The 46,260-nt window shown below is 62.4% G+C and carries 51 protein-coding genes, 1 tRNA gene and 2 pseudogenes; 22 read left to right on the plus strand and 32 right to left on the minus strand.

Annotation, left to right across the window (positions count from 1 at the left end):
• The 5 genes from BMX92_RS27515 to BMX92_RS22645 form a co-directional block, all read left to right on the plus strand.
• A partial coding sequence (locus BMX92_RS27515) for a hypothetical protein (protein WP_177185212.1) occupies positions 1 to 228 on the plus strand: 228 nt, incomplete at its 5' end.
• A 44-nt stretch (positions 229 to 272) separates the two neighbouring features.
• Positions 273 to 671, plus strand: coding sequence for a hypothetical protein (locus BMX92_RS22630; RefSeq protein ID WP_143066850.1), 399 nt, complete (start codon positions 273 to 275; stop codon positions 669 to 671).
• A 22-nt stretch (positions 672 to 693) separates the two neighbouring features.
• Positions 694 to 1,377 carry an N-acetylmuramidase domain-containing protein gene (locus BMX92_RS22635; protein ID WP_093020768.1) on the plus strand — a complete coding sequence of 228 codons (684 nt, stop codon included), beginning with the start codon at positions 694 to 696 and terminating at the stop codon, positions 1,375 to 1,377.
• The gene (locus BMX92_RS22640; protein ID WP_093020770.1) at positions 1,374 to 1,631 is read left to right on the plus strand and encodes a hypothetical protein; all 258 of its coding nucleotides are present in this window, start codon (positions 1,374 to 1,376) and stop codon (positions 1,629 to 1,631) included. Before BMX92_RS22635 ends, BMX92_RS22640 begins: the two co-directional genes overlap by 4 nt.
• Entirely contained in the window at positions 1,631 to 1,837 is a 207-nt protein-coding gene (locus tag BMX92_RS22645; RefSeq protein ID WP_093020772.1) for a hypothetical protein, read from the plus strand. Before BMX92_RS22640 ends, BMX92_RS22645 begins: the two co-directional genes overlap by 1 nt.
• A gap of 8 nt (positions 1,838 to 1,845) precedes the next feature.
• On the opposite strand, the gene BMX92_RS27050 is transcribed toward BMX92_RS22645, so the two are convergent.
• From BMX92_RS27050 to BMX92_RS22690, 10 genes are all read right to left on the minus strand, one after another.
• Positions 1,846 to 2,052 carry a hypothetical protein gene (locus BMX92_RS27050; protein WP_143066851.1) on the minus strand — a complete coding sequence of 69 codons (207 nt, stop codon included), beginning with the start codon at positions 2,050 to 2,052 and terminating at the stop codon, positions 1,846 to 1,848.
• A 187-nt stretch (positions 2,053 to 2,239) separates the two neighbouring features.
• A complete protein-coding gene (locus BMX92_RS22650) occupies positions 2,240 to 2,524 on the minus strand; it encodes a hypothetical protein (RefSeq protein WP_143066852.1) in 285 nt (94 codons plus the stop codon).
• Positions 2,525 to 2,563: 39 nt separating this feature from the next.
• On the minus strand, positions 2,564 to 2,830 hold the full coding sequence (locus BMX92_RS22655) for a hypothetical protein (protein ID WP_143066853.1): 267 nt from the start codon (positions 2,828 to 2,830) through the stop codon (positions 2,564 to 2,566).
• 578 nt (positions 2,831 to 3,408) lie between these two features.
• On the minus strand, positions 3,409 to 3,996 hold the full coding sequence (locus BMX92_RS22660; RefSeq protein WP_177185213.1) for a Mov34/MPN/PAD-1 family protein: 588 nt from the start codon (positions 3,994 to 3,996) through the stop codon (positions 3,409 to 3,411).
• Positions 3,993 to 4,634: a ubiquitin-conjugating enzyme E2 gene (locus BMX92_RS22665; RefSeq protein WP_093020780.1), complete on the minus strand. Its 642-nt coding sequence runs from the start codon at positions 4,632 to 4,634 to the stop codon at positions 3,993 to 3,995. The genes BMX92_RS22660 and BMX92_RS22665 overlap by 4 nt, the downstream gene beginning before the upstream one ends.
• Positions 4,634 to 4,894: a hypothetical protein gene (locus tag BMX92_RS22670; protein ID WP_093020782.1), complete on the minus strand. Its 261-nt coding sequence runs from the start codon at positions 4,892 to 4,894 to the stop codon at positions 4,634 to 4,636. Before BMX92_RS22670 ends, BMX92_RS22665 begins: the two co-directional genes overlap by 1 nt.
• Complete coding sequence (locus BMX92_RS22675) at positions 4,887 to 5,990, minus strand: HesA/MoeB/ThiF family protein (RefSeq protein ID WP_093020784.1); 1,104 nt, start codon at positions 5,988 to 5,990, stop codon at positions 4,887 to 4,889. Before BMX92_RS22675 ends, BMX92_RS22670 begins: the two co-directional genes overlap by 8 nt.
• A gap of 2 nt (positions 5,991 to 5,992) precedes the next feature.
• Positions 5,993 to 6,238 (minus strand): J domain-containing protein, encoded by a 246-nt coding sequence (locus BMX92_RS22680; protein WP_093020786.1) that lies wholly within the window; start codon positions 6,236 to 6,238, stop codon positions 5,993 to 5,995.
• Positions 6,235 to 6,984: a hypothetical protein gene (locus BMX92_RS22685; RefSeq protein WP_093020788.1), complete on the minus strand. Its 750-nt coding sequence runs from the start codon at positions 6,982 to 6,984 to the stop codon at positions 6,235 to 6,237. Before BMX92_RS22685 ends, BMX92_RS22680 begins: the two co-directional genes overlap by 4 nt.
• A 191-nt stretch (positions 6,985 to 7,175) precedes the next feature.
• Positions 7,176 to 8,162, minus strand: coding sequence for a LacI family DNA-binding transcriptional regulator (locus BMX92_RS22690; protein ID WP_093020790.1), 987 nt, complete (start codon positions 8,160 to 8,162; stop codon positions 7,176 to 7,178).
• Between the two features lie 91 nt (positions 8,163 to 8,253).
• On the opposite strand from BMX92_RS22690, the gene BMX92_RS22695 reads away from it, so the two are divergent.
• From BMX92_RS22695 to BMX92_RS22720, 6 genes are all read left to right on the plus strand, one after another.
• A complete protein-coding gene (locus BMX92_RS22695; protein ID WP_093020792.1) occupies positions 8,254 to 8,451 on the plus strand; it encodes a DUF4169 family protein in 198 nt (65 codons plus the stop codon).
• 155 nt (positions 8,452 to 8,606) lie between these two features.
• The gene (locus BMX92_RS22700) at positions 8,607 to 9,557 is read left to right on the plus strand and encodes a hypothetical protein (protein WP_256213561.1); all 951 of its coding nucleotides are present in this window, start codon (positions 8,607 to 8,609) and stop codon (positions 9,555 to 9,557) included.
• Positions 9,558 to 9,697: 140 nt separating this feature from the next.
• Entirely contained in the window at positions 9,698 to 10,915 is a 1,218-nt protein-coding gene (locus tag BMX92_RS22705) for an argininosuccinate synthase (protein WP_093020859.1), read from the plus strand.
• 253 nt (positions 10,916 to 11,168) lie between these two features.
• A complete protein-coding gene (locus tag BMX92_RS22710; RefSeq protein WP_093020794.1) occupies positions 11,169 to 11,882 on the plus strand; it encodes an EF-hand domain-containing protein in 714 nt (237 codons plus the stop codon).
• 141 nt (positions 11,883 to 12,023) lie between these two features.
• Positions 12,024 to 12,743: a response regulator gene (locus BMX92_RS22715; protein ID WP_093020796.1), complete on the plus strand. Its 720-nt coding sequence runs from the start codon at positions 12,024 to 12,026 to the stop codon at positions 12,741 to 12,743.
• Positions 12,740 to 14,083: a sensor histidine kinase gene (locus tag BMX92_RS22720; RefSeq protein WP_093020798.1), complete on the plus strand. Its 1,344-nt coding sequence runs from the start codon at positions 12,740 to 12,742 to the stop codon at positions 14,081 to 14,083. The genes BMX92_RS22715 and BMX92_RS22720 overlap by 4 nt, the downstream gene beginning before the upstream one ends.
• 366 nt (positions 14,084 to 14,449) lie before the next feature.
• Here the strand turns inward: BMX92_RS22720 and BMX92_RS22725 are convergent, their stop codons facing one another.
• On the minus strand, positions 14,450 to 14,680 hold the full coding sequence (locus tag BMX92_RS22725) for a hypothetical protein (protein ID WP_093020799.1): 231 nt from the start codon (positions 14,678 to 14,680) through the stop codon (positions 14,450 to 14,452).
• 681 nt (positions 14,681 to 15,361) lie between these two features.
• On the opposite strand from BMX92_RS22725, the pseudogene BMX92_RS27520 reads away from it, so the two are divergent.
• Positions 15,362 to 15,447 (plus strand): annotated as a pseudogene (locus BMX92_RS27520).
• Between the two features lie 798 nt (positions 15,448 to 16,245).
• Here the strand turns inward: BMX92_RS27520 and BMX92_RS28330 are convergent.
• On the minus strand, positions 16,246 to 17,094 hold the full coding sequence (locus tag BMX92_RS28330; RefSeq protein WP_093020803.1) for a cold-shock protein: 849 nt from the start codon (positions 17,092 to 17,094) through the stop codon (positions 16,246 to 16,248).
• Between the two features lie 410 nt (positions 17,095 to 17,504).
• On the opposite strand from BMX92_RS28330, the gene BMX92_RS22740 reads away from it, so the two are divergent.
• The 3 genes from BMX92_RS22740 to BMX92_RS22750 are packed head-to-tail and all read left to right on the plus strand — an operon-like array spanning position 17,505 to position 19,346.
• Complete coding sequence (locus BMX92_RS22740; protein WP_093020805.1) at positions 17,505 to 18,122, plus strand: ribonuclease D; 618 nt, start codon at positions 17,505 to 17,507, stop codon at positions 18,120 to 18,122.
• 16 nt (positions 18,123 to 18,138) lie between these two features.
• On the plus strand, positions 18,139 to 18,786 hold the full coding sequence (locus BMX92_RS22745; protein WP_093020807.1) for an LPS export ABC transporter periplasmic protein LptC: 648 nt from the start codon (positions 18,139 to 18,141) through the stop codon (positions 18,784 to 18,786).
• Positions 18,786 to 19,346, plus strand: a complete 561-nt coding sequence (locus tag BMX92_RS22750) for an LptA/OstA family protein (protein ID WP_093020809.1) — start codon at positions 18,786 to 18,788, stop codon at positions 19,344 to 19,346. Before BMX92_RS22745 ends, BMX92_RS22750 begins: the two co-directional genes overlap by 1 nt.
• Before the next feature lie 10 nt (positions 19,347 to 19,356).
• On the opposite strand, the gene BMX92_RS22755 is transcribed toward BMX92_RS22750, so the two are convergent.
• From BMX92_RS22755 to BMX92_RS22770, 4 genes are all read right to left on the minus strand, one after another.
• Positions 19,357 to 19,947, minus strand: a complete 591-nt coding sequence (locus BMX92_RS22755) for a histidine phosphatase family protein (protein ID WP_093020811.1) — start codon at positions 19,945 to 19,947, stop codon at positions 19,357 to 19,359.
• A complete protein-coding gene (locus tag BMX92_RS22760) occupies positions 19,947 to 20,756 on the minus strand; it encodes a 3-deoxy-manno-octulosonate cytidylyltransferase (RefSeq protein WP_093020813.1) in 810 nt (269 codons plus the stop codon). The genes BMX92_RS22755 and BMX92_RS22760 overlap by 1 nt, the downstream gene beginning before the upstream one ends.
• Positions 20,753 to 21,763: a KpsF/GutQ family sugar-phosphate isomerase gene (locus tag BMX92_RS22765; RefSeq protein ID WP_093020815.1), complete on the minus strand. Its 1,011-nt coding sequence runs from the start codon at positions 21,761 to 21,763 to the stop codon at positions 20,753 to 20,755. The genes BMX92_RS22760 and BMX92_RS22765 overlap by 4 nt, the downstream gene beginning before the upstream one ends.
• 299 nt (positions 21,764 to 22,062) lie before the next feature.
• Positions 22,063 to 23,064 carry an NAD-dependent epimerase/dehydratase family protein gene (locus BMX92_RS22770; RefSeq protein WP_093020817.1) on the minus strand — a complete coding sequence of 334 codons (1,002 nt, stop codon included), beginning with the start codon at positions 23,062 to 23,064 and terminating at the stop codon, positions 22,063 to 22,065.
• A 154-nt stretch (positions 23,065 to 23,218) separates the two neighbouring features.
• Between BMX92_RS22770 and BMX92_RS22775 the strand changes: the two genes are divergently transcribed.
• Both BMX92_RS22775 and BMX92_RS22780 read left to right on the plus strand, forming a co-directional pair.
• Complete coding sequence (locus BMX92_RS22775; RefSeq protein WP_093020819.1) at positions 23,219 to 24,349, plus strand: GNAT family N-acetyltransferase; 1,131 nt, start codon at positions 23,219 to 23,221, stop codon at positions 24,347 to 24,349.
• Positions 24,346 to 25,215 carry a cupin-like domain-containing protein gene (locus tag BMX92_RS22780; RefSeq protein ID WP_093020821.1) on the plus strand — a complete coding sequence of 290 codons (870 nt, stop codon included), beginning with the start codon at positions 24,346 to 24,348 and terminating at the stop codon, positions 25,213 to 25,215. Before BMX92_RS22775 ends, BMX92_RS22780 begins: the two co-directional genes overlap by 4 nt.
• On the opposite strand, the gene BMX92_RS22785 is transcribed toward BMX92_RS22780, so the two are convergent.
• The 3 genes from BMX92_RS22785 to BMX92_RS22795 all read right to left on the minus strand — a co-directional run bounded on the left by BMX92_RS22785 (position 25,193) and on the right by BMX92_RS22795 (position 27,910).
• Positions 25,193 to 26,260, minus strand: a complete 1,068-nt coding sequence (locus tag BMX92_RS22785; protein ID WP_093020823.1) for a GNAT family N-acetyltransferase — start codon at positions 26,258 to 26,260, stop codon at positions 25,193 to 25,195. The genes BMX92_RS22780 and BMX92_RS22785 overlap by 23 nt on opposite strands.
• 185 nt (positions 26,261 to 26,445) lie before the next feature.
• A complete protein-coding gene (locus BMX92_RS22790) occupies positions 26,446 to 26,802 on the minus strand; it encodes a DUF962 domain-containing protein (protein WP_371262512.1) in 357 nt (118 codons plus the stop codon).
• A 52-nt stretch (positions 26,803 to 26,854) separates the two neighbouring features.
• The gene (locus tag BMX92_RS22795; protein ID WP_093020827.1) at positions 26,855 to 27,910 is read right to left on the minus strand and encodes a serine hydrolase; all 1,056 of its coding nucleotides are present in this window, start codon (positions 27,908 to 27,910) and stop codon (positions 26,855 to 26,857) included.
• A gap of 95 nt (positions 27,911 to 28,005) precedes the next feature.
• Here BMX92_RS22795 and ung point away from each other — a divergent pair, with 95 nt between their 5' ends.
• Both ung and BMX92_RS22805 read left to right on the plus strand, forming a co-directional pair.
• Complete coding sequence (ung, locus tag BMX92_RS22800; RefSeq protein ID WP_093020861.1) at positions 28,006 to 28,695, plus strand: uracil-DNA glycosylase; 690 nt, start codon at positions 28,006 to 28,008, stop codon at positions 28,693 to 28,695.
• Positions 28,696 to 28,941: 246 nt separating this feature from the next.
• Entirely contained in the window at positions 28,942 to 29,292 is a 351-nt protein-coding gene (locus BMX92_RS22805) for a glycine zipper 2TM domain-containing protein (RefSeq protein WP_093020829.1), read from the plus strand.
• 117 nt (positions 29,293 to 29,409) lie between these two features.
• Here BMX92_RS22805 and rpoZ read toward each other — a convergent pair whose 3' ends face one another.
• On the minus strand, positions 29,410 to 29,754 hold the full coding sequence (rpoZ, locus tag BMX92_RS22810; RefSeq protein ID WP_093020831.1) for a DNA-directed RNA polymerase subunit omega: 345 nt from the start codon (positions 29,752 to 29,754) through the stop codon (positions 29,410 to 29,412).
• A gap of 89 nt (positions 29,755 to 29,843) precedes the next feature.
• On the opposite strand from rpoZ, the gene BMX92_RS22815 reads away from it, so the two are divergent.
• Positions 29,844 to 31,094 (plus strand): phospholipase D-like domain-containing protein, encoded by a 1,251-nt coding sequence (locus BMX92_RS22815; RefSeq protein ID WP_093020833.1) that lies wholly within the window; start codon positions 29,844 to 29,846, stop codon positions 31,092 to 31,094.
• 34 nt (positions 31,095 to 31,128) lie between these two features.
• On the opposite strand, the gene BMX92_RS22820 is transcribed toward BMX92_RS22815, so the two are convergent.
• The 6 genes from BMX92_RS22820 to ald form a co-directional block, all read right to left on the minus strand.
• Complete coding sequence (locus BMX92_RS22820) at positions 31,129 to 31,506, minus strand: hypothetical protein (protein WP_093020835.1); 378 nt, start codon at positions 31,504 to 31,506, stop codon at positions 31,129 to 31,131.
• A 174-nt stretch (positions 31,507 to 31,680) separates the two neighbouring features.
• Complete coding sequence (locus BMX92_RS22825) at positions 31,681 to 32,217, minus strand: hypothetical protein (RefSeq protein WP_256213562.1); 537 nt, start codon at positions 32,215 to 32,217, stop codon at positions 31,681 to 31,683.
• Positions 32,218 to 32,224: 7 nt separating this feature from the next.
• On the minus strand, positions 32,225 to 33,577 hold the full coding sequence (locus tag BMX92_RS22830; protein ID WP_093020839.1) for a sensor histidine kinase: 1,353 nt from the start codon (positions 33,575 to 33,577) through the stop codon (positions 32,225 to 32,227).
• The gene (locus BMX92_RS22835; protein ID WP_093020841.1) at positions 33,570 to 34,283 is read right to left on the minus strand and encodes a response regulator transcription factor; all 714 of its coding nucleotides are present in this window, start codon (positions 34,281 to 34,283) and stop codon (positions 33,570 to 33,572) included. Before BMX92_RS22835 ends, BMX92_RS22830 begins: the two co-directional genes overlap by 8 nt.
• 101 nt (positions 34,284 to 34,384) lie before the next feature.
• Positions 34,385 to 35,215 carry a sulfite exporter TauE/SafE family protein gene (locus tag BMX92_RS22840; RefSeq protein ID WP_093020843.1) on the minus strand — a complete coding sequence of 277 codons (831 nt, stop codon included), beginning with the start codon at positions 35,213 to 35,215 and terminating at the stop codon, positions 34,385 to 34,387.
• 349 nt (positions 35,216 to 35,564) lie between these two features.
• The gene (ald, locus tag BMX92_RS22845; RefSeq protein ID WP_093020863.1) at positions 35,565 to 36,680 is read right to left on the minus strand and encodes an alanine dehydrogenase; all 1,116 of its coding nucleotides are present in this window, start codon (positions 36,678 to 36,680) and stop codon (positions 35,565 to 35,567) included.
• Positions 36,681 to 36,837: 157 nt separating this feature from the next.
• Here ald and BMX92_RS22850 point away from each other — a divergent pair, with 157 nt between their 5' ends.
• Complete coding sequence (locus BMX92_RS22850; protein ID WP_093020845.1) at positions 36,838 to 37,305, plus strand: Lrp/AsnC family transcriptional regulator; 468 nt, start codon at positions 36,838 to 36,840, stop codon at positions 37,303 to 37,305.
• A 65-nt stretch (positions 37,306 to 37,370) separates the two neighbouring features.
• On the opposite strand, the gene BMX92_RS22855 is transcribed toward BMX92_RS22850, so the two are convergent.
• A complete protein-coding gene (locus BMX92_RS22855; RefSeq protein WP_093020865.1) occupies positions 37,371 to 38,267 on the minus strand; it encodes a peptidylprolyl isomerase in 897 nt (298 codons plus the stop codon).
• 100 nt (positions 38,268 to 38,367) lie between these two features.
• On the opposite strand from BMX92_RS22855, the gene BMX92_RS22860 reads away from it, so the two are divergent.
• Positions 38,368 to 38,458, plus strand: a tRNA-Ser gene (locus BMX92_RS22860).
• A gap of 200 nt (positions 38,459 to 38,658) precedes the next feature.
• Here BMX92_RS22860 and BMX92_RS22865 read toward each other — a convergent pair.
• From BMX92_RS22865 to BMX92_RS22890, 5 genes and pseudogenes are all read right to left on the minus strand, one after another.
• Positions 38,659 to 39,111 (minus strand): zinc ribbon domain-containing protein, encoded by a 453-nt coding sequence (locus tag BMX92_RS22865; RefSeq protein ID WP_218145832.1) that lies wholly within the window; start codon positions 39,109 to 39,111, stop codon positions 38,659 to 38,661.
• 954 nt (positions 39,112 to 40,065) lie between these two features.
• Complete coding sequence (locus tag BMX92_RS22875; RefSeq protein WP_093020851.1) at positions 40,066 to 41,145, minus strand: NAD(P)-dependent alcohol dehydrogenase; 1,080 nt, start codon at positions 41,143 to 41,145, stop codon at positions 40,066 to 40,068.
• A gap of 2 nt (positions 41,146 to 41,147) precedes the next feature.
• Entirely contained in the window at positions 41,148 to 43,733 is a 2,586-nt protein-coding gene (locus BMX92_RS22880; RefSeq protein WP_093020853.1) for a TonB-dependent receptor, read from the minus strand.
• 96 nt (positions 43,734 to 43,829) lie between these two features.
• The gene (locus BMX92_RS22885) at positions 43,830 to 44,750 is read right to left on the minus strand and encodes an AraC family transcriptional regulator (RefSeq protein ID WP_093020855.1); all 921 of its coding nucleotides are present in this window, start codon (positions 44,748 to 44,750) and stop codon (positions 43,830 to 43,832) included.
• Positions 44,751 to 45,312: 562 nt separating this feature from the next.
• Positions 45,313 to 46,094 (minus strand): annotated as a pseudogene (locus BMX92_RS22890) (IS5 family transposase).
• Positions 46,095 to 46,260 lie beyond the last annotated feature (166 nt).

Below are 46,260 nucleotides of genomic sequence, written 5' to 3' on the forward strand. Positions count from 1 at the left end.
CTGGCCGCCGACCTGATTGACGATGTGCAGAAAGCCGCTGCCCTGATCAGCAGCGATGTCCTGGCCACCGCCTTCGCCGAACTGGTGGCGCTGGCTGACACGCTGGGCGATCTGCCTGTGGGCAAGGCCATCGCGGGCCTGGCCAAGATGCGCGAGAATGCGCTGACCCTGCTGGGTCATGAGCAGGCGCGCATGGGCAAGCTGCTTTCCACCGAAGGCGCGAACTAATCCCTGTGGCCGATGCGACATCGGCCGCCGGGGAGGCGGGGGGCTTGATCGCGGGGAGCATCGCGATCCTTTATGCATTGGGCCGGGGGACGGCCTGGCTGATCAATTGGCGCGATGCACGCGCCCAATCACGGGCGGCCAAGCTACAGGCCTGGCATGACGAATTGCAGACCCGAGAGGCGAAGCAGGACGAGCGTGACCGCAAATATCAACAGCATATCGAAACGCAGCTGCGGCGGCAGGCGGTGGAAATCCGGGTGCTGCGGCGGGCGTTCGATCTGGTGGCAGAGCCGCTGCGGCGACACGAGCCTGACCATCCGAACCTGAAGATGGCGCAGAACATGCTTGATCGCGCCTTCCCGCTCGATCCGGGCCTGCCCGAAGACATCGCCGTCTTGATGTCCATGATCGACGAACCGGCTGCATCAGCCGAACTGCTCTAAATTTCATCACAGGAGTATGGTTATGAACCACGCTGATCTTCAGCGGCGGCTGCATTCGCTCGGCTTTTATTCAGGGCTGATCGACGGCGTGTTCGGGCCGAAGAGCAAGGCCGCCCTGCTGGCCTGTATGACCGAAGGGCCTGACTATCCGATAGAGGCGCGGGATGTGGCGACAGCGGCGTCGCTGCTGGCCGTGGAGGCCGCCGCGATCTGGGCAATCTATGACGTGGAGGCCGCTTCGGAGGCGTTCATTGACGGGCGGCCCACGATCCTGTTCGAACCGCATCGTTTCAGCAAATCGACCGGGCACCGCTATGATGCCAGCCATCCGAAGCTGTCTTCACGGGTCTGGAACCGCGAGCTCTATCCGGCCTCGCAGGCTGGACGTTGGCAGCAATTGCTGGACGCGGTGGCGCTCGACGTGGACGCGGGTTTCATGTCGGCCAGCTATGGCGCGTTCCAGATCCTTGGCGAGAATTATGCGGTCTGTGGCGCCTATGACCCGTGGGCGTTCGCCTGGCGGCAGGCGCAGACGGAGGGTGACCAGTTGGAAGCCTTCCTGCGCTTCGTGGAAGGGCGCGGGCTGAAAGGCGCGCTTCAGCGGAAAGATTGGGCTGCGTTCGCCAAAGGCTATAACGGCACGGCCTATCGTCAGAACAAGTATGACGAAAAGCTGGCGGCTGCCTACACGCGGAGAGCGAAATGAAGCTGCCCTGCCTAAAGCTCAGTGACCACGGTAGCGAGATTGGGCTGTTGGGCTTCATCTCTGCCGTGGTGGCGTTGGTCATGGCGATCGGGCTGTGGCGCAGCACCACGTTTGACCCATCCGCCTATCTCGTTGTCCTCACGCTGATCGTCGGCGCGGTCAAAGAGCGGTGGACACAGCGCAGCCTGGACCGCATGGGCCAGAGCCTGGCGAATGCGCCGCCCTCCGATCCGCCAGCACAGGGGCCGAAATAATGGGGCTGGGCAAGATCGCGCGCGGCGCGGGCAAGGTCGGGCTGCTGCTGGAAGGCCTGACCCATATCGCGACGGCCGGGAGGGCGCTGGTCAAAGCGGTGCGCGGCCGGTCAGAAAAGGCGGGCGAACCCCTGCCAGACCCCTACGATCGTGGCGATGGCGAACAGGGTGAACTCCCCCGCCAAAAGCCATTCTCTCCAGCGTGATCGCGGCATTAGAGCCGATCCAGGCACTTGATGAGCGCCCGGGACATGGCTGACTTTCCACCACCATTCACTCCTGACCATCCTTCCAACGATCGAGAGGATACGCCCAGCTCTTCAGCCATTGCCTGCTGAGTCAGGTTATGGCGCGTCCGGTAATCAGAGATGGCCTGCGAAAGCGTTCTTTCTTCGCTGGCTCGATTCGGGTGATTGGTCATTCGGCTATCCTGTGTTAATCCTGCACCAGCACCTCGACATGCGCTAGGTGTTGCTTCCAGTTTGCTGGCGGTTAACAAGCTGAGGCGTCCGCGCCAATATGCACCATATAAGGATGGAGCCACGGCTCTGCCTCAATGCCGCCCCGGCCTGCGGTCTCTGAAAATTGCAGCCGGGGCGAGTATTGAATTAAATGCCCAGCGCTTCCGCAATTCGTTCAGCGCCGTCAACCTGATTGATCAAGCGCGATACATTGATGCCTTCTTCGCCATCAACTTTCGTAGCGATCCAACCGTGGGGGGTATTACGCATCCGCGCGACGGTTTCGTTCTTAACGCTGTTGAACTTGTCACCCTCGCTGCGCTTCAGAACTTGGTTCATCTGGCCAACAGTGAAAATCTTGTACGAAGCCATCGTCAGTCTCCGCCCCTGATCTTCGGCGAGGCGCCCTGTCAACCCCTTGGCTGATGTCATCTTTATATACGCTATTTAGCGTATGCGCAACACCTATTTTCACCGCGCATGCTTTTCTTCAGCCGTCCGATCCCGCGCATCCCAGATCGCCGCGCGCTCATAGCTCCAGAGGTGGCGATAGACGCCCATCAAGTACATGAATTTGACCCAGCCCTTGCAGCCATCGGTGAGTTTGCAGGGGCTGCGGCGATCTATCAGGCTGTAGTCTGGGTCAACCTTGGCCGCGAGCGCTTGCAGGTCAATGTCTCTATGCTCTTTGCACGTCCAGCAGATCGCCCGCACATGACACGCGGGTTCCGCTGCCATTGCATGAACGGTCTTGACCCACGACGGGAGGATGCCGGGAGATTTTGCGCCCATGCCCCATGTTCGCGCAATGTTCCTGAGTCGGTCAAGCGCAAACGCTCCGGTGTCATTCCGGTGAAACTACCCGCTTTTCACGATTCGTTCCCGGTTTCACGAGGCCTCGTGAGATGCATAAATGGCAGAAAACTGCCGCTTTCCGCCCTATCCCCTGTGTTGACATCGCAGGGGTCGGAAGTTCCGGGGCAAGACTGGAAGGCGTGCGGTAACGGCGCGGTAAAATTCAGATATGTTCCGCTCTTGTTTTCCTATCGTTCTGGCAATGTTTTCTGGCATCGCACAGAAAAATGGCGGAAAAGCGTGACTGCCGACGCCTTCCAAGCTTGTGATGCGGGTTCGATCCCCGCTACCCGCTCCACGGTTTTCCTGAAACATCAGCCCTTTTGCCGTCGCTCGTCAGTTTGAGCGGAACAGCCTGTGCGGTAACGATGCGATAGGCTGCGGGTGCAGGTGCTCGGTTGTGACAAGGATCGAGCCCAGATTTGCAAGATCCGAATAGCGACAAACGAGCCGATGACCGCCTATGAAAGGCTCTGCCCAAGATGTGAGACAGGCGCGCTGAGCGGCCAGCTATATCGCGCGCTGAATGGTACTTCGACGCTGTCAGGCCCGACGAACCATCTCTCTTCCCGACGGATCGGGTCGCTTACGAGGCCTATCGAATGGGCATTGCCGAAGAAAGCGCGCTGCGTGTTTCGGTCCGTACCGCGGAAAAAAGCGCCCAGGTCCGGATGGCTGTGATACCATCCGACTATATAGAGACCCTCCTTGCAAAGCGTCTGCGCATCGTCCCATACGCGACTTCCCATGATGAGCGAGACGCCCGTGCCATGGGCGTCGCTCGCACCGACGGCCTCTTCCACGGTGACAATGACCGGATCATGCGGGTGTTCACCGAAAACCCTGCCAATCAGCAATCCGCCTTGTTCGATCCGTTGAGACTGGAGATGGTTCTCGATGCGCTGGCGGACATGGGTATCAACGACGATCCGCAGGCCATCCCCAACCTGCTTCCAGAGAAGAACCGCCTCGGCAAAACCAAGCCGCGCGAAAAGAGAATCCAGTGGCTGGATGGTAAAGTCAGACTCCTTCTCGGTCCAACGGATCATGTTCTGACCTCGAAACCGGCCTTGCATCTGGGGCAACTAACACTGCCACTTTTCCCCGTCGGCAAAGCCAGCTTAGCTGCGCAGTGAGGGCAAGTCACGGTTGTCCGTTCCGGACTGGCCTTGGGCACATCCGTCCACGACATGGTAGGCTTTTTCGCGGTGGCCGCGGCGTCCGGCGTGTCTGTCGGAAATAAGGATGGGCTCTGACGGCGCACTTCCCGATACCAGGTTAGCGCCGCGCCATTGGCGGGCGAACTCTCGTTCAGGATCAGAGGATCGAAAGTCACGATCTGGATGATCCGCTGCACAAGCAAATCCAGTGCTTGCGATGGCAACCACTTCTGACCGAAACAGATGAGACCCGACGTGTAAACGTTGGGATGATAGATCGGCGTCAGGATTTTGGCAGACGGTTCCGAAAAGGGGTATCGGGCCGGGAGGTCGATGACGACTTCGGTGATATTTTGCACATCCGCCGGAAAGCGGTGCGATCCTGCCGTCCGATAATGCAATTGCACCATGATCCGGGAAACAGGATGACCGGTTGCCGCCTTCAGGATGACCCGCCCATTCGACGCGTTGCTGAGCTGTCGCAGCTTTTCAATGTCCTGAACGCGACGTTCGGCAAAGGCGGACATCAGTGGATATATCCCGCCACCAGAACCGGCTGGACCTCAAGGATGTTGCCATCATCGACAATGCCCGCCGCAAGGGCCTGCGTCGGCAAGATCGCCTTTCCCGTCGCCGTGTTGACCAGCGTATAGTCCGTGTCGACCGGCATCGACCAATTCTGGACCGCCGCCTGAATGACGTCGGCACCGACCATCGAACGCGCCAGTTCGACCTCTGCCTTTCGCGTCTGATCCGCGGTGCGCAATATGATTTTGACCTCAGACATCAATATCTCCCTGAAATTCAAAGACGATGCTACGGCTATCGGCTTCAACGATGGCAAATTTGGCCGGAACCGGACAATGGCCGAATGTACTGATCAATTCTGCAAAACTGAACTGATCGCGAATCTCGATGTCCACAACTTCCGGATTATCCGCCAACTGGCTGGCGTAGCTATCGTCGAAATCAGAGGCCCGTTTGAAGACCGTCACATAATTGCCGCCGATGCGATAGCCTGTCAGGATCGGCTCGCTGAAGGTGACTGTGATGGTTGCGGGATCATGCGCAAGATCAAGATTGCCCATGTGTCGGCCGCAAGTCAGCAGCGGCGGGCTGGCGGGCAGCCTTCCACACGCCGGGCATAGCGGATTGCGAACAAGACTGGTTCGGGTCGACAGGCCCGAAATCGTGTCGACCAGCACTCTGGTCGCTTCCACTTCCATATCTGAACCGAGCCGCAACCCCATCGAAACACCCAGTGCGGCGGCCGTGCCCGATGTCACGATCGTTGTCGGAATTTTTCGTTCGATGAAGGATGCCTTGCGCAGGTGGCCGCAGGAATAGCGTTGGGCCATGCGCTGATAGACGGAGTCCGGAAGGCTGCATTCATAGCAGGCGCTATCTGCCGAGGACGAAAAGCGGAAGGCCTCTACGACCGAAAAGCGGCTGTCGATGCCGAGATTTACAAGATCGACCCCGGCAAGGATGCACATCATGTTGCATCGGATTCTGGCTTCGAAATTATCCACGCAGCAGAAGACGACATCATAGGTCTTGAGAACCCGCAAAGGCAGAAGCGACCAGAAGTCGCCCACATGCGCCGTCACTTCGATATTGGGGTCCAGTTCCTGCGCGCGGGCGGCCGCGACCTGCACTTTCCAGCCGCCAATGTCCCCCTCCCGGAAAAGTACGCTTCGGGTAAGATTATGCGGCTCGATCCGATCGAAATCGAAAACGGAAATATGGCCTGCGCCGAGCAGGGCGAGGTTCTTGATCACCTCGTTCCCAACTGCGCCGGCGCCAATCACGGCGATTTTCATGCCGGCAAGCGCATCCTGCGAAAACCAGTCGATCAGATTGTGCCGGGCATAGCGGTCCATCGTCAGACCGCCTGCTTCGAAACATGGGCATAGGCCTGATTCACCAACTTCAGCATTTCCTGATTATAGGCCGCCATGAACGGGTCTGCATGATCGGGATGATAGGTTTTCACGAGCGCGAGATAGGCGCGGCGCGCCTGTGTTTTCGTGCAATCGGCCGGTACGCCCAATATATCGTGCGGCGTCTGGGCGCGGACACTGGCAAGGCGGTCCGAATAGGGATCATCCAGATTGCGCCATTTTATCATGTTACTTCCAATATCATCGAGCGCTCGGAGATGATGATCTCCGGTCCAAATTGGGCATGATTGATTAACAATCCTCGCACACGGACACGGCGACCTTGCAGGCTGTTGATGAAGTCGGCTCCGCCCACCTTGCGGACAGCCTGGCGGAAGAACACCAACTTGAAACCAGCCACCCACGACTTGCGCTCAAACATGACCGCGAAATCCGTTCCGCGCTGACTGATCCGAACGGTTTTCACCTCGCCTTCGAAGGTGACGACATGGCCGAAATGCTCGCGGAAATTGGCGAGCGTCACGACATCCGGGGTGAAGTTCCGCCCTGGAGACGTCTTGTCATGCACCTGAACGATGGCGGTCGAAGCGCAGGCGACGCAGCGCCCGCCATTTTCGCTTCGAACAACGTCATAGCTTTCGCGATGATAATAGACCTGACAGGTCGAACATCTGTACAGCCCAAGGGCGATGTCAAGGGGCGCGCCCGTGAACGCATCCCGCAGGCCATCAAGATTTTCCTGGGACAGATTTTCGCTGCCGCCGGTACCGATAGCGTTGTCGATATTGTTGAACCGGATCGGAGACGGACTGGCTTGGCGGCTGGGACGATGGACGGTCGCGGGCCGCGGCGGGGGAGGAGGTGGCGGTACGCGATTGGGCCGGCTGGCCGGGGGCGGCGATGGAGGCTTTATTTTGTCGCGGAACCAGGAAACAATCCAAAAGAATCCGACGATCAGCGCAATATACAGCATCCGATTCTAGATCGAATAGCCTTCATGCGCTCGACGCGGCGGCATGAATTGCGAACTGTCGGATAAGATTCGTCGTGCAAACAGTGTAATTGCTCCCCCCAATCCAGCGGTTTAACGACTATATCGCAGCGGCGGCAGCCGTCCATAGCCGCGATCATGGAATCGCGCGCATCCACTTCTTCCCACCAGCATCAGCTTGGCGGGCCGGAACTTCCCCGTTCGATCAGCGTGAATTCAAAGCCCGCGCCCTCCGCCGGCCCCTTCGCCAGCGCGTCGATCACGCGGCGGCCCATATCCTCCAGCGGCTGGCGCACGGTGGTCAAAGGCGGCCAGGAAGTGTGGCTGGCGGTCGTATCGTCGAAACCCGCGACCGACAGGTCTTCCGGCACGCGCAGGCCGATATTATGGGCCAGCGTCAGCACGCCGAGCGCCATTTCGTCATTGGTCGCGAAGATGGCGCTGGGCGGCTGGGGCAAGGCCAGCAGCGCTTCCCCGGCCTCTATGCCCGACGCGAAGTCGAAGCGGCCCTGAAGGAACAGATCTTCCTCGACCGGGAGGCCGGCGGCAGCCAGTCCATCGCGGAAACCTTCCACACGATGTTGCGCGGCGTGGTGGGTGGACGGCGGCGTGATGACGCCGATGCGGCGATGGCCCAGCGCGATCAGATGGTCCGCGACCATGCGCCCGCCGGCCCGCTCGGGCGTTTCGATGGTGAAGCCGCCCTCTTTGCCCGATCCCGCGATGCGCGCATAGGGCAGCCCCATTTCCACCAGTCGCGCCAGCAGGCCAGGATCATCCGACAGCGGCGGCACCAGCAGCACACCATCAGGGCGCAGCGCCGCGACCAGTCGGTCGAGCACCTCGAACCTTTCCTCGCCGCCATGCGAGATCGGCTCCACCACCAGATGATAGCCCAGTTCCCGACAGCGCCAGGCCGCGCCGATCTGAATACGGCTGACATAGCCGGGCGCTGGATTATTATAGAGGAAGGCGATCATGAAGGAGCGCCCCCCTGCCAGCCGCCGTGCCGACTGATTGGGGCGATAGCCGAGTTGCTCGATCGCCGCCTGCACCCGATCGCGCAGTTCCGGGCTGACATTGGGCGCTTTATTGACGACGCGCGACACCGTCTTGATCGAAACCTTGGCCAGGGCGGCGACGTCGTGAATACTCGTCATGAAATATTGGCTCAGCCCGCTGGGAAAAGGTTGTCATGCGCAGTTTGCGGGGCTCTTGGCAAGATGTCGTCATCGCAACTATGATGTGCCGATGGGCAATGTCATCAACCTGCGACAGGCGCGCAAGGCCAGGCAACGGACAGATAAAGCGCGGGAGGCGGAGGCCAATCGCGCCAAGTTCGGCCGGACCAAGGCGCAGAAGGCGGCCGATGCTGCCGAAGAGCAGAAGAAGACTTCACGGCTGGACGGCGCCTATCGGGAAGATCGCTCAAACATGGATGATGAATAGAACAGCTATTTTATCCGATCTGTAAATATAGGGTTCATCCCGGAATATGAACGTATGTTCATACTATTCGGCATGGCCACGGATTGGCACATTTCATCGCGATTCCGATCCATGACATGAGATAGATTGCTCATATCGATTGTTGATCTTTCGCTATGACAAAAAATATTCGCTTCATCCGCCCCGCCAGGGCCGCGATTGCCGCTGTTCTGGCTTTGAGTGCAACCCCGCTGCTTGCACAGACCGTGGTCGTTCCGCCCAGCGTGACGCCGACGGTGCCGGAAGCGCTTGCGGCGCCTGCTCCCGCAGTGGCAAGCACGTCCACCAGCGCAACGCCGGTCTTCACGGCGGGCGAGCCGATGGTGCAAGCCACGCCGCCGATCGATGAACGCATTGCGGCGGCGACGGCCGCCGCTGAGGCTGAGCAGGCGAAGCCACGTCCTGCCGCCCGTTCGCGCCCTGCCCCTTCGCCCGTACCGACACCGCGTGCTGAGCAGAATCGCGTGGCGGAGCGAGCCCCGGCACCGACGGACGCAGACCCCGCACCCACCCCCGCCGAAGCGCCAGTTGCCGCCGTTGAGCCAGCACCGGTTGCCGCTCCCCGGCCGGTCGCAACTGCGCCTGTTGCCGAATCGGCCCGTACCGATAATGCGCTGCTTTGGGCGATGGGCGGTGGCGCCTTGCTGCTGCTTGGTCTTGGAGGCACCACGCTGATGCGCCGTCGCCGGGATGACGAAGCGATGGTTGCCGATCCGCAGATCGAACCGGCTGTCGTCCCGGTCGCCATGCCTGTCACGGAACCAGCCTATCAGCCGGTGCGTCCGGCGATGGCACCAGCCATACCGCTGGCAGCTTCCGACGCCACGCTCGAAGCGATGGTCGCCGCGCCGCCGAGCGCCGACAATCCCTTCACCACGCGGACCAAGCGGATGCGCCGCGCCAAGTTCATTTTGGCACAGCAGGCGGGCAGTCATGCCCCTGCCCCGGCGCCGCAGACTATGCATGCCGAACCGGTCGCGGCACCGGCGCCGGATCGCAGCCAGACCGTCTATCGTTTTGGCGGACAGGTGCCTCATCCCGGTTTCCTGAAGCCGCGCACGCGCTGACAGGCGGGCAATGACATAATCGGAGCCGGGCGTCCCCACGCCCGGCTCTTTCTCTGTCCGGTTGCGCTTTGGCGGCTTGCCTGATACCGGGCGCGCGCAACAATATCGCGTCCTTCCTGCACGAAAAGAGTCGCCTGCCCATGTCCGATAAGATCAATCGCATCGTCCTCGCCTTTTCCGGTGGTCTCGATACCAGCGTGATCCTGAAATGGTTGCAGCAGACCTATCAATGCGAAGTCGTCACCTTCACCGCCGATCTGGGTCAGGGCGAGGAGTTGGAACCGGCCCGCGCCAAGGCCCGCCTGATGGGCGTCAAGGAAGAACATATCTTCATCGACGACCTGCGCGAGGAGTTCGTGAAGGATTATGTCTTCCCGATGATGCGCTCCAATGCGCTTTATGAAGGCCTCTACCTGCTCGGCACCTCGATCGCCCGTCCGCTGATCGCCAAGCGCCAGATCGAGATCGCCAAGCAGCTTGGCGCCGATGCCGTCAGCCATGGCGCGACCGGCAAGGGCAATGATCAGGTCCGTTTCGAACTGGGCTATTATGGCCTGGCCCCCGATATCAAGGTGATCGCGCCCTGGCGCGAATGGGATCTGACCAGCCGCACCAAGCTGATCGAATTTGCTGAAAAGCATCAGATCCCGATTCCCCGCGACAAGCGTGGCGAAAGCCCCTTCTCGACCGACGCGAACATGCTGCACACCTCGTCGGAGGGTAAGGTTCTGGAAGATCCGTGGGAAGAAACCCCGGACTATGTCTATTCGCGCACGGTAAACCCGGAAGACGCGCCCGACGCGCCGGAATATATCACCATCGATTTCGAACGCGGCGATGGCGTGGCGATCAATGGCGTGGGCATGAGCCCCGCAACGCTGCTCGAAACGCTGAACGAATATGGCCGCAAGCATGGCATCGGTCGCCTCGATCTGGTCGAGAACCGCTTCGTCGGCATGAAGTCGCGCGGCATGTATGAAACACCGGGCGGCACCATCTATCACCTCGCCCATCGCGGCATCGAGCAAGTCACGCTGGATCGCGGCGCCGCGCATCTGAAGGACGAACTCGCGCCCAAATATGCCGAGCTGGTCTATAACGGCTTCTGGTTCTCGCCCGAGCGCGAGATGCTCCAAGCCGCGATCGATTACAGCCAGGAAAAGGTGACGGGCACCGTGCGGCTGAAGCTGTACAAGGGCGGCGTCTATGTCGTCGGCCGCAAGTCGCCTTATTCGCTCTACAGCGAAAAGGTCGTGACGTTCGAGGACGACGCCGGCGCCTATGACCAGCGGGACGCGGCGGGCTTCATCAAGCTGAACGCCCTGCGTTTGCGGTTGCTGGGTCGCCGCGACCGTTGATCTAAATTCCATCGTCACCCTGAACTTGTTTCAGGGTCCATCCCTCCACACGCGCCTTCATTCCGGGAGGCGTGATGGATGCTGAAACAAGTTCAGCATGACGAAGGAATATGAGGCCTGCCGTCTCACCGCCCGTTACAATTCGCGACAAAGAAGCGGGCGGCGTGACATAGATGCGGGACAAATCCCTTCCATAAGCATCTTCAAGGACGGCGGACCTGCCGTTCACGAAGACATAGGAAGGACATAGGATATGCTCCGCAAATTTTTCACCACCGTCGCGGTCGGATCGCTGTTTGTAGGCGGCCTCGCGGCAACCCACACCGTCTATGCCCAGCCCGGCGCGCAAGGCCCCGGCGGCCCGCGTGGCGGCATGATGACACAAGCCGACACCAACAAGGACGGCAAGATCAGCAAGGCGGAACTGACCGCCGCGCTGGAAGCCCGCTTCGCCAAAATGGACGTCGACAAGGACGGCAAGCTGACCGACAAGGATCGGGACCTGCGCCATCAGCAGCGGATGGACGAACGCTTCGCCGCGCTCGACACCGACAAGAATGGCCAGATCAGCAAGGCGGAATTCACCGCCGGCCATCAGGCCCGTGCCGACAAGCGGGATGGTAAAGCCGACGCCGCTGGCAAGCCTGACGGGCGCGGCTGGGGCAAGGGCGGCCATCGTGGCCCCGGTCGCGGCATGATGCGCGGTGGGCCGGGCGGTCCCGGCTTTGGCCCAGGCTTCGGTGACGCGAACAAGGATGGCACCGTGACCAAGGCCGAATTCATGGCCGGGCCGCTGGCGATGTTCGACAAGGCCGACACCAACAAGGACGGTTTCGTCACCGCCGACGAGATGAAGGCCGCCCGTCCGCAGATGCGCGACCATAAGCGCGGCCCGATGGGGCATCGCGGCCCCGGCCCGGATGCGCCCGGTCAGGACGGCTCGCCGCCGCCCCCGCCGGCGAACTGATAACAGGCTGTGGGCGGTGTTGCGGCATGGGGCTTCTTCCCCTCTGTCCCTCTGCCATATGCCGACCATCATGGAAGGGCGAAGGTTGGCCCCCTCACCTTCGCCCTTCCAACCCTTTCCAACCCATGACAGACAGGCAAGATGAGCGACCGTCCCCACCTGCTGCTCGTCGATGACGAGCGTTCGATCCGTGAACCGCTGGCGCAATATCTGTCGCGCAACGGCTTTCGCGTCACCGCCGTCGAAAATGCCGCCGAAGCGCGGTTGCGGCTGAATGCCAGTGCGATCGACCTGGTCATACTGGACATCATGATGCCCGGTGAGGATGGCCTGTCGCTGTGCCGCCATATCCGTGAGACGAGCGAAACCCCGGTGATCCTGCTGACCGCCAAGTCGGAGGAGACGGACCGTATCGTCGGGCTGGAAATGGGGGCGGACGACTATGTGCTCAAGCCTTTCTCTCCTCGTGAACTGGTCGCCCGCATCAAAGTGATCTTTCGTCGCGTCGCCACCGGCGGCCAGCGTGTGACCGCACCCGACGGCGCCAGCTATGCCTTTGCCGGATGGCTGCTGAAGGCGCAGGAGCGGACATTGGTGGATAGCGAGGGTGTGTCCCTGCCCCTGTCCACTGCCGAATATAATCTGATGCTGGCCTTTGCCACGCGGCCCAACCAGATATTGAGCCGCGACCAGTTGCTGGACATCACGCAGGGCCGCGAAGCCAATGCGTTCGACCGGGCGATCGACAACCAGATCAGCCGGCTGCGCAAGAAAATCGAGCCCGATCCCAAGAACCCGACGCTGATCAAGACCGTGTGGGGCGGCGGATACACATTGTCGGCGGAGGTCCGCAAACTGTGAAGCGATTGCGTCTGTGGCCGCAAAGCCTGGTCGGCCAGATCATCCTGCTGGTCGCGTTCGCGTTGTTCGTGGCGCAGGCGATCAATTTCGGCATGCTGCTGCGCGAGCGCAACCGGCTGACCCTGACCGCACAGACCGCGCCGGCCGTCTATCGCGTGGTCGATGCACTCGACACCCGGCCCGATCGGCAGGATCGGGAACGGCCCCGCGCCCGCTTCGTGCAGGGTGATCCGCATCTGACGGGGCGGTCGCGCCCGGATGTGGAGCATCGCGCCACCACCATGTTCGAGGATATCGGCCTGACCATCCGCACCGTTCGCGTGGTGGAGGAAGAGGCGGTAATGCCGGTCCGGCGCTGGGAGAAGATTCGCGGGCGTGCAACCGGAGAAGCGCCGCGCAGCCATCGGATCAAAATGCTGACGCTGGCGGCGGAATATGAGCCGGGCAAATGGGTCATCGCCGACGCCCGTGCCAATGACCGGCCGCAACGCTATGGCGGCTGGCTGGTGGGGCAGACGCTGGTCCTTTATGTCATCGTGCTGCTGCCGCTGCTGTGGATGGGGCGGCGGCTGGCCCGGCCGCTCAAGCAGCTTACCGGTTCGGCACAGCAATTTGCCAGGACCGGCGCGGCGGACGCAGTGGACGAGCGCGGGCCGGGCGACGTGCGCGACCTGACGCTGGCCTTCAACGCGATGCGCGCCCGCATCATCGCCATGCTGGACGAGAAGGACCGGATGCTGGGCGCGATCGGCCATGACCTGCGCACCCCGCTCGCATCGCTGCGGGTGCGGACCGAATCGGTGGAGGATGATAGCGAACGCGCCCGCATGTCCGAGACGATCGACGAGATGAACCGGATGCTGGAGGATATATTGTCGCTGGCCCGCGCCGGGCGCAGCACGGAAAATCCGCAGAAGGTGGACCTGGCCTCGCTGACCGATGCGGTGGTGGAGGATTTCATCGAACTGGGATCGCCAGTGGAGATGGCGGACAGCGACCGGGCCGTCGCCTTCGTGCGGCCGCAGCAGATCCGCCGGGCGGTGCGCAACCTCATTGAAAATGCCATCGTCTATGGCGAGCGCGCTCATGTGTCGGTGAGCCAGTCGGACGGGATGATCCGCATCGCCGTGGCCGACGATGGGCCGGGCATCGCCGAGGACCGGATGACCGAGATGCTGGAGCCATTCACGCGGCTGGAAGGATCGCGCAATCGCGAGACGGGCGGCGCGGGGCTGGGGCTGGCGCTGGTGCGGGCGATCATGGCCGAGCATCAGGGCGAATTGCGGCTGGCCAACCGGCCCGAGGGCGGACTGGAAGCGAGTCTGGTGCTGCCGGCCTGAGACGGCGGCGATAGGAAACGACCGAAGTTCACACTGTCGTCGGCTGTTTTGGGGCGTATCGCACCGGGAAAGCGCCCGCGACGCGCCTGAAACGCCCCTGCGGCGCGCCACTGGTGGGTAATGCGGTGCGCCTGAAACGCCACGGTGACGCGACAGCAACGCTTCGCCCGCGCGGCGGGTACGCGCTGCTCGCGCGCGCCTTATGCGTCGGGTCGGCGCATCATATAGGGGCTCAAGCGGTAGTGGATTGGCGGACGGTTCCATCCGACAGGATAGACCAGAGAAAATCCTACATTGGAAGGATGTTGGAAAGCGCGAGGCGCCTGCCCGACGTTCAAGCGAAGTGGCTCGGGTGAAGGCGCCCTTCTATCCTGGCAGCGTCAAGTCCAAACCCAGCGTCCTGGCAAGCGTGAAGGTGGCGAACAGCAGGACCGGGAGCAATATCATCAGGATCGCGGCTATCTTGCCTACAGCGCCGAGCACCCCTGCCTTCTGTGCCTTTCTATCCTTGTCATAATGCCATTTGACGGCGAAAAACATGCCTAGCCCAAGCACGACAAGCTTGAATATGATGAGGAAAACGGGAACCCAGTCCATTTATTTCAAGATACCTCAAATAATATAGACGATAGACATATTCTAATTGCCATCATCCATATCGTCATATTTCAATATGGCGATGATCGACATTGGACATAATGCCCGATCTGAATTGGGGATTATCGCTATGGTATGGACAGCGTGCATGGCGGGATCGGCTTCAACAGGCAGGTCGCTGGAGGGCCATCGCAGGCTATATATGTTGTTCGCGCGGAGGCGCGAAGACGCGGAGAGGATGCGCAAACCCTCCGCGTCTTCGCGCCTCCGCGCCTCCGCGTGAACCCAGTTAAAGGAAGATTTCGCGCAGAGGCGCAGAGAGCGCAGAGGGAATTGCCACGCCCGCTCTGCGTTCTCCGCGCCTCTGATATGCCCCTTCGGCACCAAACAACCGAAGTCGAAAATGCGAGCGGAGCGCGACCTTGCCTGAAAGCCGCCTCTCATTTTCGTCACCCCAGCGACCCGCAGGACGGCGAAGCCAACGCTGGAATCTCAGGCGGTGGCAGGATAGATTTGGACAAGCGCCACGCTAAACCGTTTCGCGCCTCCGGGGAAGATGCCAGCCCTCGCTGCCATGACGATGAAGGTCTGATCACGGCCATTTCTTGTCATTAGCGGAAACAACTGCCTCGTTTGAAACCGGACGTTGCAGCACGATCTGTTCTCTCGTTATATGGGGATGCCAGCGTGACGGAATTGGTAGACGTATCGCTACAGCGATCCTCGCCGTTAGGCGAAGGTGCGGGTTCGATCCCCTGCCGCTGGCATTAACGACCAGAAATGGACGCAGGAAGCATGCTGTGATGATGCCCGAAATCATCCCCCTTTTCCGCGAAAGCTGGGGCCTGAGGCGATCGTTGTATCGGCTTGAACAGACAGGTCGCTGGAGTGGCGTTGCAGGCTATATATGTTGTTCGCGCGGAGGCGGGAAGACGCGGAGAGGATGCGCAAACCCTCCGCGTCTCCGCGCCTCCGCGTGAACCAAATTAAAGAAAGATTTCGCGCAGAGGCGCAGAGAGCGCAGAGGAAATTGCCACGCCTGCTCTGCGTTCTCCGCGCCTCTGCGCGCATATGATATGCACCGTTGGTGCAAAGCGACCAGAGATGGACGCTTAATTTGCCCTCTCCCGTCTTCACGGGAGAGGCTACGGAGACTTGGCATCTTGCTGCCTAGTCGATGTCGGTGAGGGTCTTTTTTCTTTCTGGTCAACAGTTTGCCGCCAGTAAGAAGAAAGGCCCTCACCCAACCCTCTCCCGTAAAAAACGGGAGAGGGCTAAAAAAGCGGACCGTCCTCTACCCACCCTTCCCCGTCATTCCCGCGACCCGAAGGGCCGCCGCAGGCTAATGCGGGAACCTTTCTCCTAACCTCCCAGCAAAGGGGAAAGCCGAGAGATGTCTAGGGAGAGCCGCGTGCCTCTTCCTCGACCCGCCTGCGCGGGGATGACGGTTGTGTGCTGGGGGAGAGGCGCCCATGCCCCAAAACACTCCCGCAAAGAAAAAGGGGCTGCTCTTGCGAGCAGCCCCTTGCATCCTCTCCCTTATAACAGGGATGATCCTAAGTCGTTCAGTCGGCCTTCGACTGGAGATTCACCGCAGCATATTTGCCGCGACGATCGACTTCCAGTTCGAAGTCGAGGCGGTCGCCTTCGTTCAGGGCGCCCATGCCAGCGCGCTCGACGGCGCTGATGTGCACGAAGGCGTCCGGCTGGCCGTCATCGCGCTGAATGAAGCCGAAGCCCTTCATCGCGTTGAAGAACTTCACGGTGCCGCTGGAGCGTTCACCGGTCAGCTGACGCTGCGGACCACGATCGGCGCCGCCGCCGAAGCCGCCACGATCGGCGCCGAAGCCACCGGCGCGGGGTTCACGCGGTTCGCGCGGCGCGCGTTCCGTGACGGGAAGCGGTTCACCGTCGATCACCAGATCGGTCGCCGACACCTTGCCGCCGCGATCGACCAGGGTGAAGCCGAGCTGCTGGCCTTCGGCCAGACCGGTCAGGCCGGCCTGTTCGACCGCGCTGATGTGCACGAACACGTCTTCGCCGCCATCGTCACGAACGATGAAGCCGAAGCCCTTCTGGCCGTTGAAGAACTTTACGACGCCCTTGCCTTCGCCGACGACCTGGGCAGGCATGCCGCGACCACCGCCGCCACCGCCGCCGAAACCACCGCCGCCGCCGCCGAAGCCGCGACCACCGCCGCCGCCGCCGAAGCCGCCGCGATCACCGCCGCCGAAACCTCCACGATCGCCGCCGAAGCCGCCACCGCCGCCGCCGAAGCCGCCGCGATCACCGCCGAAACCGCCGCCGCCGAAGCCACCGCGATCACCACCGCCGCCACCGTAAAAATTGTCGTCGCCGAAACCGTCGCGCTTGTCCTTGCCGCGCCCGCCGCGGCGACCTCTGTCAAAACTCATGCCCTGTTAGTCACTTTCGCTTCGCCCCAAAGACAATTCGGACAAACATGTCGGGCGAATGACATGCAGAATCCACCGCAAAGGCGGGTTTGGGAATCACTATATCAACTTTTCAGGGCAGCGCGAATGATTTTCACTGATGCGATCATGTTCCGTTCCATTCAGGCGAAATGGGAGTGCGACGCCCCCGTACAACCGGCCTTACAGTCTTTTTGGAAAATGCGCGGAAGAGCGCATTTTCAGTGCCGCACCGGCCCACACCCCCACCCGACCGCCCAGACATGGTACCCTGATGGGAGGTCGGGTGGGGGTGCGGGCCGGTGCGGATGCGCCAGAGGCGCATTTCCAAACAGACTCCTGCAACAAAGCCTTCATTGCGGCGCGACAGGTTTCGCCATAAGGGAGATGGCATGACCGTTCATTTCCACGAAGAAGATCTGCCAGCAGGCGTGCTCGCCCCCGGCCCCATCGCCATCGACACCGAAACCATGGGCCTGATCACCCCGCGCGACCGGCTGTGCGTCGTGCAGATCAGCGATGGCAAGGGCGACGAGCATCTGGTGCGCTTCAATCCGGGCAGCGACTATGCCGCGCCGAACCTGCGCGCCGTGCTGGCCGATCCCGAACGGTTGAAACTCTATCATTTCGGGCGGTTCGATATCGCTGCGATCAAATATTATATGGGTGTGGTCGCCGCGCCCGTCTATTGCACCAAGATCGCGTCACGCCTGATCCGCACCTATACCGACCGCCATGGGCTGAAGGAACTGGTGCGCGAATTGCTGGGCCAGGACATCAGCAAGCAGCAGCAGTCGAGCGACTGGGGCGCCCCTGCCCTGTCCGACGCGCAGAAGGATTATGCCGCGTCGGACGTGCGCTACCTCCATGCGCTCAAGGCCGAGCTGGACAAGCGGCTGATCCGCGAAGGGCGGATGGAACTGGCGCAGGCCTGTTTCGATTTCCTGCCGCACCGGGCCGAGCTGGACCTGGCCGGCTGGCCGGAAATCGACATTTTCGCGCATATGTAAGGGAGATACGGCTTCCGTGTCCGTCCAGGCCGAACAGCAACGCAATGTGCGCCGCCATTGGGCGCGGCCCGGCGGCAGCCATGACCGGCTGGTGGCGCTGTTGAAGAACTGGCTGCCGGTGGCGGTGGGCGTGCTGGCGGCTTTGCTGGCGATGGCGCCCTTTACCGGCGGCGACAAGGTCAGCTTCCTGCTCGACAAGAACAAGGTCGAGGTGGCGAAGGAGCGAATGCGCGTGACCGAGGCGCTCTATCGGGGCGAGGACAGCAAGGGGCAGCCCTTTTCCCTGCGCGCTGGGTCCGCCGTGCAGAAAAGCTCCCGCGAGCCGATCGTCGACCTGAACAGCATGTCCGCCCGCATATTGCTGACCGACGGTCCGGCGGTGCTGACCGCGCAGAAGGGGCGATATGACATGAATACCGAGCGAGTCGGGATCGAGGGGCCGGTGCAGTTCGAAGCGGCGGGCGGCTATCGCCTGACGACGCGGGACGTGGGCGTGGACCTGAAGAGCCGGCGGATGAAGAGTGCGGGCCGTGTGGACGGGCGCATTCCGATCGGCACGTTCAGCGGCGACCATCTGGAAGCGGACATGGCGGCGCGCACCGTGACGCTGAATGGCCGGGCGAGCTTGCGCATCGAGCAAAATGGCCTCAAAGGGCAGAAGTGATGAAACGCACCCTGATCCTGTCTTCTGTCGCCTTTCTGGGCACCGCCGGCGTGATGATCGCCGCTGCCAATGCGCAGAACCTGAAAAATCATGACAGCAACGCCCCGGTGAACTTCACCGCCGACCGGATCGAAGTGCAGGATCGCGCCGATCGCGTGCTGGTGTCAGGCAATGTCGTGGTGACGCAGGCCGGCATGACGCTGAACGCCGCGCGGATGACGGTAGCCTATAAGAATCAACCCAATGGCGGCACCGGCAGCAACGGCGTCCAGATCGACCGGATCGATGCGTCGGGCAATGTCGTGGTGACGAAGGCGGACCAGACCGCGCGCGGCAATGTCGCGATCTACGACCTCAACGCCAAGCTGATCACGATGCTGGGCAATGTCGCGCTGACCCAGGGCAGCAATCGCCTGACCGGCGGGCGGCTGGTGATGGACCTGAACAGCGGTCGATCGACCGTTGACGGGCGTTCGGCCGGCGGCAGCGTGCCAGGCGCGGCAACCAGCCCCAGCGGGCGCGTGTCGGGCACTTTCACGGTGCCGCAGCGGAAGAATTGATCCGGCAGGTCTAGGGACGTTCGTCCCAGCGCAACAGCATCACCTGCCCGCGAGCGTCCACCGCCAGTTCGCCCAAAGCCCCCGTGCGCAGCTTGAGCGTGCCAAGCGGCAGGCCTGCCGCCAGCAGGGCGAAGCGAGCCGCGCCATTGCTGGTGACGAGCAGGTCGACACCCTCCCCTTCCTCCGCAAAATAGGCGCGCCAGGCGGCTATGCGGGCGTCGGCGTCGACGATCCAGCCATCCGGCGCGATGGCGCGGGTGTCCCAGTCCAGCAGCGCCTGTGCGCCGATGCGGGCAAGCACTTCCGATTCGGGGCGGCCTTCATCCGGGCCATGATCGATCTCGCCCAGCCAGTCGCGCTGACCGTCGACGGGATGATCGATGGCGGCGCCGATTCGGTTGGCGGTTTCGCGCGCGCGCAGCAGCGGGCTGGACAGGATATGGCGGACGGGCAGCGCCTGCGCCGCGAACCATTGGCCGATCCGGTCCGCCTGATCCCGGCCGCTATCGACCAGCGGGATGTCGGTGCGGGCGCCGACGCGGCAGGCCTGTGCGCTGCTGGCGAAGGTATTGCCGTGGCGGATGATGAACAGGCGGCGCATCAGAGCGGCGGCGTGGGATCGCCATGTTCGGCGATCAGCGCCTCGACCCGGTGGATATCCGCTTCGGTGTCGATGCCGCTGCTGTCGAACAGAGGCGGATCGACCGCGACGGTCATGACCGGGATGCCGAGTTCGAGCAGGCGCAATTGCTCCAGCCCCTCCAGATTTTCCAGCGCGGTCGGCGGGCAAGCTTCGAACCGGCGCAGCGCATCGATGGCATAGCCATAGAGGCCGACATGGCGCCAGACCGGAGACCGGGGCAATTCCGCGCGGAGCCGCTCTTCATTGCGGATGGCCGGGATGATGGTCTTAGAAAACCACAGCGCCTGCCCATCAGGCGCGCGGGCGCAGGTGGTGCCGCTGAAGGGCGAACGGGTCTTGTGATCGCGCAGCGCATCGAGCGCAGGCCAGTCCAGCGCGATGACCGGCGTCGCGACCTGCGCGCCATGCTGCAACGCAGCAATGACCGCACCCAGCGCAGCTTCGGGCTGGAAGGGCGAGTCGCCCTGAAGATTGACGACGAAATCGGGGATGACGGGCTGGGCAAGGGCGGCCGCGAGCGCGCGCCCGGAGCCGGTGGCGATGGCGCTGTCGGTCAGGACCGCGTCACAGCCCACGGCGTGGGCGTGATCGGCGATCGGCTGGTCATCGGTGGCGACGACCAGCGAAACGCCTTCGCGCGGGCCGATCGCGGCGCGGGCCATGGCGATGGTGCGATGAAGCAAAGTGCGCCCGGCGATCGGGCGCAACGGCTTGCGTGGCAGGCGAGTCGAACCGGCACGCGCGGGAATGACGACGAGAAGGTTCAGGCGACCCCGGCGTGCAGCAGGTCATGCATGTGGACGGCGCCGACCAGTCGGGCATTTTCGCACACGAACAGCAGCATGATATTGCGTTCATGCATCAGGTGGAGCGCTTCGGACGCCAGTTCGTCCGGCGCGACCGCCAGCGGCGTCTGGGTCATGAAACGGCCGACCGCGTCGGTCAGATTCTGTTTGCCGGTGACGGTGCGTCGCAGGTCGCCATCGGTGAAGGCGCCTATCAGGCGGCCGTTGCGATCGACGATCGCTGTTCCGCCAAGGCGGGCGCGGGTCATTTCGATGGTGGCGTCGAGCAGCGAGGCATCTTCGCGCACCATCGGCACATCCTGATTGGTCGCCATCAGTTCGCGCACCTTGACCAGTTGCGCGCCCAATTTGCCATTGGGGTGGAATTTGTGGAAATCGTCGGCGGAAAAGCCGCGCATTTCCATCAGCGAAATGGCCAGCGCATCGCCGAACGCCATCTGCACCGTGGTCGATGTGGTGGGCGCCAGCGAATTGGGGCAGGCCTCCTCCACTTCCGGCATATCCACGCAGATATCGGCGGCGGCGGCGACGGTGCTGTGCATCTGGGCCGTGATCGCGACCAGCGGGATGGCGAAGCGCTTGCAATAATGGATGATCGGGCCGAGTTCGGTCGACTCGCCGGAATGAGACAGCATCAGCACGACATCGTCCGGGGTGATCATGCCCAGATCGCCATGACCGGCGTCGGCCGGATGCAGGAAGATGGCGGGCGTGCCGGTCGAGGTCAGGGTGGCCGTCATCTTGCGAGCGACGATGCCGCTCTTGCCGATGCCGGTGACGATGACGCGGCCACGCACTTTCATGATGATGCCGATGACGCGCAGGAAGGTGGCGGCAAAATCGCGCTCGGAAAACTTCGCTTCCAGCGCATTCAGCCCGAAGGCTGCGATCGACAGGCTGCGGCAGGCGCTCTCTACGATGCGCCCTCCTGAGCCGAAAGGAACAATTTTCGAAGCTGGTGTCGACACGCGTTTGCCCTTTTCCCCGTATTCCGCACCGGATAACCCGGCGCGTGCAACGGCGACGAACCATCGTGTTCGATGTGTCGTCTTTTCCTCAATTCCGCGACCCCTAACCAGTTTTTCAACCGGTATGGGTATATGGCTTACGCTGTTTCAGGCACTTATGGCAATCCATTTTGCAAGTGCGAAAGAAAATTCGAACAGGAAAAAGCCACCGCCGACCGAAACGACCAAGCCAAGTCGATCATTTTGAGCGATGAATTGCGGAACTTTTCTGCTTTGCGAACGTGCGTTGCAGCACGGAATTATCGCCCTTCATGATAGGCGCGATACCAGTTCACGAATCGCGGAACGCCCGACTCGATTCCTGTTGTCGGTGCGAAACCAATGTCCTGCGCGATCGCGCTGATGTCGGCGTAGGTCGCGTGCACGTCGCCCGGTTGCATCGGCTGGAAATCGATATTGGCCTTCATGCCCAGCGCGTCTTCCAGCACCGCGATCAGGTGCATCAGTTCTTCGGGCTGGTTATTGCCGATGTTATAGAGCCGGTGCGGCGCACGACTGCCCCCGGCCTTCACTGCGCCATCGTCCACCGGCGGGTGATCGAGGCAGCCCAATATGCCGGTCACGATATCGTCGATATAGGTGAAGTCGCGCTGCATCCGGCCATGGTTGAAGACCGGGATCGGCTGACCCGCCAAAATCTTCGACGTGAAGATCCACATTGCCATGTCGGGGCGTCCCCATGGCCCGTAGACGGTGAAAAAGCGCAAGCCCGTCATGGGGATACGGAAGAGATGGGCATAGGTTTCGCTCATCAGTTCATCGGCGCGCTTGGTCGCGGCATAGAGCGAAACGGGATGGTCGGCGCGATCCTCGACCCGGAAGGGCAGCGTGTCGTTGCCGCCATAGACGGAGGAGGAGGAAGCATAGACCAGATGCCGCACCCGCCGTTCCCGCGCCAGTTCCAGCATGTTGACATGGCCCGCCAGATTGGAGCGGACATAGGCATGGGGATTGATGAGTGAATAGCGCACCCCGGCCTGCGCGCCCAGATGCACGATGGATTCGATCACCTGATCGGCCAGGGCCGCCTGCACAGCCTCCAGATCGGCAAAATCCAGTTCGTGGAAGGTGAAGAGCCGGCCATGCGCCGCCTGCAACCGGGCGATCCGGTCGCGCTTGAGCGACACCGGATAATAATCGTTCATATTGTCGATGCCGACGACGGCATGCCCCTGCGCCAGCAGACGGTCGGCGACATGCATGCCGATGAACCCGGCCGCGCCGGTGATCAGGATCGTCATGCCATTTTCTCCCTAGTCTGCCAGCGGCCGGATGCCGCCCGCCCCCGTCTCAAACAATCCGCCATGCAATGTAAAGCCCCGTCCTGCCGCGCGTGCGATATGGATGGGATAGCGACTTAGGCTTTCCCTAATCTTTACCGACTATGCGACAGTCATGGACATGGCATCCCATCCTTCACGGCCTGTTGCGCGTTCGCAGGGCGAGGATCAGCGCAGCGACTGGCGCGCGCTGGCGCTGGACGCGGCGGAAGCCAATGGTTTTTACGCGCCCGACATGCTGGGTGCGGCGATCGACCATCTGCCCGGCGGGCAGGATGTACGCCTGATCGAAGCGCGGGACGGCGACCTGCTGATCGGCCTGTTGCCGGTGACGATACGCGCGCGCCACGGCCGCCTGCCGATTGGTTGCGTATCCAACTGGATGCACGATCATTGCTTCTTCGGCGCACCGATGTTGCGCCGGGGGCATGAGGCGGCGGCCTGGCGCGGCTTTCTGGCGGAACTGGACGCGGCGCCCTGGGCATCAGGTTTCCTGCATCTGGAAGGGCTGGACGCCGCGGGCGCCAATGCCGCCGCGATCGAGGCGGTCTGCGTCGAACAGCGGCGGGGCCGGCGCGAAATCCACCGCTATGAACGCGCCATGCTGCGGTCGGACCTCTCCGCCGACGCCTATTGGGAAACGCAGGTGCGTTCCAAGAAGCGTAAGGAATTGCGCCGCCTGCAAAAGCGGCTGGCGGAACTGGGCGCCGTCGAGACGCGATTGCTGGACGATGGCGCGGACCTTTCCCGCTGGTGCGACGATTTTCTGGCGCTGGAAGCGTCGGGCTGGAAGGGCGAGAATGGCACGGCGCTGGGCTGCAAGCCGGAGGACGCCGCCTTTTTCCGCAGCGCCTGCACCGCAGCCTTTGCGGCCGGGCGGCTGCATATGCTGCGCATCGATCTGGATGGCCGGGCGATCGCCATGCTGGTCAATTTCCGCCATGGCGATGGCGCCTTTTCCTTCAAGATCGCCTTTGACGAGGCGCTGGGCCGCTTTTCGCCGGGCGTGCTGATCGAAATCGCCAACCTGCATGCGGTGCAGGACGATCCGGCGATCGGCTGGATGGACAGTTGCGCCGCGCCCGACCATCCGATGATCGACAGCCTGTGGGCGGAACGGCGCACCATCGTACAATATCGTATAGCGCTGCATGGCAAGGCGCGCGCATGGATGCAGCGCCGCGCCGCCTTTGCCATGGCGAACGGCGCCGAAACACTAGCCAGAATGGTGAAAGGACAGCGATGACCGCGCAGAGCAGCATCGCGCCGGCGAACGGCGCGACATTTTCGGACGCGGCCCGCGCCGCTTTCGCCGCCGCCTATCCCGACCAGTCGACCCGGCTGAGCCATCAGTTGATCGGCCATGACCTGCTGACGCTGGAGGCGCTGGCGACGCTGGCGGAGCGGATGCCGGAAACGTCGGTCGAATATAATCTGGGAAAGCTGCCACTGGGCGTGCGGCCGGAAGATACGCCGTCCAACGGCCTGACGCTGGGCGAAACGATCCGCACGATCGATACGAATGGCAGTTGGGCGGTGCTGAAGAATGTCGAGCGCGATCCGGCCTATGGCGCGCTGCTCGACGCGGCGCTGGCGGAACTGGAGCCGATCGTCGCGAAGACGACCGGGCCGATGCTGAAGCGGGAAGCCTTCATCTTCCTGTCCTCCCCCGGCAGCGTCACGCCCTTCCACATGGACCCGGAGCATAATATCCTGCTCCAGATCATGGGCACCAAGACGATGACGGTCTTCCCTGCCCGCGACGAGCAACTGGTGCCGGCGCAAAAGAGCGAGGATTTCCATGCCGGTGGACATCGCAACCTGATCTGGCAGGATGGCTTTCAGGCGCGCGGCACGGCGGTTCTGCTGGAGCCGGGCGACGCCATCCATGTGCCGGTGAAGGCGCCGCATTTCGTGGAAAACGGCCCGACCGTGTCGGTCAGCCTGTCCGTGACATGGCGGTCGGACCGCAGCGTGGCCGAGGGCGAACTGCACAGTTTCAACGCCCTGCTGCGCAAGCGCGGCCTGCCGACCGGCGCGGTGAGCGCAGCGCCGGAGAAACAGGGGCTGCGCCGCCTCTTCTATCGCCTCATGCGGAAGCTGGGCGCCTGAGCAAGCGGCGCAACAGCGCTTCGGCTTCGAGGCGCGGGGTGAAACGTTCGAGCAACCACCATTCGAGAGATTCTTCGCAGGTGGAGAGGCTCTGCTTGTAGCGATCCTTGCCCGCCAGCAGGGAATAGCGGGTGAGGCCGCGCACAGCATAATGGCCGACGGCGGCGGCGTGACAGAGCAGGCCGGGCTTGTCCTTGCCAGTGCGCGGTTCGGCAAAGGCGGACTGATAGTTCATCGCCACGCCACCTTGCACGAAATTGACCAGCAGGCCGACCGGCCCGCCAGCATCGGTGAAGCGTAGCAATTCCACCGTGCCTTCGGGCAGACCGCGCGCGGCGATGGTCGCGACGAAATCGCGGAAGGTCGCGCTGTCCCAGGCATTGTCGGCATGGCGGCCGCTGTTGAGCGCGGCCATCTCGTCCAGCCAGGGCGCGATATCGTCCGGCGTGGCGATGGCGATATCGGGCAGCGGGCCGCCATGATCCTTCATCGCGCGGCGAATCTGGCTGCGGCTATTGGCGCTGAGCAGCGAGAGATAATCGCCATCGGCCGCGCGCACCGCGTCGAGATCGACCTGATAGACGGGCGAGACGTCGACGCGGGTCTTGCGGCGGGCGGGGATGCCGGTGAGCGGGGAGTACGGCGCGATGCCGCTGAGGCGCAGCGCGCGCCAGTCGCGGCGACGGGCCAGCGCGGCAAGGGCGGCGGCGATCGCTTCCTCTTCCCTGCCCGCCTCGATCAGCAGGCCATTATATTCGACATAGGGGCGATCGGCATCGCCATCGCCCGACTGGTTGAGGCTGAGCGTCGCGATCCCCCCCAGCAGGCGCGACTGCATCGCATGGCCGACCAGCGCCAGCGCGATATCCCGGCCCGCTTCATCGGTGACCGCTAGCAGTTCGGGGCGAATGGGATAGCTGTCCAGCCAGGATCCCACCCAGGTCCAGCGCAGGAAGAAGGAGGCATCCGACCGCGCCTCCAGCGCCTGCCAACGCTGCGCCAATAGGGCCCGGTCGGGCAGCGAGAAGGTCGCGGAACATGCCATCGCGCCCCTTGTGGCAGAGCGTCGGGCGGGGTCAAGCGGATCGGTAGAACCACCCCATCCTCCGTTCGCCCTGAGCTTGTCGAAGGGCTGCTCTTTTTAGAAAAGGACGGGGCTTCGACAGGCTCAGCCCGAACGGTTCTGATGTTGGAGGCACACTCCGACGGTGCGTCCGTATATCCGTTGAATCACCGCATAATACGCCGCGCCGGATCGACCGTGCCGTCGGCGCGGACGCCGGCCTTTGCGAGATCGCGGCCGATCTTCCCGGTCAGGAAGCGCTGCCACATCACGAAATCAGCGCGCAGCGACCAGAGCGGATGGCGGAAGGTGGCGGGGCGATTATGCTCGATCAGGCCATGCCCGGCCCAGGCGAAGCCATAGCCCGCTACCGGCAGTGCGATCGCCATCCACCACTGTCCAATGAAGGGCGCGCTCGCCAGCAGGCCGACGACCAGACTGGTGCCCGCATAATGGAGCGCGCGCGTGCCGGGACGCGCATGTTCCTGCAAATAATAAGGCCAGAAATCACGAAAGCGCTTCATGCTGCTCAGACTATCCTCTCGGGCGCGATTCTATCGAATCGCTTGATCCACGTTAAGCATTATGCGCCCGGCCGTGCGCCCTGTCCGGGGCGTAGAGGAAATAATCATAAGCGGCGCGCGAGGCTTCCGCGATGATGCGGTCGCGCGAGACATGGCCCTTGCTGTCCTTCATGACGAAGACGACCATAGCGATACGGCGCCCATCCGGCAGGCGCACGATGCCGACATCATTGCCGACACCGTTCAGCGATCCGGTCTTGTGCGCGACGGCGGTGCCGGGCGGCAGCATGCCCTTAATCCGCGCCTTGCCGGTTTCGCAATGGGCCATGATGGTGAAGAAGCGCTGGGTGCTGGCGGCCGACATGGCCCGCCCTTCCTCATAGGCGGTCATGAGGTCGAGCATCGCGGTCGGCGTGGACGTATCTTCCGGCTCGATCGAGAAGGCGAGGTTGGGCAGGTCGCGGATATCGCGCACCGCGATTTGCGGGTCGGCGCGGCGGGCGGCTTCGGCATTCTGGCGGAAGCTGCCCGATTGCGGATGGATGCCCATGGCGCGGTAGAGAAGATGCGCGGTATCGCTGTCGACGCGCAGGCCGGTGACGCCCAGCTTGGTGACGAAAGCGGTGATCGCCGTCGGTCCGCCCGCGCGCGCGACCAGAACGTCGGTCGCATTATTGTCGCTCTTTTGCAGCATCAGTTCCAGCAACCGGTCGACCGACAGGCTGGCGCCGGGGCGCGAGAACATCCAGGCGATGCCGCCTTCGCTGGCCAGCGCAGGATCGAGCACCAGCTTGTCGTCCAGGCGCAGGTCGCCCGCATCGATCAGGGAAAAGATGCGCCCGGCCACCGCAACCTTATAGGCGCTGGCCATGGGGAAAAGCGTGTCGCCATTAAAGGCCTGCGTCTCGCCGGTCTGGAGATCGCGCACGGCGATACCGACCGTGCCGTCCGACAGGGCCGCGAAACGGGTAAATTCGGCGAGCAGCTTGGCCTCCGCGCTCTGCTGAAGCAGCGGCTTGGGCGGCGGTCCGAAGGCATCGGCGCTGGGCAAGGGGGCCAGGAACAGGCCAAGGGCGGCGAGGAACGACAGCGAACGGGGAAGCGACATGGCTCCTAGTCGCGGATCGCGGCGGGGTAGGCAAGACCATTAACCGCATATGGGCGCGTTGACAGGGCTTTGCGGCGCAGGTCATGCAGGGCGCCATGACCGAGACGATCAAGCTGCACGAAAGCTGGCGCGCGCCGCTGGCGGAGCAATTCGCCGCGCCGCATATGCAGGCGCTGAAATCCTTCCTCCAGGCGGAGAAGGCGGCGGGCAAGCGCATCTTCCCCAAGGGCAGCGAATATTTCCGCGCGCTGGACCTGACGCCGCTGGATCAGGTGAAGGCGGTGATATTGGGGCAGGACCCCTATCATGGCGAGGGGCAGGCGCATGGCCTGTGTTTTTCGGTGCAGCCGGGCGTGCGGACGCCGCCGTCGCTGGTCAATATCTACAAGGAAATGCAGGCCGATCTGGGCATCGAACGGGCCAGCCACGGCTTTCTGGAACATTGGGCGAAACAGGGCGTGCTGCTCCTCAACAGCGTGCTGACGGTGGAAATGGGTCGCGCCGCCTCCCATCAGGGCAAAGGCTGGGAGTTATTCACCGATGCGGTGATCCGGCTGGTCGCGCAGAAGGAGGAGCCGGTTGTCTTCCTGCTCTGGGGCGCCTATGCGCAGCGCAAGGCGGCGTTCGTGGACCAGAGCCGCCATCTGGTGATCAAATCCGCCCACCCTTCCCCCCTTTCGGCGCATAACGGCTTTCTGGGATCGCGGCCCTTTTCCAAGGCGAACGCATTTCTGGAAGCGAAAGGCCGCGGCGCGATCGACTGGGCGCTGCCGGCGCTGGGCTAGGGCATTAGCACCAAAATCGGGATCACTTACCATATCCGTTCGCCCTGAGCCTGTCGAAGGGCTGCACTTCTTTAAGAATAAGGCAGGGCTTCGACAGGCTCAGCCCGAACGGGTCTTTTCAAGGCCCGACACTTTCAGAGCCGCTCTTTAGCTGAACGGGGCATAACAGCGCGGTTCAGGAATATATCATTCGGGACGTGCGATATCCGGACCGTAGTCAAAGAGATCAGGTCTGAGGAGAAGCACATGATCATTCGTAAAGCCATTATGGCCACCGCCCTTGCCGCAGCTTCGCTGACGGCCGTGATCCCGTCGGCATCCTATGCCCGCGATCATGATCGTCGCGGCTATCATCGCGAGTATCGCGGGGATCATTATCGGGGCGATCGCTATGCCGACCGCCGTGGCTATCGCGACGATCGCGGTTATCGCTGCCGCAAGTCGGGCGGCACCACCGGCCTGCTGCTGGGCGGCGTCGCCGGGGCCTTGCTGGGCCGGGCCGTCGATACGCGCGGCGACCGCGCGCCGGGCACGATCATCGGCGCAGGCGCGGGTGCGCTGGCCGGCCGGGCGATCGATCGCAATTCGAGCTGCTAAAAAAAGAAATGGCGCGGCGGACATGGTCCCCGCGCCATTTTTCTATCCTAGAAAGGTCGAGGCCCGGTCCCGCTTGCGCAGGCCGGGCCTCTTTCCCTCTCCAAACTCGTAGAGCGATCAGCCGTCGTAATCGCCGCCGATATTCTGGTTGCGCGGCGGCGCAGCCGCGGTCAGGCGCAGAGCCTCCGCCGACTGGGCGATCGAACCGATTTCGTCCGGCGTATCATCATCGTCGATCTGCACCTTTTGCAGCGACGCAATGACCGAATCATGAAGATCGTCGGGCAATATGGTTTCTTCGGCGATTTCGCGCAGGGCGACGACCGGATTCTTGTCCCGGTCGCGGTCGAGCGTCAGCTCGGCGCCGCCGGAAATTTCCCGCGCGCGCTGGGCGGCGAGCAGGACGAGGTCAAAACGGTTGGTAACCTTGTCGACGCAATCTTCGACGGTGACGCGGGCCAAACAGGGCCTCCTGCAAAAACGGAAGGAAAGTCGTGAACCCGCCGGTTAGCAGCGCTGGCATAAAGAGTCAATGAAAAGGCCATAAAGCCATGGCGCACCCCGCCCAAAAGCGGCATGAGAGGGGCATGGCGACCATCCAGCCCGCCCCCGCTCCTGTCGCACCCGGTGCGAGTGCGGACGATATTCATGCCGTTCTGCATGGCAACAGCCTGCGCCTGATCACGGACGGACCGGCGATACGGGACGCGCTGGTCGCGCTGATCGAGGGCGCGCGGCACAGCCTGAAACTCTATTATTATATCTTCGCGGGTGATGGCAGCGGGACGTTGGTGCGTGATGCGCTGATCGCGGCACGGGCGCGTGGGGTTGCCGTGACGCTGATGGTCGACGGCTTCGGATCGTCGCACACGCCCGACAGCTTCTTTGCGCCACTGATCGAGGCGGGTGCGCATTTCGCCCGCTTCGGCACGCGGCGATCGACCCGTTATCTGATCCGCAATCACCAGAAGATGGCCATTGCCGACGAGACGCGAATGCTGATGGGCGGCTTCAATGTCGAGGATGGCTATTTCGGCATTCCGACCGACGATTGCTGGCGCGACATCGGCCTGTTCGTCGAAGGCGATCAGGTCGAAGCGATGGTCCGCTGGTATGGCCAGCTATGGCGATGGGTGGCGACGAAGAAGCAGCGGTTTCGCACGCTGCGTCGCATGGTGCGGCAATGGCACCCTGACTTGCACCATGATCCGGACGAGCCGTTCCGCTGGCTGATCGGCGGGCCAACCCGGCGCCTGAGCCCCTGGGCGCAGGTGGTGAAACATGATCTGGAACATGCCGGGCGGGTCGACATGATCGCCGCCTATTTCTCACCCGGACGCGGCATGTTGAAGCGGATCGCGCGGGCGGCGAGGCGCAAGGGCGCGCGCATCATCCTGCCTGCGCGGTCGGATAATGGCGCAACGGTCGCGGCGGCGCGCCTTCTCTATGGGCCGCTGCTGCGGCGCGGGGTCGAGATTTACGAATATCAGCCGTGCAAGCTGCACATGAAGCTGATCGTCATCGATGACGCGGTGTTCATCGGATCGGCCAATTTCGACATGCGCAGCCTGTTCCTGAATCTGGAAGTGATGCTGCGGGTGGAGGACCGGGATTTCGCGGCCGCCATGCGCGCCTTCATCACGCAGGAGGCAGGGCAGAGCCGCGCGATCAGCCTGGCGGAGCATCGGGCCAGCCGCACCTTCCTGACCTTGCTGAAGCAGGGGATCAGCTATCTGCTGGTCGGCGTGCTGGACTATACGGTGACGCGGCGGCTGAATTTCCGCGATCCGGATGCGGACTGAGGGGGAAGCAGCCCTCTCCCTCAGTCAAACCAGATTAGCGACCATTGTCGGTCAGGACGCGGACTTCGCCGACCGGATAGCCTTTTTCGGCCATTTCCTTGGCATAATCGCCCCGCGCATCGGCCAGTTCGGCGCGATATTCATCCCAGGCATCCCGATTATCCTCGGCATCCGTGGCATGGCGCAGATCTTTGGTCAGTTCCTTGCGGGCTTCGGCCAGATCGGTCTGATAGTTGAACCAATAGTTGTTCTCGACCCCGGCGATCGGCGCCTGATAGGTCAGTTGATCCTCGACCTTGGCCAGTTGTTCCTCATAGCTGACCACCGGCCCCTGGGCGATCGCGGCGATGGGCAGCGCCAGCGTGGCGGAACCAAGCAGCGCGGCGGCGGCAAACATCTTCGAACGGATCATGGTTTTTCTCCTTCCTGCTGGTGTGAACCATAAGGAGATAACGCATCGATCCGGGCGGATTGCGCCTGAACATATGTGCAGAATGGACGAAGCGAGCGGAGTTAGCGATGGGCCGCGCCGGGCATGATCGCGATAACAGGCTTCTTTATCGAACGAAATCAGTGCCCTGATGGATCAGCGCACGACCAGATAGAAAGCCGCCGGTTCCGCGCCGCTATTGGCGATGACGATGTCGAAGCGGTCGGTGAAAATCGGCATCCAGGCGCAATCGGCCTGTGGGCCGCCGACCGGCTTGGCGCACAGCGTGCCGCCGTCGGCATTGCGCACCCGGACCGACAATTTTGCCGTCGGGCCGGATGGCGCGACCGAAATCTGTGCCCGCTGGCCCGCGAAGAAAAGCTGCCGCATGGTGACGGTGCCGCCGGCATTGAGCGATCCGCGCCGATAGGCCGGGCCAAGCGCCCGCCCCCGATAAGCCAGCGGCGATCCATTGGCGCCATGATCGCTGGCCTCCCGCGTCCAGAGCGCGGCCAGATCTTCCTGCCCCTCCGCCGGCTTCGCGCCCAGCGTGTCGAGCAGTTGGGCCATGTCGATCAGCGTGTCGGGATCGCCCTGCGCCTGCGCGGCGTCGCCTTCCATCAGGGTGCGCAACACCGGGTCGACCGGCGGCGCATCCGCAACCGGGGCGGCGGCAAGCAACAACCCAGACATGAGCAACCTAATCATCGCCCTTCTCCGGCTGAACGACGAACCGCGCGCCCGGCGCGGCGTTTTCCACATGCAGCGACAGCGCATGCCGTTCCGCAATCGCCCGGGCGAGCGACAGGCCAAGGCCATGCCCCCCGCCCCGCGCGCCGTCAAGCCGGACATAGCGATCGAAGACCCGCTCCCGATCGGCACAGGGGATGCCCGGCCCGTCATCCTGCACGATTATATGCGGCCCCGGCGCCAGTTGCAGCGTGACGGAGCCGCCGCTCGGCACATATTTGAAGGCATTGTCGAGCAGGTTGGACATCAGCCGCGTCATCTGCATCGGGTCGGCCCGGAAATGCACGCCAGACGCGATCCGGGCATGGAAGCCGATTCCCAGCTCCTCGGCACTGGCGCCATAGAGATCGGCCAGGCTTTCGGCGATATCGCTGAGGTCGACATCGGCCAGACCGCGCAGGTCGCCGCGCATCGCCTGTGTGCTGGCGATATCCAGCAGCGAATCGAGCAGCCGCACGACGCCGCGAATTTCCCCGCGCGACTGTTCCAGCGTGCGGAGCAGCGCTTCGTCCTGCGTGCCCTCCATCGCCTTGAGGATACGGGTGTCGAGATGCATCAGTGGCGTCCGGATTTCGTGCGCGGTCTGATCCGACACGGCGCGCTGCGCCTCCACCAGCCGTTCGAGTTGATCCAGCATCGTATTGGTATTGGCGGCCAGTTCGGCCAGTTCGTCATTATCCCGGGCGCTGGGCGCCCGCGCCGCGATGCGACCGGCGCGCACCGCGTCGAAGGTGGCGTTGACCACCCCTACTCGTGCGCGCAGGCGGCGCGCGGCAAAATGGCCCGCCGCCAGACTGAGCAGCGCAATGCCCGCCCCGGCGATGGAAAAAGCGACGGCCAGCCGGGTCAGCAGCGCCTCACCCCGATAATTGCTGCGCCCCACGACCAGGCGGGTGCCCGGACCCAATTGGGTGGCGCGGGCGAACATGCGCTCGCCATCGGGCAGGGCGACGAAGCGCGCTTCCGATACTTCCGATGCGATGGCGGGCCAGCGATCGAGATTGCCGGCCAATATCCGGCCATTGGAATCGGCCAGCAGATACCAGCTCCGTTCGCCATCCTCGCGGTTCACGCCCAGCCGATCGCCAATGCGGTCGCGTAATTCCGCGTCGCCACCGCTGACATAGATATCCGCCAGGCCCGCAAGATCGGTATCGACCTCCCGCGCCAACATGGTTCGGCCGTCATCCTCGACGATCTTCTGCACCACCAGGAACAGGGCCAGGGTGGAAAGCAGACTGACCAGAAGCGCCGAGAGAGTGACGCGGCCGAAGACAGACCGCAGCAGGCCAGGTCTAGGCACTGCCGGGGGCCGATGCCGCGATCAGGCGATAGCCCGTGCCCCAGACGGTTTCCAGCACCGGACCGTCAAACCCGTCCTCCAGCTTGCGCCGCAACCGGCCGACATTGACGTCGACGACATTGGTCTGCGGATCGAAGTTCAGCTTCCACACATGGCGCAGCAGCATTTCGCGCGTCACCACTTCGCCCGCATGGTCCATCAGATAGCGGAAAAGTTCGAATTCCTTGGGCGAGAGCGGGAGGTGCCGGCCTTTGCGGAAGGCGGTGCGCGCCTTCACATGGCATTCCAGATCGCCGAACAGCAGCACCGGATCATGGCTGCCGCCGCGATTGGCGCGGCGCCACAGCGCGCGAACACGAGCGACCAGTTCGTCCGGTTCGAAGGGCTTGGCCAGATAATCGTCGACGCCGCTTTCCAGACCCTCGACCCGATGTTCGCTGCGGCCGAGCGCGGACAGCATCAGCACCGGCGCGCCCACGCCCGCGACGCGCAGTCGGGTGACGATGTCGATGCCGGTCAGGTTCGGCAGCATCCGGTCGAGGATGATCACATCATGGCTGCCGCCGCCCGCGCGATGCAGGCCGGTGGCGCCGTCGGCCGCCTGTTCCACGGTCATGCCCGCGCCAGTCAGGATGCCGGCGATATTGGCGCGCGCCGCATCGTCATCCTCCACCAGCAAAATGCTAATCTGATCGGCCTGCCCCATAATCCCCCCGCCTTATCCATAACGGCAACGGCCGCCAGTGACAAAGGCTGTTAGCCCGTCACTGGCGGCCGTTGCAAAGCCGTCTCCGAAGAAGCGGTGTCTTATCCGTGCAGAGCGCCGCGGAACATGATGACCGAAATGATGATCAGATATACGCCGAAAATCTTCTTGAGCGGGCCGGCCGGCAGGCTATGCGCAGCGGCAACGCCCAGCGGCGCGGTCAGCATCGACATGGAGGCGATCGCCAGGGTGGCGGGCACGTTAATATAGCCCAGCGACCCCCAGGGCAGACCGCCTTCCTTGAAGCCGATGATCGCGAAGCCGATCGTGGTGGGAATAGCGATCAGCGTGCCGATGCCCGATGCGGTGGCGATGGCGCGGTGGATGGTGCGGCCGCAAAGCGTCATCACCATGATTGCGATCACGCCGCCGCCGATGCCGAGCAGGGAGGAGAAGGTGCCGAGGCCGCCGGCAATGCCCATGCGGACGATGCCGGAGGGCATGGTGTCGCTGACCACCTTGCCGCTGACGCTGGGCAGGAGGAAATTGAGCGACATCAGGCCGACGCCGGTGGCGAAGATCATCTTGAGCGTATTGCCGTCGACATGGCCCGCGAGCAGCACGCCCACGCCACAGCCCGCCACGATCCAGGGCGCCCAGGTCTTGAGCACTTCAAATTCCACCGCACCGCGCTTGGCATGCGCCATCAGCGACCGGATCGACGTGACGATGATAGTGGCCGCCGACGTGCCGATCGCGACATGGGCGATCGCATCCTTGGTCCCGCCCAGAAGCGGCAGGACGACCAGCAGCGCAGGCACGACGACGAAACCGCCGCCAATGCCGAAAATACCCGCCGCAAAGCCGGCGAGCAGGCCCGCCGCCAGCATGGCGACCAGCGGAACGAGCCAGGTCATAAGATCACCGGACATCAGCACGCCCCTTTCTGCACAGTGCTGCGAACGCGCACATTGCTGCGTTCGCCGTTGCGGATCAAGGCGGCGAATTTAGGGTAATCGACCATGACGTTAAACCATGCCTCTCTTCGGCGGAACCAGGATGCATGGGGGGCATGCGGTCATGTCCCCCTGTTGCGGCTAGACGAACAAGGGAGCGGAACCCGCAACAGATTCTCCCAAGGTCTGATGCCATAGGGAAACAATGCCCGAAATTGCTGGCCGAAAGGCGCAAGAAAAATAAAGGGCGCCAGCTCCAGGGGAGAGCTGACGCCGCTTTATTTGCCCGGCGCCTGTCGGAGCGCCGGATCGCCGCCTGTAGGGATCAGGCGGTCGCTTCTTCCGCCGGGGTGTAGGGCAGGCCCAGATCGTCGGCGACGGCGCGGTAGGTCACCTTGCCGTCCCAGACATTGAGCCCTTCGCGCAGATGCGGATCGCGGCGCAGCGCTTCCTTCCAGCCCAGTTCGGCGATGCGCAGCGCATGGGGCAGCGTTACGTTATTGAGGGCATAGGTGCTGGTGCGGGCGACCGCGCCGGGCATGTTGGCGACGCAATAATGGACCACGCCATCGACGATATAGGTCGGGTCGGCATGGGTGGTGGCGTGGCTGGTTTCAAAGCAGCCGCCCTGGTCGATCGCGACATCGACCAGCACCGCGCCCTTCTTCATGGTCTTGAGCATTGCCGCGCTGACCAGCTTGGGCGCGGCGGCGCCGGGGATCAGCACCGCGCCAATCACCAGATCGGCCTCCGCCACGCATTCGGCCAGATTCGCGCGGTTGGAGAAACGGGTCTTGGCCCGCGCCTCAAAATACATGCCGAGCTTTTCGAGCACTTCGGGGCTGCGGTCGAGGATGGTGACGTCCGCGCCGAGGCCAGCGGCCATCTGCGCCGCGTTGAAACCCACCACGCCGCCGCCGATCACAGCGACTTTGGCCGGCAGCACGCCCGGCACGCCGCCCAGCAGCACCCCACGGCCGCCATGCGCCTTTTCCAGCGCGGTCGCGCCGGCCTGAATCGCCATGCGGCCAGCCACCTGGCTCATGGGCTTCAGCAGCGGCAGGCCGCCGCTGGCATCCGTCACGGTTTCATAGGCGATGCAGGTCGCGCCCGACGCGATCAGGTCACGGGTCTGCTCCGGGTCGGGGGCGAGGTGGAGATAGGTGTAGAGGATCTGGCCGGGGCGCAGCATGGCGCGCTCGACGGCCTGCGGCTCCTTCACCTTCACGATCATTTCCGCCGTGGCGAAAATCTCGGCAGCGGTCGCGACGATCTCGGCGCCCGCCTTTTCATAGAGGGCGTCATGCGCGCCGATCCCCTCGCCCGCGCCGCTTTCCACCAGCACGCGATGCCCGTGGGCAGTCAGCTCATGCACGCTCTCGGGCGTCAGGCCGACGCGATATTCGTGATTCTTGATCTCTTTGACGGTGCCGACGATCATCATGACTCTCCGAAAAAATCAGGCGGCGCGCCGATGCGCGTCCTCATGACGACAGGATAGCGCAGACGGGTCGGTTTATGTTCCCTGATTTTCCGGCTTTGGCTCAGAGGTTCAGGATGATATCCTGCATAAATTATATTTATCAGGATATCATTGCATGGATCGGTTCGATGTTGCGTTGCTGGAAGCGTTGCAGACCGACTCACGCCGGTCGATGGCGGAACTGGGCGAGCATATCGGCCTGTCCGCTTCCGCCTGCCACCGGCGCATCAAGTCGCTGGAGGATGCCGGGCTGATCGCAGGCTATGCGGCGCAACTGGACCCGGAGACACTGGGGCTGACGCTGCACGCCTTTGTCGAAATGTCGCTGACCAGCCAGAGCCGCGAGACGATGGACCGGTTCGAAAAGGCCGTGGCGGACTTCCCCGAAATATTGGAATGCCATCTGATGGCGGGGCAGGCCGACTATCTGTTGCGGGTGGCGGCGGCGGACCTGAAGGGCTTCGACGCCATCCATCGCGACTGTCTGGCGCGCCTGCCCGGTGTATCGGCAATCCGCACCAGCTTCGCCATCCGCCGCATCCGCAACTGGCAGGGCTATCGCCTGCGCGGGCTACGTCTTTGATGGACGCGATTTCGGCACATAGGACGCCGATTGCCGATCGGATGCAGCGTCTGGTTTGAAATCGCTTAAGGCGCAGCCCTGACCGGCACCGGCGCGTTGCAGATGTCCACGCCGCCCGCAGGACGATCGTAGAAATCATCCTTCCGGTTGGCGCGCAGACGCAAATAGTCGGCGAAACTGGGCGACGCGACGTCCATGACCTGAAAATGCGGCCTCTCCGCCTCCGGCAAGTCGCTGGCAAGGCGCACGGACAGGATCGGCACCTGATGTTCCTGCGGCGTGTAGAAGCCGAGGTCTCCGGTGCCGCGCGGCAGGCTCGACAGGTTCGCCATACCCTCGATAATCCGCCCCACTACCGCGATGTTGCGATCAAGCTGACGCGGCGCCTGCCCGATCACGGTATAGAGTTCCGCCCCTGTCCCGGCATCGGGCGAGACGTTGCGGCCCACGCCGACAGCGCCATAGCAATGGGGCAGCCAGGCGGCCGATCCATCCATCGCCACCGGCCAGCCGCCGACGAAGCCCGTTTTGGCCGCATAGGGATCGGCATAGGGCAAGGGCGTGATCGCCAGCCGCCGATTGGCGATCGACACGGTATAATCGTCCGGGCTGGTGACGGACAGGCCGGGCGGCATCGGCTTCTTCTCGGTCGCGTCGCCCCATTGGACGACATAATTATCCTGCACCCGGTTGATGCTGGTTCCGTCCCACCAACGCGCCTTTGCCAGCGCCTGAATATTGGCGACATGGCGCGGCGCGAAGGCTGGCGCCAGCTGGATGACGACCTGCTTGCCGCCCTCTATCGTCATCACCAGCAATTCTTCGGCCGGAATGGCGCGCCAGGCGCTGGCCGGCGCCTGCGCAACGACGGCGGACGGCGTGGTGGAGGGCGCATCGGCGGCAAGCACGGGGGCTGCGGTCAGCGATGCAAGCAGGGCGGCGGCATGAAGGCGATGGCTCATGGCGCGATCAAACAGCGCGCGCAACATAATGTAAAGCCTTGCACCAATGCCCCTTGCCTAGCGCGACGCGCCACGATAGGGAGCCGCCTCCAGAGCATGCGGAGCGGTGGCCGAGTGGTCGAAGGCGCTCGCCTGGAAAGTGAGTATACGCCAAAAGCGTATCCAGGGTTCGAATCCCTGCCGCTCCGCCATTACCGTTTCTCGGTCACTGAGCCGCCCTAACACCATGAATGGTAAAGATAATTCAGGGGTTCGAACGCCCTCATTCCAGTCATATTCCAGATGAGAGGCCAGCACCAGTTTCTGCACTATGCGCTTGTCTTCAAAGTTCCCATTTTCCCATAGTTTCCAAGGGTTTGCGAGAAACTCAAAAGCGGTTCGAAAAGTTTCGTCATAGCCTTTTGCAGACGTGCCGCATCGCGCGGTTTTTTTGGAGCATAACGAGCTTGCTGCGCTCCAGCTCTTCAACCTTGCGCTCATATGCACCTATGACGGTTGCGCTGCCTGACTCGACGATGCGATCAAGAAACTGAGCAATCTTCTTTTCAAGCGAGGCGACTTCCAGTTTCATGGACGTGCGAGTTTCTTTGACCTTTGCCTCTGCCTCATTCCAGCGTTTGCGGAAGAGCTTCGAGATCAAGGCGAACAGCTCAGGGCTTGGCACAAGCTGGCGGAGCAGTTCCTCGAATGCGCCTTCCACTTTCGCCCGCGCCACCGATTTGCCGAACTTCTCGCAGCCCCGGTGACGGCACACATAATAAGGGAATTTCGTGCCGTGGCGGCCCGTCGAAAAGTTTGATGTCATAGGATGGTGGCATTCTCCGCAGGACACGAAGCCGCGCATTGGGAAGTGCTCTGGATACTGCCCATGCTCAAAATGAGTCTGCACGGGACAGTTTTGTTGCACTTGCACACACTGCGCTATTTGCCGCTTCAGTGTCATTTGTAGGGAGCGCGGTCCCTCTTGCCAAGGCAGTATGGCCATCCGCCTTGATCGCCGGATGGGCGATCAATGTCTTGGGGCTTCTGGCTCTCACCGTGAGCTTTGCGAGTGCGCGTAGAGCCATTGATGCGCGGCGGGCTGCCCTCTATGACGAAAACCCTCCCGCAATGGTCTGGTCCGACCGCCTCAACGGGTTCGCGCTATGGTCATTCCCCGGCGCCCTTCTATGTTTGTTCTCATTTGTCACAGCGAACGTGGTCCATATCAATGAGCGAGAAGCCAAGTCCTCCACCCGCCCCACCACCGTCTCGATCAGGCGGGTCTCGGGGGATAGCACCTCCCCCACGCGCGCCACTGCCGCCGGGCGGGGTGTCTCAGCCGCAGACGGGCGTTGTCCCAGCTCCACGCGCACCGGCTGCACCGCCGCCGCCTCCACCCCCTCCGCCACCTCCCAAAAAATAGTCTCTGCTCCATCCTCACGCTGATGCTGTGCCAAGTGGCACATCCTCTACCCGTAGAGCCATAGCCCTCTGGACGTTGCCATCTGGTCAGCAGCCGACGCCGCGTGAGCGTCGGCTATTACCGCGATCGGGTTTCAATCCGGACTTTCGCCTAACGCCAAGACTTAGGCATCCAGAACGAGAGAGCGGACGGGCCGCACCTAGGGATCGAAAAATCGAGGCTGAAGGTCTGATTTGGGTCGTGGCCAGCCACCTTGTTAAGCTGGGAGAGTATTTGAAGCTCTTCGACGTCTGATAAGATTTATTAATGCTCGGATATAAATTCATTATTGTCTCAATGCACATTAATCTGGTGAAATCGAAATAATAAATTTTACGGAAATATCGTAATTAACTAATAAATAGCTATCACCGCCTTAATTACTGAACCGTTCTGTGAAGCGGCAAATGCCTGCTCAATATCAACGAAATTATAGGCCTTTATGATTTTTTCGATAGGCAATCGTCCGTCCCGATAATAAGTGATCAGCCGCGGTATAAATTGTCGCGGATTGACGCCCCCTTCAACGATGCCCACGATCCGTCGTCCCATGCTCATGATCGCCGAGGCATCAAGCCCGGCGGCGCCAGGCGGATAGGCAGCGATTAGTGCTAGCGTTCCTCGTTGCGTCAGCAGGGCCACCGCAGGTTCCAGCAACGCCAGGACGCCTGTCGTATCGAGGACATAGTCAAACAGTCCAACTAAATCGGCTATCTCACTGGCCGTCTCAGTAGCCCCTAACTGCCGTGCAAGATCGAGCCGATGCGCATGGCGATCAAGGATCGCGATCCGCCCCGCCCCCGCGATGACCGCCGCCATCACCGCCGACAGGCCGACCGCCCCCGCGCCTAGAATCGCGACACTCTCGCCCGGCGCGACCTTAAGCGTTTCCAGCACCGTGCCAGCGCCTGTCTGTATGCCGCAGCCCAGCGGCGCCAGCAGCGCCAGCGGCAGGTCGGCATCGACCTTCACGACATTGTCGCGATGCGCCAGCGCATAGGTAGCGAACGCCGACTGGCCGAAGATATTGCTGCCGACCGGCTGGTCGCCGCGCCAGAGGCCACCTTCCCCCGGCTGAAGGACGCCCAGGAAGTTGCGCGGCACGAAATCCACGCAATAGCCCGGCTGATGCGCATGGCAGGCCGGACAGGCGCCGCAGCTGTGGAAACTGAGGAGCACGCTGTCACCCGGCATCACATGGTCGACATCCTGGCCTACCGCTGCAATGACGCCAGCCCCTTCATGGCCCAGCACCGCCGGGAAGGGAACCGGTAGATCGCCGTCACGCATGATCATGTCGGTGTGGCAGATGCCGCACGCGCGGATGCGCACCAGTACCTGTCCCGGACCGGGCGGATCGATTTCCAGCCGCTCGATCCGGAAGGGCGCGCCCGGCCGCTCCACCACAGCCGCGTCGATTGCGATCCGCGCCATCTTCAGAAATCGAAGCCGAAGCGCAAATACCATTCGCGCGGCCGGTTGTAGGTGCCGAAGATCGCGCCGGCCGCGATATTCGCCCCGCCCGATGTCAGGAAGCGCTTATCGGTCAGGTTGGTGCCGCCCGCGGTCAGGTTCCAATGCCCGTCCGGTTCACGATAGCTGATGCTGGCGTTGACGATATCGGTCGATACGCGCTTGAGTAGCAGAGTGCGCTGCGTGTCGTTCCACGCGCTGGATGTGTAGGTCCAGTCGGCCAGCATCACGACCGATCCGCCATTGCCCAGCTTCGCCTCATAACGCGGGCTGAGATTGACTTTCCATTTGGGCGTCTTGGGCAGTGTTTCGCCGACCAGCGTCCCTGCCTGGAACGCGTTAACGCCGCCGACTGCCGCAGCACCCGCCGACACCGACGTATATTGCGCGTCGATATAGCCGACTGCTCCGTTGATGGTCAGGCCATCGATAGGCGCCGCGACCATTTCTAACTCGAAACCACGAATGCGCGCATCGCCCGCATTGGCGATGGTGGGCGACGTACCAACCTGTATATTGAGCTGAATATCGCGATATTTGGTAGAAAATACCGCGGCGTTGAGTTGCAGATGGCGGTCGAGCAGGGTCGATTTGATGCCCGCTTCCCAAGTGGTTGCCCTTTCCTCGTTAAAGTCCGGCGCAACATTGCCCTGCGGGTTGGTGAGGCGCGTGGTCCAGCCGCCGGTCTTGTAGCCTTTCGACCAACTGCCGTAGAGCATGACATCGTCGGACGGGTGTATCTGTACGCCGACCTTGGGCGAGAAGTCGCTGAACTTCTTGCGGTTGACGCCCGGCGTGTAGACCCGAACCGGGTTGCTGGGGTCAGGATAGCTCAGCCCTACCTGGCAGGGGATAGGAGCCAGCGGGAATACCCCGCCGGGGAAGATGTTGCCATTGGCATCCGCGCAGCCGAACAGTTTGTAGTTGAACCCGTTCAGCTCCTGCTGACCGCCCTCGAACCGCTTGCGTTCATTGGTGTAACGTCCGCCGATGGTGATGCCGATCAGGTCGATCGGCCGATAATCGACTTGGCCGAAAAAGGCATAATTTTTGGTACCGAGCTGGTTGGGACCATCGACTTGCACCAGACCTTCGCCAAAGGTCACATAGTCATGCAAGTCGCCCGCTTCCTTGAAATAATAAGCACCCAGCACATAGCGCAGCTTTTCCTCGAAAGCATTGCCGAGCAGTTGGAATTCCTGGCTGAACTGCCACTGGTTCATCGTGAAGCTGAGTTGCAGGAAATTGAGCGGCGATCCGTCGGCATCCAGCCCGGCGTTCCAGTGCAATTCGCGATAGGCAGAGATGGATTTCAGCGCCACATTGTCCGCCAGATCGAAATCGACGATGCCGCTCAGCCCCCAGCTTTCCAGATTGGAATAACTGTTGCCGCTGGCATAGCTGCGGTCCTTGTCGGCGATCAGATAGCGACCGTCCCATGGCAGCCGATCATTGGCCGGATTGCCATCCACATTAGCGCTGGCGACGCTGGGCAACTGAAATTGCGGGTTGAACTGGGTGCCCGTTATGCCGCACAACGCCTGCGCATTGCGCGCGGCAATCTGTGCCCCGGTGCTGCCAATACAGAAATTATAGAGGCCCGCGAATAGGAAGCCGGTGGTGCCGGTCGGGTCGAACGCTGTGCCGGGCAGGTTGGTCGTGCCCGCGAAATTGCCCGGGACTAACTCTGCCGTGCCGATCAGCTTGTTGGCCGACGTGCCCTTGTCTTTGCTGTAATCGCCCGAAAAAGTCGCTCGCAGAGCGCCGCCATCGTCCCAACGCAGCTTGCCGCGCAGGTTCCAATTGTCATTTTCGCCTTCCTTGCTGGCGCTGTCGTAGCCAGCAGCGGAAAAAGCGGAGAAGGGCGGCGCATTATTGGCGCGTTGGTCGGGATATGGCAGGCGCTTGAGGAAGCCGTCGCGCGATTTGATGCCGAAGGTAAAGGCGGAACTGAGGTCATCGGTGATCGGCACCGTCACGGAACCACGCGCCTGGAACAGCTTGTAGCTGCCCAGCGTCACGTCACCCTTGGCGGTGAATGTATTGCCCGGATCGGCGGTAACGATGGAGATGGCGCCGCCGATCGTGTTGCGACCGAACAATGTACCCTGCGGCCCCTTCAATATCTCGACCCGCGCGACGTCGAGCAGATCCTGGTTTGCGCCCACGGTGCGGGCGAGATAAACGCCATCCAGATAGATGCCGACGCCCGGATCGATATTGAAGGCGAAATCATCCGATCCGATGCCGCGAATATAGGCGGCGAGTACGGCGGTCGATCCGGAAAAGGGCGTGCCAGCATCCAGATTGACGTTGGGGGCGATCGCGGAAAGCTGGGACACGCTACCCACGGCCCGCTCCTGCAGCGCTTCCGACGTAAAGGCGGAAATGGCGATCGGCACATCCTGCACATTTTCCGCGCGCTTCTGCGCCGTCACGACGATCTCTGCGATCCCTCCGCTTTCGGGCGGTGGCGCTTCTTGCGCGTGCGCGGTCGTTGCCACCATGGCGCCGGACGCCGCCAGATAGGCGATCATCGATATCTTCATAACCCTCTCCTCCAGTTCGTCCGCCTGTGCCGGCGGATTTATCGACAGATATAGGATGAACCGAGGCACCAGTCTTGGACGCTGGCGAACCTGCCATCAGGACAGGAGCGAACGATGGCGCCATTGGCTGGGCGACGCGCCGTAGCAGCGGCGGAAGCAGCGGGTGAAGAAGGCGGAGTCATTGTAACCGACCTCGAACGCGATGTCGGTAATGGTGCGACCATCACCGGCCGCCAGCATGGCGGACGCGCGCTCCAGCCGCTTGGTCATGATGAAGGCGGTGGGCGTCTGGCCGACATGGCGGAAAAAGCTTTTCTGAACCGCGCGCTCGGACAGATTGAGCGCGACGCTGATCAGGCCGGTATTAAGGTCGGGATGATCCAGATGGGCCAGCGCGAAATCGACCGGGGAGGAAAGATGCAGGGCGGGTACGTCCGGACGCATCGCCCGGCGACAAGCCATGCGCGCGGCATCAATAAGCAGCGCGCTAGTGTCCGCATCCAGTTCGTCGAACCGATCGCGCTGCATCCAAATGCCTTGGAGAAGGTGGAAAAGCAGGCCGACTTGCGGATCGTGCGACGGCAGCCATTGGCCATGCCAGTCCCGCGAGGGCGATCCTTCTCCCAGCAGAGACAGGGGAAGCTGCAAAATCATGCAGTCATTGCTGCGCGATATATCGAATGCGTACGCGCGCCGATCATCGGCGATGACGATGTCGCCCGGCCCCGCTTGAACATGTTGGTCGTCATACCGCATGACCATCGTGCCGCGGCGAAGCAGATGCAGTAACAGATGCGGTCTGGCATCTTCGGTCCCCATTCGACTGACTTGCGCCCGATCGCTTAAGGCCCGCGCGAGACCGATCGGACCTAGCGACCAGTGCGCCAGCTCAGCGCGAATACCTTCCGGCGCATGGGTGGTCATGCCCGGGAAGGCGGCCGCCACGATCTTTTGCCAGACGATATGGCGGGATGGCGCTGGCACCAGCCGGGTCGAAAAATGTTCGATCGCGGTCATCGCAGCTGGCCTGCGACGGGGTGCGTCGGCACAATAGTCTTGCAAGCCTCGCTCACGACCAATCCCCTCCTTGTTAGCTGCCCGTGATACAGTGTCAGCTCATGAACAAGTGTATATCAGGGATACAATCCGAACACTAGCCGTTTGGTGCCAACTGATGGCTCCGCGGATTGGCAATGACGCCATCAGACCTAAGCCTTGGGACTTGGTCGAACGACGACTGCCTATGTATATCATTGAATTATCGATATAATATGTGCCAATAAACCCGGTGCCTGACGAATGTTCATAACATATGTATTAAAGGGCAACCTCCGAACTGTCAGATGTGCGAATGCCTCATCTCCGGCCGCGGACCGCCCCCGACTGGACCGGTAGACAGGCGTTATGCGACCGCCGAGCCATGCCGACCTGTTGAGGGAGCAATAGACGTTCGGTCTTCGGATCGACAAATAGCCTTAATAATTAAGAATGCAAAAGCTGCCCGTCTGCACATGGTGATCGAAAATTGGCTGCCTGATGTCTTGAAAGGGTCGGCTTCAGGATGACGGACCTTCCAACCCTAGGTCGCGTTGACAAAGTATGGCAGCCATTTTCGGATAGCGGCGAGATTTAGGAAGCTTGCGAAGGACAGAGCAGTTTTGTCGTAGCGGGTGGCGACACGGCGGAACTGCTTGAGGTGACCGAACATGCGCTCGATGCGGTTGCGATCCCGGTAACGCCGAAAGTCGCAGGGGATGGGCTCGCGGCGGTTGGACTTGGGCGGGATGATCGGTAGGATGCCCTGCATCAGCAGGTTTTCGCGAACGGCATCACCATCATACCCCTTGTCGGCGAGCAGAGCCTTGGGCTTGGTGACGGGGATCGCCATCAAGGCATCGACAGCGCCATAGTCGGATGCTTCCCCGGCAGTCAGGATGAACCCGAGAGGGCGTCCCTGATTGTCGCAGCGGGCGTGGACTTTGCACGTAAAGCCGCCGCGTGATCGACCAAAAGCCTGCGCACGAGCCCCCCTTTTCCGCCAACTGCCGAAACATGGCCGCGAACGGTGGTACTGTCGATCATGTGCTGCCAGTCGTCCGTTATTCCGAGTTCGACCAACGTCGCCAGGATCGCATCCCATACGCCCTGTTCGGCCCAGCGCCGAAACCGCACATAGATCGAGTTCCACAAACCGTACCGCTCGTGCATGTCCCGCCACGAGCAGCCGACCCGCAACACGTGCAGCATGCCATTGAGGAAACGCCGGTTGTCATGAGCAGGCCGCGATTTACGACCTCGCTCCGATGGCAGAAGCCCCGCAATCACATCCCATTCCGCGTCCGTAAGATCGCCCCGAGCCATTGCCACTCCCCACAAAGAGAAGCGCTGAATCAGAAATCAGGCCGATTGGGAATCCACTTTGTCAACGCAACCTAAGGCTTGTGGGGATTTAGGATTTCCATTTATCGTCAGATGTGATTCAGGCTTTGTATGGATCGTTTTGTACTGACGGACGCCCAATGGGCGC

Origin of the sequence: Sphingobium sp. YR768, from assembly GCF_900111125.1 — a bacterium.
Lineage (GTDB): Bacteria > Pseudomonadota > Alphaproteobacteria > Sphingomonadales > Sphingomonadaceae > Sphingobium.

Coding starts and splice junctions, on each gene's coding strand:
- BMX92_RS22635 (WP_093020768.1), top strand. CDS start 694: ATGAACCACGCTGATCTTCAGCGGCGGCTGCATTCGCTCGGCTTTTAT.
- BMX92_RS22640 (WP_093020770.1), top strand. CDS start 1,374: ATGAAGCTGCCCTGCCTAAAGCTCAGTGACCACGGTAGCGAGATTGGG.
- BMX92_RS22645 (WP_093020772.1), top strand. CDS start 1,631: ATGGGGCTGGGCAAGATCGCGCGCGGCGCGGGCAAGGTCGGGCTGCTG.
- BMX92_RS27050 (WP_143066851.1), bottom strand. CDS start 2,052: ATGACCAATCACCCGAATCGAGCCAGCGAAGAAAGAACGCTTTCGCAG.
- BMX92_RS22650 (WP_143066852.1), bottom strand. CDS start 2,524: ATGACATCAGCCAAGGGGTTGACAGGGCGCCTCGCCGAAGATCAGGGG.
- BMX92_RS22655 (WP_143066853.1), bottom strand. CDS start 2,830: ATGGCAGCGGAACCCGCGTGTCATGTGCGGGCGATCTGCTGGACGTGC.
- BMX92_RS22660 (WP_177185213.1), bottom strand. CDS start 3,996: ATGATCCGTTGGACCGAGAAGGAGTCTGACTTTACCATCCAGCCACTG.
- BMX92_RS22665 (WP_093020780.1), bottom strand. CDS start 4,634: ATGTCCGCCTTTGCCGAACGTCGCGTTCAGGACATTGAAAAGCTGCGA.
- BMX92_RS22670 (WP_093020782.1), bottom strand. CDS start 4,894: ATGTCTGAGGTCAAAATCATATTGCGCACCGCGGATCAGACGCGAAAG.
- BMX92_RS22675 (WP_093020784.1), bottom strand. CDS start 5,990: ATGGACCGCTATGCCCGGCACAATCTGATCGACTGGTTTTCGCAGGAT.
- BMX92_RS22680 (WP_093020786.1), bottom strand. CDS start 6,238: ATGATAAAATGGCGCAATCTGGATGATCCCTATTCGGACCGCCTTGCC.
- BMX92_RS22685 (WP_093020788.1), bottom strand. CDS start 6,984: ATGCTGTATATTGCGCTGATCGTCGGATTCTTTTGGATTGTTTCCTGG.
- BMX92_RS22690 (WP_093020790.1), bottom strand. CDS start 8,162: ATGACGAGTATTCACGACGTCGCCGCCCTGGCCAAGGTTTCGATCAAG.
- BMX92_RS22695 (WP_093020792.1), top strand. CDS start 8,254: ATGGGCAATGTCATCAACCTGCGACAGGCGCGCAAGGCCAGGCAACGG.
- BMX92_RS22700 (WP_256213561.1), top strand. CDS start 8,607: ATGACAAAAAATATTCGCTTCATCCGCCCCGCCAGGGCCGCGATTGCC.
- BMX92_RS22705 (WP_093020859.1), top strand. CDS start 9,698: ATGTCCGATAAGATCAATCGCATCGTCCTCGCCTTTTCCGGTGGTCTC.
- BMX92_RS22710 (WP_093020794.1), top strand. CDS start 11,169: ATGCTCCGCAAATTTTTCACCACCGTCGCGGTCGGATCGCTGTTTGTA.
- BMX92_RS22715 (WP_093020796.1), top strand. CDS start 12,024: ATGAGCGACCGTCCCCACCTGCTGCTCGTCGATGACGAGCGTTCGATC.
- BMX92_RS22725 (WP_093020799.1), bottom strand. CDS start 14,680: ATGGACTGGGTTCCCGTTTTCCTCATCATATTCAAGCTTGTCGTGCTT.
- BMX92_RS28330 (WP_093020803.1), bottom strand. CDS start 17,094: ATGAGTTTTGACAGAGGTCGCCGCGGCGGGCGCGGCAAGGACAAGCGC.
- BMX92_RS22740 (WP_093020805.1), top strand. CDS start 17,505: ATGACCGTTCATTTCCACGAAGAAGATCTGCCAGCAGGCGTGCTCGCC.
- BMX92_RS22750 (WP_093020809.1), top strand. CDS start 18,786: ATGAAACGCACCCTGATCCTGTCTTCTGTCGCCTTTCTGGGCACCGCC.
- BMX92_RS22755 (WP_093020811.1), bottom strand. CDS start 19,947: ATGCGCCGCCTGTTCATCATCCGCCACGGCAATACCTTCGCCAGCAGC.
- BMX92_RS22770 (WP_093020817.1), bottom strand. CDS start 23,064: ATGACGATCCTGATCACCGGCGCGGCCGGGTTCATCGGCATGCATGTC.
- BMX92_RS22775 (WP_093020819.1), top strand. CDS start 23,219: ATGGACATGGCATCCCATCCTTCACGGCCTGTTGCGCGTTCGCAGGGC.
- BMX92_RS22780 (WP_093020821.1), top strand. CDS start 24,346: ATGACCGCGCAGAGCAGCATCGCGCCGGCGAACGGCGCGACATTTTCG.
- BMX92_RS22785 (WP_093020823.1), bottom strand. CDS start 26,260: ATGGCATGTTCCGCGACCTTCTCGCTGCCCGACCGGGCCCTATTGGCG.
- BMX92_RS22790 (WP_371262512.1), bottom strand. CDS start 26,802: ATGAAGCGCTTTCGTGATTTCTGGCCTTATTATTTGCAGGAACATGCG.
- BMX92_RS22795 (WP_093020827.1), bottom strand. CDS start 27,910: ATGTCGCTTCCCCGTTCGCTGTCGTTCCTCGCCGCCCTTGGCCTGTTC.
- ung (WP_093020861.1), top strand. CDS start 28,006: ATGACCGAGACGATCAAGCTGCACGAAAGCTGGCGCGCGCCGCTGGCG.
- BMX92_RS22805 (WP_093020829.1), top strand. CDS start 28,942: ATGATCATTCGTAAAGCCATTATGGCCACCGCCCTTGCCGCAGCTTCG.
- BMX92_RS22815 (WP_093020833.1), top strand. CDS start 29,844: ATGGCGCACCCCGCCCAAAAGCGGCATGAGAGGGGCATGGCGACCATC.
- BMX92_RS22820 (WP_093020835.1), bottom strand. CDS start 31,506: ATGATCCGTTCGAAGATGTTTGCCGCCGCCGCGCTGCTTGGTTCCGCC.
- BMX92_RS22825 (WP_256213562.1), bottom strand. CDS start 32,217: ATGTCTGGGTTGTTGCTTGCCGCCGCCCCGGTTGCGGATGCGCCGCCG.
- BMX92_RS22835 (WP_093020841.1), bottom strand. CDS start 34,283: ATGGGGCAGGCCGATCAGATTAGCATTTTGCTGGTGGAGGATGACGAT.
- BMX92_RS22840 (WP_093020843.1), bottom strand. CDS start 35,215: ATGTCCGGTGATCTTATGACCTGGCTCGTTCCGCTGGTCGCCATGCTG.
- ald (WP_093020863.1), bottom strand. CDS start 36,680: ATGATCGTCGGCACCGTCAAAGAGATCAAGAATCACGAATATCGCGTC.
- BMX92_RS22850 (WP_093020845.1), top strand. CDS start 36,838: ATGGATCGGTTCGATGTTGCGTTGCTGGAAGCGTTGCAGACCGACTCA.
- BMX92_RS22855 (WP_093020865.1), bottom strand. CDS start 38,267: ATGAGCCATCGCCTTCATGCCGCCGCCCTGCTTGCATCGCTGACCGCA.
- BMX92_RS22865 (WP_218145832.1), bottom strand. CDS start 39,111: ATGCGCGGCTTCGTGTCCTGCGGAGAATGCCACCATCCTATGACATCA.
- BMX92_RS22875 (WP_093020851.1), bottom strand. CDS start 41,145: ATGGCGCGGATCGCAATCGACGCGGCTGTGGTGGAGCGGCCGGGCGCG.
- BMX92_RS22880 (WP_093020853.1), bottom strand. CDS start 43,733: ATGAAGATATCGATGATCGCCTATCTGGCGGCGTCCGGCGCCATGGTG.
- BMX92_RS22885 (WP_093020855.1), bottom strand. CDS start 44,750: ATGACCGCGATCGAACATTTTTCGACCCGGCTGGTGCCAGCGCCATCC.